Raw genomic sequence first — 57,671 nt, 5'->3', positions numbered from 1 at the left:
GCGCCCGAGTCTGTCTACGAACGGACTCACATCCATGGCGCCATCATGGCGCATAAGGTGCGCCATCACAAGTCGCCGCGATCGGGGCGGCGTCGGCACGAGGTCGGGGAAGGATCGTGCTGGTCAGGGAGTGGGAACGCCATGTGAACGCCGCCGGGCCGCGCCCACGGCATGGGGTCCGGCGCGCCGCCGAGTGCCGGCACCGGCAGGCGGGCCGGCGAGGATGGGGATCGTCAGGACCTCGACAGGGAACACGTGTTCGCCGTCAGAAACCAGGCGGCCGGTATGTTACGCCGCCGGAATGGGCCGGGGGCCGGTGGAAGGGGCCGCGGGCTACGAGGGCTGGAACTGTGCGGTCGGAGAAGGGCACTTCGCCGAAGCGGCACGAACGGCGCGCGGAGCGGATGGCCACCGCCGTCATCGTGAGAGCGACGGCACGCGGCGCCGCGCGTTCACGGCCCATGCCGCGGACTCCCCGCACACGCAGGGTGCCGCACAGCGCCGGAGCGGATCAGGAAGGGGAGCCGTGGCCTGTCGCGCACCTCATGAGGGCGTCGTCGTACGCGACTTGACGTGGCTGAGTACGTCACTCAGGTCCGCCAGCAGCGCGGCCTCCTCGGCCCTGAGGTAGAAATGCCCGCCGGGCAGCACCCGGAGCCGGAAGGCATCGTGCGTCGTGTCCGCCCAGCCGCGCATCTGGTCCGGGCTCACTTCGGAATCGTCGTCACCGGTGAAGCCGTACACGGGGCAGTCGAGCGGCGGCCTCGGTCCGCCGGAATAGGCGTTCACCAGGCGGTAGTCCGCGCGGAGCGCGGGGAGCAGCAGCTCCCGCAGGTCGGGGTCCGCAAAGACCGCGGCACGGCTCGCGTCGTAGCGCACGACGTCCGCGATGATCCCCTCGTCCGTGTCGGCGAGCTTCCGCCGGCCGTCCAGCGCATGCGGCGGGCGCCTGCCGGAGACGCACAAGGCGGCCGGCGGGCGCCCCCGTCCCTGGAAGCGCAGCGCCACCTCGTGCGCCAGTGAGGCGCCCATGCTGTGGCCGAACAGCACCAGCTGATGCTTCGTCAGTTCGTCGAGCGCGTCGGCTATGTCGTCCGCGAGGGCTTCCAGCTGGGAGGGGAACGGGTCGTTGAGCCGCTCCTCCCGGCCCGGGTACCGGACGGCGAGCACGCCGATGTCCGACGGCAGTCCCAGGGGCCAGGTGCGGTAGGCGCTCGACCAGCCGCCGGCGTGGGGGAAGCAGACGAGCTTCGTCTCACACCCGTCGCCGTCACGGAAGCGGCGTATCCACAGCTCTTCCACCGGACTCCTCATCGAAAGATCCCCTTTGTCGCACCCCGGAGACGCGTGTGATCAGCGCGTTCGGTGCCCACGATATGGCCAGGCGAATCCCGGACCACCGGTGTTTCGTCGATCTGCTCGGACGGCCGCCGTCGGATCGGTGCTTCCCCGACCGGAGTTCGTGCGTGCCCGCCCGCCGTCGGCGGGCGGGCACGCACGAACAGAAAGCAGCCGCGGGCGGGAGCGGGTGTCACGGGTTTTCCGGGCGTTCAGCGGATGTCGCCTCCGACTTCGGCGAGGACGGCACGCTCGGCCTTGCGCCCCGCACGCCGGGCGATGATCGAGTCGGCGATCTCGCCGCTCCGGACCGCGATGTTCGACAGCAGCGAGGAGGTCAGACCGTGGGTGTGCTCGGTACCGCCCTGGAGGTAGATGCCGCACCGCATGTCGGGGGCGGTGACGATGCGGTAGTCCCGCTGCACCCGGTACCGGCCCGCCTCGTCGCGAAGGCAGTGACGGTCGAGGTCCCCGAGCAGGCCCGTGGGCTCCATCGTCTGGTAGCCCGTCGCGCAGACGAGTGCGTCGAAGTCGAGTTCGCGCACCTCGGCGTCGGGTCCCACCTGAAGGGAGACGCGGGTCTCGGTGCCGGCGCGCTTCACGCCGGTGACCCTCGTCAGGTTGAGGAACTGCAGGCGCCTGACGCCCCGTACGTCCTCGTCGTACGACCTGCGGTACAGGTCCCTGATCACCTCGTCGTCGACGACCGAGTAGTTCGTGTTCCGGTGGTACCGCCAGAACGCCTCGCGCGTCTCCTCGGTGCCGAAGTAGTAGTCGTCGACGGCTCCCGGGTCGAAGATCTGGTTGGCGAAGGGGGTGTCGTCCGCGACGGAGTAGCCGTAGGACGGGATGATCGCGTACACCTGGGCGTGCGGAAGCTCGTCGTACAGGAACCGGGTGATCTCGGCCGCGCTCTGGCCTGCTCCGACCACCGCCACCCGACGCAGCTCCCCGGGGTTCATCCGGCGGAACTTCTCCAGGAACTCGGAGCTGTGCCACACCCGTTCGTCGCGCTCGGCCCCCACCGGCATGCTCGGGACCAGGCCCGTCGAGATCACCACGTTCCGTGCCTCGACCACGCGGCCGACCCGTCCGGTGGCGTCCGCCACCTCCAGTCGCAGACGGTCCGCCGACTGCGGATCGGCGCCCCGCGGCAGCCGGACCGACGTCACCTCCGAGCCGTACGCGATGCGATCGGCCACCCGCGCCTGCGCCCACTCGAGGTACTGGTGGAATTCCTGGCGCGTGGGGAAGAAGTCCTGGTTGTTGACGAACTGCGGGAGCCGCCCCGACGCGTGCAGGTACGCCACGAAGCTGAAACTCGACGTCGGATTGCGGAAGGTGACCAGGTCCTTGAGGAAGGATATCTGCATGGTCGCCGACGGCAGCAGCATGTTGCGGTGCCAGCCGAAGGAGGACTGGCGCTCGAGGAAGAAGCTGCTGATCTCATTCTCCAGACCATTCGCCCGGTACTCTTCCAGGGCGATGGCGAGCGACAGGTTGGACGGACCGAACCCGATGCCGACCACGTCATAGGTCTCGTGTTCACGATTACTCATAGAGAATTCTCCCGCTGGCATGGCTGCGCGATGCGTTGTTCGCATCGTCGACCGGCAATTTCCGCTCCAGAAAGCCCCACGTTCGGCGGGCTGGCATTTCCATCGGCCGCGCCGCCAACGTAGACCGGGCACGATGAACCATTCAAGTGCGCCGGACTCAGCCGACGCACACCGATGTATCAGCGCATCCGTGTGGGCCGTGCATGGGTGTCCCGCCGACGGGACGCCCCGCACTCGTAGGGGTCTGACCCCGACCCCTTTTCACCATGGACAGCTCAGAGGACCTGGCCGCCCTGTGTCCTCCTGCGCAGAGTCGGCCGGCTCGACCGGGAGAGGTCCCCCCACATGTCGGTCAGGCCGGTGATGGTGCGCGCCGCGAACAGCGTGCGGATGGAGACCTCGAGGTTCAGCTCCGCCCGGATCAGGCCGACCAGCCTGATGGCCCGCAGCGAGTTGCCACCGAGGTCGAAGAAGTCGTCGTCGATCCCCACCCGGTCCATCTCGAGGACGTCGGCGAACGCCTCGGCCAGCACCCGCTCGGTGCGATTGCGCGGGGCGCGGTACCGCCCGTCACCGAACTCCGGTTCCGGCAGCGACGCCAGGTCCGCCCTCCCGTCGACGGTGACCGGCAGGCGCTCCAGCACCACGAACGCCGACGGCACCATGAACTCCGGCAACCGCCCCGCGGCGAATCGGCGCAGTTCCTCACCCGTGGGGCCGTCCGTGCCGTCCACCGGGACGACGTAGGCCACGTGCCGCCTCTGCCCCGAGCCGTCGACTCTGACGGCCACCACCGACCGCGCCAGTCCAGGGTGCTCGGACAGCGCCTCCTCGACCTCGGCGGCCTCCACCCGGGTGCCACGTACCTCCGTCTGGGCGTCGGCCCGGCCCAGGTACTCGAGCCGGCCGCCGGCACCCCACCGCACCCGGTCCCCGGTCCGGTACATGAGCCCGCCGGCCGGGCCGAACGGACAGGGCACGAACCGCTCCGCGGTCCGGCCCGGCCGCCCGGGACAGCCACGCGCGAGGCCGGGCCCGGCCACGTAGAGCTCTCCGGACACGCCCACGGGGACCGGCGCCAGTCCCGGCCCCAGCACGTACAGGGCGGTGTGGTCCGTCGGGCGGCCGGCCGTGCCCGCGTGGTCCACCGGTTCGCCGGGCGCCAGTCGGTGGCATGCGGCGAACCCCGTCTCCGTCGGGCCGTGGCCGCTGACGATCGTCAGCCCGGGGCACGCCTCCCGGACCCGCCGCACCGCGGCCGCCGACACGCGGTCACCACCGGTCCACACCGCGCGCAACCCGGCCAGGCGCTCGGGGCGTTCGGCCGCGATCGCCGAGAACAGGCCCGCGGACAGCCATACCGTGGAGACCTCGTGTGCCGCTGCCACCTCGGCCAGCGCATCGGCGTCCGGCTCCCCCGAAGGAGCCACGACCACACGGCCGCCGCTCAGCAGGGGCGCCCACAGTTCGAGGGCGAGTGCCCCGGAGGTGTGCGGCGAGTGCCACAGCACGGCGCTGTGGCCGCCTTCCCGCCAGTGGCGGTCCATGACGAACCGCTCCATGTTCCGGTGCGTCACAGCGACTCCTGTGGCCGCGCCGCCGGGACCGGAGCCGTACATCACGGCGAACAGACCGTCCCGGTGCCACGGGACGGGAACCCTGTGCGCGCTGTCGCCGCCGTCGGCACCGGTGTCCGGCCGGATGTCGTCGAACAGGACCGTCGGCACGTCCAGATCGGCGGAGAGCGATTCGGCGGTCGCCGCGTCGGTGAGCAGCATCCGCGCCGAGGAGTCGCTCACCACCGGCCCGATCACCCGTGCCGGGAACGCCGGGTCGACGGGCAGGTGGGCTCCACCCGCCTTCGCCACCCCGAGCAGGGCGACGGCCAGATCCACCGACCGGGGCAGCGCCACCGCCACGACCGTCTCGGTTCCGACGCCCCGCCGCCGCAGCGCCTCGGCGAGCCGGCTCGAGCGCTCGTCCAGTTCACGGTACGAGACCGTGGAGTCCGCGGACACCACCGCGACGGCGTCGGGGGCCTGTTCCACCTGGCGGGCGAACAGCTCGGGAACCGTCAGTCCCGGCATCGGCGCGTCCGCGTCCGTGTCGTTCGGTGCCGTCAGGACCAGGTCCCGCGCGGCGCCGCTCACCACGTCCAGCGCACCGACCGGCAGGGAGCAGGCGGCCGTCAGGGCACGGATGCAGGCGATCAGCTCCTCGCCGATGAAGCGCAGCTCCGCGCGGCAGTACAGGCCCGCGGGGGCGTCCAGCCGGATGAACAGGTCGCTGTCGGCGCTCCCGTCGGTGTAGACGCCGATCGACAGTTCGTCGAAGGTACCGGTGGTTCCGCCGAGGTGGCGCGCCGGGGTGCCTGCGAAGTGGAGCAGCTCCGCGAACTCGACGACGTTGAGGACGGCGCCGAAACTGCCGCGGCCGCTCAGGACGGTTCCGCTCGCCCGCTGGATGTCCGAGTAGTGGCAGGCGGTGCGGCCGAAGATCTCGTACGTCTCGTCGACGACCGCGTCGGCGATCTCGGTGAAGGTCGCGGCGAGCGGAACGCTCATCCGTACCGGCACCACGTTCACCGCCAGACCGGGCGTCTGGCTCGCCGTCCCTGCCCGGTTGGCCACCGCCAGCGAGAGGAGGAACTCCGGGCGGTCGCAGCGGTGCCGGAAGAACACCGCGGCGGCCGCGGTCAGCATCGACGACATCCACACGCCCAGGGACTTCGCGGTCTCGGTCCACGCGTCCGCCTCGGCGCGCGGCACGGTCAGCGTGCGGCTCACCATGCCGATGGCTCCGGCCACCTCCGACCAGCGGTCGGCGCTGCTCAGCGGTTCGCAGAGCGCGGACCGCGTCGCCTCGGGCAGGGCGATGCGGGGAACCTGCGCGGGCGCGGGTGCGTCCGCCAGGTAGTCGCGCCAGAACTCCATGTCCTCGGTGAACGTCTCGGAGGCCAGGTAGTCCGCCGCCTGGGCCGCGAACGACTCGGCGTCCCAGGGGTGCGGCAACTTGGGTACCTCCTCGCCCCGCACCAGCGCGGAGTACACCTCGGCGAGGCGCCGCGACAGCAGGCCGCCCGCCCCGTACCCGTCCGATACGAGGTGGTGGTAGGCGATCACCAGGAGAGAGCGGGTCGCCCCGAGTTTGACCACACCCAGCCGGAACAGCAGGTCCCGCTCCAGGTCGAAGGGCCGGCGCACCATGTCGGCCAGCGCTTCGCGCGCCGCCTGCTCGGGATCGGTCTCGGCGCTGAGATCCAGGAAGAACGGCCGCCAGTCGCCCAGTTCCCGGGGTACCAGCCGCAGTCCGCCGCCGTCGTCGACGAAGTTGACGCGCAGCACTTCCGCCTCGCCGAGCACATGCCGGAACGCGGATTCCATGACCGCCGCGTCCAGTTCGCCGTCCACGTCCCACATGGCCAGCGCATGGTTCAGCGTGTCGGAGGACATTTTCTGCGCCAGCCACAACCCTTTATGCGCAGACGACGCACCGAACGAACGCACACGGATCAACCCCTCAGCAAACGGGCCCGGGAATCGGTGGAATTCAGAGATGACATCCACCTTCACCCAGGTGGAGATGCCGGTCAAGACAACATGGTGCCGGGACGGAACAAGCGGCCGCCGAACGTGCGGTGTCCCGCCGACGGGACACTCCTAGAGGGCGGAAAAGCGCCCGGAACAGGGCCGGAACAGGGTGAGTTCACTGTGGATCGCTCTTGGCCAGCGCCGACATGATATGCCCGGCGATCAGTCGCGGTGACGGATTCCGCAGCACCAGATTCGCCCTCAGTTTCAGACCGGTCGACGCGGCCAGGCGTTTGCTCAGCTCCACCGACAGCAGCGAGTCGAATCCGATCTGCTTGAACTCCTGGTCGGGGTCGAGGCTGCCGCTGGAGGGGTGCCCGAGCACGAGGGCGACCTTCTCGAGGACGTGGTCCAGCACGAGGGCCTCCGCGTCGCCGTGGGAGAGGCTGGAGATCCTTTCCGGCAGGGGGACGAGGTGATCACCGCCCGCCGGCTGCTCCGCCGTGGGCACCGCCGCCGCCACCGCCGTGGGCGAGGAGTTCAACCAGTACCGCTGCCGGTGGAAGGCGTACGTCGGCAGGTCCACGCGCCGACGCGCCCCGAACACGGCGTCCCAGTCCACGGTCCCGCCCTGGACGTGCAGTTGGGCGAGCGAGCCGACCACGGCCTCCGTCTCCCCCCGGTCCCGCCGCGACGACGACAGCACCACCGCGCCGTCCACTTCCTCGACCATCTCCTGCACCGGGACCGTCAGAACGGGGTGCGGACTCATCTCGATGAACACCCGGAAACCGTCGGCTGCAAGCCGCCGGACGGACGATTCGAAGAGGACTTTCTCGCGCAGGTTGTCGTACCAGTAGGTGCCGTTCAGCTCCGCGGTATCGATCGTCTTGCCGTACAGGGTCGAGTAGAAGGGCAGCGCCGACGTCCTCGGGCGCACGTCGGACAGCGATCCGATCACCTGGTCGCGGACCTGGGCCACCTGGTGGGAATGGGAGGCGTAGTCGACCGATATCCTCCGGGCCTGAGCGCCTTCGGCTTTCATCTTCTCGACGAATTCGTCGAGTGCGTCCGGTTCCCCGGACACCACGACCGAGCGGGGACCGTTGACGACGGCGACGCTCACCCGGTCGTTCCACGGGGCGAGACGATCCGCCACGAGATCCGCGGACTCCGCTACCGACGCCATCCCGCCGTGCCCGATCAGACTCACCAGGGCCTTGCTGCGGAGCGCCACGATCTTGGTGGCGTCCCGCAGGGACAGCGCCCCGCACACGTGGGCGGCGGCTATCTCGCCCTGGCTGTGTCCCACCACCGCCGCCGGTTCCACACCCCAGGACCGCCACAGCGCGGCCATGGACACCATCACGGAGAACAACGCGGGCTGGACCACGTCCACCCGGTCCAGCGTCGGCGCCCCGTCCACTGCGCGCACCACGTCGAGCAGCGACCAGTCGGCCCACTCGGCCATCGCGGCCGCGCACTCGTCCAGGGACTGCGCGAACACCGGGAAGGTGCCGTACAGCTGCCGGCCCATGCCGACCCACTGCGATCCCTGCCCGGGGAACATGAAGACGGTCCCGCCGAGGTCCCCGGCGACACCGCGCACCACCCCCGCGCACTCCACGCCGTCACCCAACGACGCCAGGCCGCCCAGCAGTTCGTCCCGGTCACGGCCCAGCACCACCGCACGGTGCTCGAACCGGGACCGGCTCGAGACCAGCGACCAACCGACATCGGCGACATCCACGTCCGGACGGGCAGCGACGAAATCGCGCAGCCTGCCCGCCTGCCGCTCCAGGGCCGCCGCGGACTTGCCCGACACCACCCACGGCACCAGCCCGCCGAGCACCGCCGGGCCCGGAGGGCACTCACCAGCCTGCTGGTCCGCCGGCTCGTCGGCCCCCTCGTCCGCCTGCTCCCGCGGGGGTTCCTCCTCCAGGATCACGTGCGCGTTGGTGCCGCTGACCCCGAACGACGACACCCCGGCCCGCCGCGGACCGTCCGCCCGGGCCCACTCACGCCCCTCCACGAGCAGTTCGAGCGCACCGGAGGACCAGTCCACGTGCCGCGAGGGCGTGTCCGCGTGCAGGGTCTTCGGCAGGAACCCGTGCCGCAGGGCCATCACCATCTTGATGACCCCGGCGACCCCGGCCGCGGCCTGGGCGTGGCCGATGTTCGACTTCAGGGACCCCAGCCAGAGCGGCCTGCCCTCGGCCCGGTCCTGCCCGTAGGTCGCCAGCAGGGCCCCTGCCTCGATGGGGTCCCCCAGCACGGTGCCGGTGCCGTGGGCCTCGACCGCGTCCACCTCACGGGCCGCGACCCCCGCGTTGGCCAGGGCCCGCCGGATCACGTTCTCCTGGGCGCGGCCGTTGGGTGCGGTCAGCCCGTTGCTGGCCCCGTCCTGGTTCACCGCGGAGCCGCGCACGACGGCCAGCACCGGGTGGCCGTTGCGGCGGGCGTCGGACAACCGCTCCAGCAGCAGCACGCCCACGCCCTCGGCCCAGCCGGTCCCGTCGGCCGCGTCCGCGAAGGACTTGCACCGGCCGTCGGCCGACAGACCGCGCTGCCGGGAGAACTCCACGAAGATGTCGGGCGTCGACACCACCAGCGCCCCGCCCGCCAGGGCGAGCGAGCACTCCCCCGAACGCAGTGACTGCATGGCCAGGTGGAGGGCCACCAGTGACGACGAGCACGCCGTGTCGACGGTCACCGCCGGCCCGGTCAGCCCCAGCTCGTACGCCACCCGGCCGGACGCGACGCTCGGCGCGCTGCCGTGCAGCAGGTACCCCTCCAGCTCGTTCTTGCCCGCCTCCAGGAAACGCGATCCGTACTCGGACGAGCTCACCCCGGCGAAGACACCGACGTCCGCCCCGCGCACCTCGGCGGGGACGATGCCCGCCCGCTCGAACACCTCCCACGACGTCTCCAGCAGCAGGCGCTGCTGCGGGTCGATCGCCAGCGCCTCACGCGGGCTGATGCCGAAGAAGTCCGCGTCGAAAGCGGCCACGTCGGTCAGGAACCCCCCGTGGCGCACGTAGGAGCTGCCGACCGCGTCCGGGTCCGGGTCGTACACGTCCCGCCACCCGCGGTCCGCCGGGAACTCGTCCACGGCGTCCACGCCGTCGCGGACCATGTCCCACAGCTCCTCCGGCGACGCGACCCCTCCCGGGTAGCGGCAGGCCATGGCCACCACGGCGACCGGCTCGGCGCGGCCGGCTTTCAGGGCGTCGTTCTCCTGGCGGAGGCGGTCCCGCTCCTCCAGCAGCATGCGCAGTGCCCGCTCGACCCGGTCCCCGCCGTTCCCGGTGCGGTCCGCGGCGTGGTTCATGTCATTTGCCCCTCTCGTCCAGAGCCAGGTCGACCAGTGCTTCCAGGTCCATGGCCGCCAGTTCGTCCGCGCCGGCGTCCGCGTCCGGTGCCTGCCCGCCGGCGTCCGGCCGGGACGGGTCGGCACACGCGAGAACCAGCTCCAAGATGCCCGCGCTCCGCAGGCTGTCGATCGAGACCGTGCGCAGCGCTTCCCGGATCTCCGCGTCGTCGGCCGGGCTCGTGCGGGGCGCCGGCTGCGGACGCAGCAGGCCGCACAGGTGCCGGCCCAGTTCGCGTGGTGTCGGGTAGTTGAAGACAAGGGTGGACGGCAGGCGCAGTCCGGTCGAGGAAGCCAGGCGGTTGCACAGTTCGACCGAGGTGAGCGAGTCGAATCCGAGTTGGGTGAACGCCTGGTCGGCGTCGACGGCCGCGCTGGACGGGTGTCCGAGCACGACGGCGACCTGCTCGCGGACCCAGTCCAGCACGGCTGCCTCCGCCTCGCCCTCCGAGAGGGTGGCCGGCCCGGTGAGCAGGCCGAGGGGGCCGGTGTCCCTGGTCGCGCGCGTTCCGGTCCGGGCGGGACGGCCGGCGCCCACGAGGTCGCGCAGAAGGAGCGGCACCTCGTCGCGGGGCCTGTTCCGCAGCGCGGTGAGGTCCACGCGGGCCGGGATCACGACCGGGTTGTCGATCGCGCGCGCCGAGTCGAACAGGGCCAGAGCCTCGGATGTCGGCATCTCCGCGACGCCCAGCCGCCGGACCCGCGAGAGGTCGGCCTGGTTCAGGTCCGCGGTCATGCCGCTGCGCTCCTCCCACCAGCCCCAGCACAGCGACGCGCCGACCAGACCGCAGGCCCTGCGCTGCGCCGCCAGACCGTCCAGGAACCCGTTCGCCGCGGCGTAGTTGGCCTGCCCTCCGGTGCCCAGCGTGCCCGCCAGCGCGGAGAACAGGACGAACGCCGAGAGGTTGTGTTCCCGGGTCAGCTCGTGCAGGTGGACCGCACCGCCGGCCTTGGCGCGCAGGACGCGGTCGAGGCTCTCCGCGGTCAGCGACTCGACGGTGCCGTCCGCCAGTACACCCGCCGCGTGCACCACAGCCGTCAGCGGGTACGCGGGAGGCATGTCGGTGAGGAGGTCCGCGACGGCGGCCCGGTCCGCGACATCGCATGCGACGACCCTGACGGCGGCGCCCGCTTCCTGAAGGTCCGCGACCAGCTCAGGAGCCCCGGCGGCCGCCATGCCCCGGCGGCTCGCCAGCACCAGGCTGCGCACCCCGTGTTGGGCGACGAGGTGCCGCGCCACCAGGGAACCCACTCCCCCGGTTCCGCCCGTGACCAGCACGGTCCCCCCGCCGAAGTCGTCGCCCAGCTCGAAAATGATCTTCCCGACGTGGCGGCCGTGGCTCATCTCGCGGAACGCCCGGCGCGCGTCGCGGATGTCCCGGACGGCGATCGGGTTCAGGTGCACCCGCCCCTCGGCGAACAGCTGCATGACGGCGCGGAACATCTCGTGGATCATGTCCGGGCCCGCCTCGTAGAGGTCGAAGGCCTGGTAGTCGACTCCCGGGTGATCGGCTGCCACCCGGTCGGGGTCGCGGATGTCCGTCTTCCCCATCTCGACGAAGCTGCCGCCCCCGGGGAGGAGCTTCAGCGAGGCGTCGACGAACTGGTGCGCGAGGGAGTTCAGGACGACGTCGACCCCGCGGCCGCCGGAGGAGCCCAGGAACGTGTCCGCGAACCGGACGTCCCGCGAGGACGCCAGATGCGCGTCGTCCAGCCCCAGAGCGCGCAGGGTGGGCCACTTGGCGGGGCTCGCGGTCCCGTAGATCTCGGCACCGACGTGTTGCGCCAGCTGAACGGCGGCCATCCCGACGCCGCCCGCCGCGGCGTGGATGAGGATCCGTTGGCCCTTCTCGAGGTTCGCCACGTGGAAGAGGGCGTAGTAGGCGGTGAGGAAGGCGCCCGGCACGGACGCCGCCTCGATGTGGCTCCACCCGTCGGGGACGGGCATGAGCAGGCGGTGGTCCGCCACGGCCACGCGGCCGAAGGCGCCGGAGAAGATGCCCATCACCCGGTCGCCCGGTGCGAGACCGGTGACGTCGTCCGCCACCTCCAGCACCACTCCGGCACCCTCGCTGCCGAGCCCGGCGTCGATGGCCGTCCGCTCCACCAGTCCCAGGGCGATCGTGACGTCGCGGAAGTTGAGTCCCGCGGCGTGGACGGCGATGCGCACCTGTCCGCTGGTGAGGGGAGCCTCCACCTCGGGGCAGGGCACCCATGTCAGGTTCTCCATCGTCCCCTTGTTCGGGATGCCCAGCCGGTGGGCGCCGGCCGCCGGCGGCTCGATACGGTTGTCCGCCGGTGCGGCCGCCGTCATGCGCGGGGCGAGGTACGCGCCGCCACGCAGGGCCAGTTGGTCCTCGCCGAGGGCGAGCGCGTCCGGGACGCGTGCCCAGGACGTCTCCTCGTCGTCGACGTCCACCAGCCGGAACCTGCCCGGGTGCTCCGTCTGGGCGGACCGGATCAGGCCCCATACGGACGCGCCGGGGAGGCTTTCGACGCTCTCCCCGCCGCCGGTGGCGAGGGCCAGCCGGGTGAGGACCACCAGCGTGGACTCGGCGAACGGCTCCTCGGCGAGGAACCGCTGGACCCACTCCAGCACGCGCGTGTCCGCGCCGGCGACCGCGGCCGCCAGATCGGGACCGGCGTCGACGACGTCGTCCAGGCAGAGGACGAGGTGCCGGGGTGCCTCCCCCGCGAGGACGTCGTCGACGGACGCGTAGCACACCACGCTCTCGTCGCCCGCCTCCAGGAGGCGGGCGGCCAGGCCGTCCTTCGCGCCGAGAACGCCCCACCGCCCGCGGTGGGTTTCGCGCTCACCGTGCTGGACCGGTCGCCATGCCAGTTCGAACAGCGACTGCCCGGGCCCGCCGCGCGCCGCGCTCAGTTGCTCCGGGCTCGCCGGCCGGAACGTCAGCGCCCCGATGCGGGCGATCGTACGGCCGTGCTCGTCGGCGACCGCCACCGACACGGCGGCGTCGCCGGCCGGGGAGACCCGGATCCGCACGGTCGGGCCGCACCGGCCGGCCAGGTCCACCCCGGACCAGGAGAACGGCATCCAGCCCCGGTCGCCGGTGACCTCGATGACACCGCCGGCGACCACCGCGTGCAGCACGGAGTCCATCAGCGCCGGGTGCAGGGCGAACCCGGCGCCGGCCGAGCCGTCGGCGGTCGCCGGCAGCGTGGCCGTGGCGAAGAGGTCGTCACCGCGCTGCCACACCTCGCGCAGCCCGCGGAAGGTGGGCCCGTAGTCGAATCCCGCGTCCGCGAAGGAGTCGTAGAGACCGTCGATGTCGAGCCGCCTCGCCCCGGCCGGCGGCCACACGGCGAGCGGCTGCGCGTCCTCGGCCCGTCCGGCCGTCCGCACCGTGCCCGGTGTCAGGTTCCCCGTCGCGTGACGCGTCCAGCCGCCGGCCGTCCGGTCGTCGCCGGGTCGCGAGTACACGTCCAGCGAGCGGCGTCCCGTCTCGTCCGCCGCACCGACGGCGATCCGCACCTGCACGTCGCCCGGGTCGGGAAGAACCAGGGGAACTTCCAAGGAGAGTTCCTCGACCACGGCGCACCCGAGGTGGTCGCCCACCGACAGCGCCAGGTCCATGTAGGCCGTCGCCGGTACGACGACCGCACCGAACACGGCGTGGTCGGCCAGCCAGTCGTGGGTCCGCAGGGACCACAGACCGGTGAAGACGACCTCGTCGGTGCCCGGGTGGTCCACCACGGCGCCCAGCAGCGGGTGCTCCGGGGCCGACAGTCCGGCCGAGGCCACGTCCGCCGCGCCCGCCCCGGCCAGGAAGTCCAGCCAGTACCGCTGCCGCTGGAACGCGTACGTCGGAAGGTCCACGGACCGACGCGCCCCGAACAGGGCGGTCCAGTCCACGGCCCCGCCCCGGACGTGGAGGTGGGCCAGCGAGCCGGCCAGCGCCTCCACCGCCCCGCGGCTGCGCCGCGACGACGACAGGACGACCGCGTCGTCCACCCCCAGGCCGGCGAAGGCCTCCTTGGTGATGCTCGCGAGGGCCGACCCCGGGCCCACCTCGAGGAAGACGCTCACACCGGCCGCGCGGGCGCGTTCCACCGCGGTGAAGAAGCGCACCGGTTCGCGCACGTGGTTCACCCAGTGCGTGACGGACGTCAGCTCCTCGAGCGTGGCCTCGCGGCCGGACCTGGTCGAGATGACCGGGACCGAGATGCGGCCCGCGGCGAGCTCCTCGACCGATTCCGCGAACTCGTCCAGGATCGGGTCCATGAGCGGGGAGTGGAAGGCGTGGTCGACTTCGAGCAGCTTCGCCGACGTGCCGCCGGCGACGAGCCGTTCCCGCAGTTCGTGGACCTCGTCGCGGCTGCCCGAGACCACCACCGACTCGGGGCCGTTGACGGCGGCGACGCCGATGCGGTCGTACGGGCCGAGCAGAGCGTTCACCTCGTCTTCCGAGGCGCGCACCGCCAGCATGGCGCCCTGCTCGGTGACCGTCTGCATGACCCGCCCGCGGGCGGCCACGAGCCTGGTCGCGCCGTCCAGGTCGATGGCGCCGGACACGTGGGCGGCGGCGATCTCGCCGACCGAGTGACCGATCAGGTGGTCCGGCCGGCCGCAGTACCGCACCAGGAGCCGGTACAGGCCGACCTGCAGGGCGAAAAGCGCCGGCTGCGCGATGTCGGTGCGCCGGGCTCGGGCCTGCGCGGGCGCGTCGGCGAGGAGCAGGGGCTTGAGCGCGTAGGGCAGATGGGTGTCGAAGCGTGCGCAGACCTCGTCGAGGCTCTGCGCGAAGACGGGGAAGGCGTCGTACAGCTGCCGGGCCACGCCGACCCACTGCGATCCCTGCCCGGGGAACATGAAGACGGTCCCGCCGAGGTCCCCGGCGACACCGCGCACCACCCCCGCGCACTCCACGCCGTCACCCAACGACGCCAGAGCGCCCAGCAGTTCGTGCCGGTCACGGCCCAGCACCACCGCACGGTGCTCGAACCGGGACCGGCTCGAGACCAGCGACCAACCGACATCGGCGACATCCACGTCCGGACGGGCAGCGACGAAATCGCGCAGCCTGCCCGCCTGCGCCCGCAGCGCCTCCTCCGACCGCGCCGACACGACCCACGGCACCAGCCCGCGGGCGCCGCCGGGCAGCTGATCGGCGGTGGCGGGCACCGTCTCTTCCGCGGGTGCCTCCTCCAGGATCAGGTGTGCGTTGGTGCCGCTGGCCCCGAAGGCGGACACGCCCGCCCGCCGGGGCCGTCCCGGGATGCTCGGCCACTGCCTGGCCTCGGTCAGCAGCTCCACCGCCCCGGCCGACCAGTCCACATGCGTCGTCGGGCGGTCCACGTGCAGCGTCCTGGGCAGCACCCCGTGACGCATCGCCATGATCATCTTGATCATCCCGCCGACGCCCGCGGCCGCCTGGGTGTGACCGATGTTCGACTTCAGCGACCCCAGCCACAGCGGCCGGCCGGGGTCCCGGTCCTGCCCGTAGGTGGCCAGCACCGCCTGCGCCTCGATCGGATCGCCCAGCGTCGTACCGGTCCCGTGGGCCTCCACCACGTCCACCTCTCCCGCCTGCACCCGGGCGTTCGCCAGCGCCGCCCGGATGACCCGCTGCTGCGCCGGCCCGTTCGGCGCGGTCAGCCCGTTGGACGCCCCGTCCTGGTTGATCGCCGAGCCCCGGATCACCGCCCAGATCCGGCGCTTGTTGCGTCGCGCGTCCGACAGCCGCTCGAGGACCAGGACCCCGACGCCCTCGGAGAAGCCGGTGCCGTCCGCCGCGTCGGCGAACGCCTTGCACCGGCCGTCCGCCGCCAGGCCCCGCTGCCGCGACATCTCCCGGAACACCTGTGTCGTCCCCATGACGGTGACGCCCCCGGCCAGGGCCAGCGTGCACTCGCCCTGCCGCAGCGACTGCACCGCCTGGTGCACCGCCACCAGCGACGACGAGCACGCGGTGTCGGTCGACACCGCCGGGCCCTCCAGGCCGAGCGTGTACGCCACGCGCCCGGACGCCACGCTCAGCAGGGAGCCGGTCTGCCCGTAGCCCGAGATGGACTCGGGGGTGAAGAAGTGGTTCCCGTATCCGAAGTACGCCAGTCCGGCGAAGACGCCGGTGCTGCTGCCGCGCAGGGTGTGCGGGTCGATGCCGGCTCGTTCCAGGGACTCCCAGGAGGACTCCAGCAACAACCGCTGCTGCGGGTCCGCGGCCAGCGCCTCGCGCGGGTTGATCCCGAAGAACTCGGCGTCGAAGTCCCCCGCGTCGTACAGGAAGCCGCCCGAGCGCGTGTAGCAGGTGCCGGGCCGGTCCGGATCCGGGTCGTAGAGGGCCTCCAGGTCCCAGTCACGGTCGTCCGGGAAGCCGGAGATCGCGTCCCGGCCCGCCTGCACCAGGTCCCACAGCGCCTCGGGGGACACCGCCCCGCCCGGATAACGGCAGGCGAGACCCACGATCGCGATGGGCTCGGCGGCGGCCTCCGTCAGCTCCTGCAGGCGCCGGCGCGTCTCGATCAGCTCGATCGATGTCCGCTTGAGGTAGTCGAGAACATCGGCGTTCTTGTCGTTCGTCATCGCTCTCCCTGGCCGAGCTCTTTGTCCAGCAGGGAGAGAAGCTCTCCAGCTGAGGCCGAACTGATCCGGTCGATGATGCCGACCGGTGATGCATCGCCCACCATCGAACGGACCCGGCCCTGCAGTTCGCCGAGCAGCGTGGAGATGGTGGCCCTGTCCTCGTCTGCGAGACCGAGGAACACGTCCTCCAGCCGGCCTCCCAGTGCCTCGATCTCCTTGGCCAGGCGGTCGGCCGGGGATTCCGGATCACCACCGGAGCCGGGGGTGATACCCGTGATCAGGTACTGCGCGAGGGTGGTCGGGTTGGGGTAGTCGAACGCGAGCGTGGCGGGCAGCTTCAGGCCGGTCACCGCCGCCAGCTTGTTCCGCAGTTCCAGCGCCATGAGCGAGTCGATCCCCAGGTCCCTGAACGCCACGGCGGGACCGACCCGCCCGGTGTCGGCGTGGCCGAGCACGATCGCGGTCTGCGCCCGGACGGCATCGAGCAGCACCGCCTCCGCGTCCGCCTGCGGCAGCGACCTGAGCTGCCGGGCGATCCCGGCGTCGGCGGCCTCCCGGCCCTCCGGGCCCCCGCTCCCGGCAGGCCTCCCGAGCAGACCGCGCAGGAGCGGTGAACCCGCCCGGCCGGCGTGCGGCGCGCCCGGCGCCGGGAGGTTCAGTCGCGCCGGCACCAGCACCGGCTCCTTTCGTGAGAGCGCCGCGTCGAAGAGCGCGAGCCCCTCGTGCGACGCCATCGGCTGCACGCCCTGCCGCTGCAGGCGCACGATGTCCGCGGCACCGAGGCCCGCGCCCAGCTCGCTGCGTTCGGCCCAGTAGCCCCAGCACAGCGAGGCAGCGGCCAGCCCCTCGGTGCGGCGGGCCTCCGCCAGCCCGTTCAGGAACGCGTTGGCCGCCGCGTAGCCGGCCTGCCCGGCCGTCCCGAGCACACTCGCGATCGAGGAGAACAGCACGAACGCGGACAGCTCCAGGTGTTCGGTCAGCTCGTGCAGGTGCCAGGCGCCGTGCACCTTCGGGGCCAGCACGGCGTCCACGCGGTCCTCGGTCAGCGCCTCGAGGACCCCGTCGTCCAGCGCGGCCGCGCAGTGGATCACCGCCGTCAGCGGGTGCTCGTCGGGCACCGCGGCGAGCAGTGCGGCGACGGACTCACGGTCGGTGACGTCGCAGGCCACGACCTCGACCCGAGCGCCCGCCGCGGTCAGCTCCTTGCGCAGCCCGGCCGCCGCCGGGGCCGCCGGCCCCCGCCTGCTGGTCAGCACCAGGCTGCGCACCCCGTGCCGCTCCACCAGGTGGCGGGCCAGCATCGCCCCCAGGCCGCTGGTGCCGCCCGTGATCAGCACCGTCCCGGACCCGAGACCGGGTCCGCCCTCCGCCGCGCCGTGGGACCGGCGGCCGGGGGACACGCCGGGGGCGTGGGCCAGTTGGGGGATGGTCACCACGCCGGCCCGGATCTTGAGCTGAGGTTCGCCGGTTGCGGCCGCCGCCGGGATGCCCGCCCACGAACCGGGCTGGTCGTCCGTGTCCACGAGCGTGAACCGGTCCGGGTTCTCGGTCTGCGCGGTGCGCACGAGACCCCAGATCGCGGCCGCCGCGGGATCGGTGTGCGGAACCTGGTCGTCGTGGATCGCCTTCCGCGTGACGACGACCAGGCGTGAGTCGGAGAACCGGTCGTCCGAGAGCCAGCTCTGCGTCCACCGCAGGACACGGTGGAGGTTCCGCTCGGCGACGGCGGGGGCGGCACCTGCTCCCCCGTCCGCCCGATCGATGCCGGCGATGACGACCGGGGGTATCGCCTCACCGGAGGCGGCGAGTTCGCCGAGGTCGGCGAAGACCGCTCCACCGCGGCCCAGCAACGCGGTGAGCGCGCCGGGCTCCCCCTGGGAGGTGCCCCCGCCCAGCACCGCGTACCGGCCCGCCGTCTTCCCGGACGGGACGGGAAGGGGCAGCCAGTCCACCTGGAAGAGCGCGTCCTGGCGGTCGAAGCTCAGCTCGGTCAGCTCGCCGGCGTCCACGGGCCGCAGGGTCAGCGACTCGATGCCGCCGGCAGGCGTTCCGTTCCGGTCCGCGACGGTCACGGACAGCGTGTTCTCCCCCGCGGGCGCGAGACGGACGCGCAGCACGGCCGGCTCGGCGGAGTTCGGGCCGGTTTGCTCGGCGGGGTTCAGACGGATCCCCGTCCAGCGGTACGGCAGCAGGGCTTCGGACCGGGACTCGCCGCAGCCCCGCCCGAGGCCGATCGGGAGCAACGCTGCGTGGAGCAGGGCCGGGTGGATCCGGAACCGGCCCGCGTCCGCACCGGCGGGTACGGGCAGCTCCACCTGCACGAACAGGGTGTCGCCGCGGCGCCATACCTCCTGCGGGCCGCACCACGAAGGTCCGTTGCCGAAACCGGGGGCGGACAGCCCGGCGTACTCGTCCTCGACGGGTACGCCGACCGCGCCCGCGGGAGGCCACGCGGCGAGGTCGTCCTCCCGCCGGGCTCCTGCGGTGCCGGACCCGACGACGCCGACGGCGTTGCGCGTCCACTCGGATGCGCCCTCGCCCCGTGAGTGCACGCTGATCACCCGTTTGCCGTCGACCACGACGCGGATCTCGCGGTCGCCCGTGCGCGACAGCACCAGCGGTGTCTCCAGCGTGAGTTCCTCGACGACGTCGCACCCCACCCTGCCCGCCGCCCACACCGCCAGCTCCGCCAGCACGGTTCCCGGTACGACGACGGTGCCGTGGACGACGTGGTCGGCGAGCCACGGGTGGCGCTCCAGGGACAGGCGTCCGCCGCCCACCACTGCGCCGCGCTCCGGGTCGTCGGGCAGATCGATCACGGCATCGAGCAGCGGGTGGTCCGACGTGCTCGCGGTGGTGGTCTCGCCGGGTGCGTTCAGCCAATAGCGCTGCCGCTGGAAGGCGTACGTGGGCAACTCCACCCATCGGCCGTCCCAGCCCGGGAACGCCGCCTGCCAGGACACCGCGACGCCCGCCACGAAGGCCTCGGCCGCCGACCGGTACAACCGGGCGAGTCCGCCGTCGCCGCGGCGCACCGAACCCACCACCACCCTGGCGGCACCGGGGGTGGCGTCGAGCATCTCCTGGATGTTGACCGTGAGCAGCGGGTGCGGGCTGACCTCGATGAACGCGCCGTGTTCCCGGTCGAGGAGGCTCTTCATGGTGGTTTCGAACCGGACGGGTTCGCGCAGATTGCGGAACCAGTAGGCCGCGTCCAGCTCCGTGGTGTCGATCAAGCCCCCGGTCACCGTCGAGTAGAACGCCACCGCGGAGCGCAGGGGTGTGATCCCGCCCAGCTCGTCGCGGAGCCGGTCCTGGAACCGGTCCATCAGCGGGGAGTGACCGGGAACGCTGGCGGGGATCCACCGCGCGCGCATGCCCTCGGACTCACAGATCGCGACCAGTTCCCTGACCGCGGCGGCCTCACCCGAGACCGTCGTCGAGTACGGCCCGTTGGCCGCGGCGATCACGGCCCGGGACCCCACCCGCTCCAGCAGCTCCCGGACCCGGTGTTCGGGCGCCACGATCCCGGCCATGCCGCCGTCCTGGGTGGCCGTGGCCAGCAGGCGGGACCGCAGGGCCACGATCCTGGCCGCGTCCGGCAGCGTCAGTGCACCCGCGGCGCAGGCCGCGGCGATCTCGCCCTGGGAGTGGCCGATCACCGCGTCCGGTGTCACCCCCAGCGAACGCCACACCCGCGCCAGCGACACCATCACGGCGAACAGCACCGGCTGGACGACGTCGATCCGGTCCAGGTCCGCCGCCTCCGGTCCCCCGCACACGGTGTCGGTCAACGACCAGGACACCCACGGCGCCAGCGCCTGCGCGCACGCGCGCATCTGCTCGGCGAACACCGGACAGGAGTCCCACAACTCCCGCCCCATCCCGACCCACTGACACCCCTGGCCCGGGAACACGAACACCGTCCCGCCCACCGGCTTCGCGACGCCGGTGACCACACCGGCGGGGTTTCTGCCGCCCTCGGCGACGGCCGTCAGGCCGGCGAGCAGCTCGTCCCGGTCCGCACCGATCACCACCTGGCGGTGCTCGAACAGCGAGCGCGTCGTCACCAGCGAACGTCCCACTCCGGCGACCGGCAGGTCCGTGTCCGCGGCCACGCTCTCCCGCAGCCGCAGCGCCTGCTCCCGCAACGCCTCCGCCGACCGCGCCGACAGCACCCAGGGCACCGCGCCCAGGGCACCGGTGGGCGCCCGGCCGGCGGCCGGGTCCTCGGCCGGACGGGCCACACACTCCTCCGCCTCGGGTGCCTGATCGGAGACCTCGGGTGCCTGTGGGGAGACCTCGGGTGCCTGCTCGAGGATCAGGTGCGCGTTCGTGCCGCTGACCCCGAAGGACGACACGCCCGCGCGCCGGGGTCGTCCCGGGGCGCTCGGCCACTGCCTGGCCTCGGTCAGCAGCTCCACCGCCCCGGCCGACCAGTCCACATGCGTCGTCGGGCGGTCCACGTGCAGCGTCCTGGGCAGCACCCCGTGACGCATCGCCATGATCATCTTGATCATCCCGCCGACGCCCGCGGCCGCCTGGGTGTGACCGATGTTCGACTTCAGCGACCCCAGCCACAGCGGGCTGCCGGGGTCCCGGTCCCGCCCGTAGGTGGCCAGCAGCGCCTCCGCCTCGATGGGGTCGCCCAGCTTCGTACCGGTCCCGTGCGCCTCCACCGCGTCCACCTCGTCGGCCGACAGCCCGGCATCGGCCAGGGCTGCCCGGATGACCCGCTGCTGCGCCAGTTCGCTCGGCGCGGTCAGCCCGTTGGACGCCCCGTCCTGGTTGATCGCCGAGCCCCGGATCACCGCCCAGATCCGGCGCCCGTGGCGCAGCGCGTCGGACAAGCGCTCCAGCACCAGCACGCCCGCGCCCTCGCCCCAGCCGGTTCCGTCGGCCGCCTGCGCGAACGACTTGCACCGCCCGTCGGCCGACAGACCCCGCTGCCGGGCGACCTCCACGAACATCCCGGGAGTCGGCAGCACCGACACCCCACCGGCCAGCGCCAGCGCGCACTCCCCGGAACGCAGGGACCGCACGGCCTGGTGGACGGCGACCAGCGACGACGAGCACGCGGTGTCGATCGACACCGCCGGGCCCTCCAGACCCAGCACGTACGACACCCGGCCCGAGGCCACGCTGGTGTACGTCCCCGCGATCGCGAAGCCCTCCACCTCGCCGGCCGCCCCGCCGCCCATCCGGGGGCCGTAGTCGACCCCGTAGATCCCGGTGAACACGCCGGTCGCCGAACCCCGCAAGCCGGCCGGGTCGACACCCGCCCGCTCCAGCGCCTCCCACGACGTCTCCAGCATCAGCCGCTGCTGCGGATCCATCGCCAACGCCTCGCGCGGGCTGATCCCGAAGAACGCCGCGTCGAACTCCGCGAGATCGGGCAGGAATCCGCCCGAGCGCGTGTACGTCTTCCCGTGCGCCTCGGGGTCCGGGTCGTACAGCGCCTCCACGTCCCAGCCGCGGTCCCGCGGGAAGTCGCCCATCGCGTCCACACCGCCGGACACGACTCCCCACAGCCCCTCGGGGGAGGTCACCCCACCCGGGAAGCGACACCCCGCACCCACGACCGCGATGGGCTCGCGAGCGGACTCCTCCAGCTCGCGCACCCGCCGGCGCAGAGCCTGCGCGTCTGCGACGGCACGGCGCAAGTAGGACCGGAGCTTGTCGACATCCTCCACCAGGGCCTCCCCCAACGGTTGCTCAGAAGAACGGGTGTGGCTACACGTATCCGCGGTCGATGAGTTCGTACAGATCGTGATCAGTGCGGCTTTCCGGGCTCGTTTCCTCCACGGTCTCCGGGGCGTCGGACGGCCCCGGCTCGAGGAGGGAGAAGACATGGCGGCCGAGCGCCTGCGGAGTGGGGTAGGTGAACGCGACGGTGGCCGGGAGCCGCACTCCGGCCGCCGCGGTGAGCCGGTTGCGCAGCCGCACGGCCATCGAGGAGTCGAACCCCAGGTCCTTGAAGGTCTCGGTGGACCTCGCCGCGAGGTCGGCGCCCGTCACATCCGGGTGCTTCACGCTCAGCACCGCCGCCGTCTCGGCGCACACGAGCGTGCGGACCGACAGCTCCGAACCGAGGTCCGCCGCCCGGGCGCCCGTGTCCGGTCCGCCCGTCCGCGCGAGGGAGCCCGGGGGCGGGGCGCCGGTGTCGTCGGGCGCCGCCAGCCAGTACCGCTGCCGCTGGAAGGCGTAGGTCGGCAGGGCGATCCGGCGCGGCCGCTCCGCGGCGAACACCGCCTCCCAGTTCACCGGCACACCCCGCACGTGCAGTTCCGCCAGCGACGCCAGGACCTTGCTCGCGCTGCCGTCGTCCTTGTGCAGGGTGCCCACCACGACCGGCGGGGTGGTCAGCGCGTCGGCGGTCTCCTCCATCGCCACACCGAGCACCGGATGCGGACTGACCTCCACGAACACACCGCCGCGGGTTCGCATCAGGTGTTCGACGACCTCTTTGAAACGCACCGGCGAGCGCAGGTTGTCGTACCAGTACGAGCCGTCGAGCAGCCGTGTGTCGAGCAGCCCCCCGGTGACCGTGGAGTGGAACTCCACCGCCGTTCTCCCCGGCGAGAGGCCCTCGGTGTCCTGGAGCAGACGATCACGGATGCGCTCGACGTGGTGGGAGTGCGACGCGTAGTCCACCTTCACCCGCCGCACCCGGACACCGTCATCGGCCGCCGTCGCGGCGAACCCGTCCAGCGCCTCGTCGTCCCCGGAGATCACCACGGACGCCGGTCCGTTGACCGCGGCCAGGGAGAGCCGCCCGGGCCACTGTCCCAGCCGGTCCCGGACCCATGCGGGGGACGCGGACACCGCACTCATCCCGCCGCCCTGGCCGGCCAGCCGGGTCAGGGCCCGGCTGCGCAGGGCGACGATCCGCGCCGCGTCCTCGAGCGAGAGGGCTCCCGACACGCACGCCGCGGCGATCTCGCCCTGCGAGTGCCCCACCACAGCCGCGGGGACCACTCCGAGCGACCGCCACACCTGCGCCAGCGACACCATCATCGCGAACAGCGTGGGCTGTACGACATCCACCCGGTCCAGCGACGCGGCCGGCTCCGCGCCGGTCACCACGTCCACCAGTGACCAGTCCACCCATGGCGCCAAGGCCCGCGCGCACGCGTCGATCCGGCGCGCGAAGACCTCCGACTCCGCGTACAACCGCCGTCCCATACCGGCCCATTGCGATCCCTGGCCGGGGAACACGAAGACGACGGGGCCCACCGGCCCCGTGGCCACCCCACGGACCGCCCGCTCCGCGTCACGGCCCGCCGCCACCAGGTCGAGGCCGGCCAGCGACTCCGCGCGGGCGCCGCCCAGCACCACCGCCCGGTGCTCGAACAGCGACCGCGTCGACACGAGCGAGTACCCCACGTCGGCCGCCGTCAGCGACGCGTCCGCGGCCACGAGTTCCCGCAACCGGGCCGCCTGCTCCCGCAGTGCCGCCTCCGACCGCGCCGACAGCACCCACGGCAGCGCCCCGGACAGGCCCCCGGAGCCCAAGTCCCGGTCCGCCGCACGAGGTCCGGTCGGCTCCCCGGGTGCCTGCTCGAGGATCACGTGCGCGTTGGTGCCGCCCATCCCGAAGGCGGAAACGCCTGCCCGGCGCGGCCGTCCGGGCGCGCTCGGCCAGGGCCGCGCGGCCCGGAGGACCTCGAAGTCCTCCTGGAAGCCGCCGATGGCGGGGTTCGCAGACCGGAAGTTCAGACTCGGCACCAGCTGACCCCGGTCCACACAGAGCGCCGCCTTCACGAAGCCCACGATTCCCGCGGCCGGCTCCAGGTGCCCGACATTGGTCTTCACCGAGCCGATCGCCAGGGGGCGGCTCCGGCCGGTTTGCCGGAACACCTCGCGCAGGCCGGAGATCTCGGCCGGGTCGCCGAGTCGTGTCCCGGTGCCGTGGGCCTCGACATAGTCGACCTCGTCGAACGCGACGGCCGCGCGTTCGAGCGCGGTCAGCACGGTCGCCGCCTGGGCGCCGGGGCTGGGATCCGGCATCCGGGAGGACGCACCACCGCTGCCGACGCCCCAGCCGCGCACCACCGCATAGATGTGATCACGGTCGGCGACGGCGAGGTCGAGCCGCTTCAGCAGGACGAACGCTCCGCCCTCACCCCGGACGAAGCCGTTGGCCCGTTCGTCGAAGGTGAAGCAGCGGCCGTCGGGCGACAAGGCGCCCAGATTCGCCAGGCCCAGTCCTGCCTCCGGGTCGACGATCAGGTGCACACCACCGGCGATCGCCATGTCGACCGCGCCGCCGCGTATCCGTTCGCACGCCAGCGCCAACGACACCAGGGAGGAGGACTGGCCCGAGTCCGCGCAGAAACTCATGCCGCGCACGTCGAACAGGCTCGAGATCCGGTTGGCGACCAGCGCACCGCTCGAGCCGAGCGCGGCGTAGTGGTCGTCGCGGTCGCTGCCCGACAGCTTGCGCAGCAGCTCGTACCCGGAGGGCGCGGCGCCGACCACGACATCGATCCCGCGGCCCGCGAGCGCGGTCGCCGGGACACGGGCGTCCTCGACGGCCTCCCAGGCGAGCTCCAGCCCCAGCCGCTGCACCGGGTCCATGGCGGCCGCCTCCGCCGGATCCGTACCGAAGAACTCCGCGTCGAACCCGTCGACGGAGTCGAAGAACGAACCCCGGTTCAGGGTGGCGGCGTCGGGGTGGGACGTGTGGTCGAAGGCGCCCGCCCGATGATCCGGGAACCTGCCGACGGTCGACCTCCCTTCGAGCAGGAGGCGCCAGAATCCGTCCAGGTCGTCCACCCCGGGGAAGCGGCACGACATCCCGACGACGGCAATACCGGTGGCAGCGCCACTCATGCGAACCCCTTCCGGTTCCCTCGGCGCACGGCTGTGACGAGCTGCACTGCATTCACCGCCAAGAGGTCAACAGCCTCCGCAGGTCGTCCGGCGCGTGCATGAAGTCGTGGTGGCCGCCGTCGAGAACCCGGACGTCGACCGAATCCGAGTACCGACGCCACCCCTCGAGCTGTTCCTGGTTCACCTCGGGGTCGCCCCGCCAGTGCAGCACCACGATGGGGCATCGCATCACGACGGGCTCCACCCGCCGGTACGCACGCGCGGCGGCGAGATCCTGAAGCAGCACGGCCATGCCCACGTCGACCATGTCCGGCCGCGGCTCGATCCCCCGGCCGCGGACGACCGACTCCAACTCGGCACGCAGCTCGGACTCGGTCATGGTGAGCATCCGGTCGCGCGAGGAGTCGTGCGGCGCCGGCTGGCCGGACACGAAGAAGCAGTCCGGCTGGGGCAGACCCCGTTCGGCGAGCAGGACGGCGGTCTCGAACGCGGGCAGCGCTCCCGCGCAGTGCCCGAAGAACGCGAACGGCCGGTCGAGCAGCGGCACCAGGGGTTCGACCAGGCCGGCGGCGAGGTCCTCGTAGGTGCCGTAGTGGGGGTGGGCCAACCGGTTCTCGCGGCCTGGGAACTGCACGGGGCAGACCTCGGTGTCGTCGAGCGCGGCGGGCCAGGCGCTGAAGGCGGACGCCCCGGCCCCGGAGTAGGGGAAGCAGAAGAGCCGGGCGGGGTGGTCGGTGGACTGCGGCCGGACGAACCACGGCGAGGTGGCGGTGGTGGAGCCGGATGTCATGGCGTCTTTCGTTTCTGGGCGACGATGGGGAGGTGGGTCATCCCGGCGATGAAGTACGACCGCAGGTGCTGCGGTTCGCCGTCGAGCTCGATCGAGTCGAACCGCTGGAGCAGTTCCTCGAAGAAGATGCGCAGGGTCATCCGGGCCAGCGGTGCTCCGATGCAGTAGTGCGGCCCGAACCCGAACGCGACCTGGTGCTTGGCGTCGCTCCGCGTGATGTCGAACTGGTGCGGATCGCCGAAGCGGGACTCGTCCCGGTTGGCCGACCCGATCCAGGCGACGACCGCGCCACGGGCCGGGATCGTGCCCCCGCCGATCTCGGTGTCGTTCACCGCGTACCGCATGAAGTTGCACGCGGCCGACGTCCAGCGCAGCCCCTCCTCGACCAGGTTCGGCACCAGCGACGGGTCGGCCTGCGCCTTCGCGAACTGCTCGGGCCGTTCGACCAGCGCGAGCACCGTGCCCGAGACGGTGTGCGGCGTCGTCACGTTGGCCCCCAGGAGAATGCTGTAGCCGTCGAGGGCGATCTCCTCGTCGGTCAGCGGCGCGTCTCCGGCACGGATGCTCATGAGGTGGTCCAGCAGGCTCCCGTCCTCGCCGCCGGCCGACCGCCGCCGGCCGACCCACTCGGTGACGTAGGTGACGAGTTCGTGGTGGGAGATGGCCAGCGTCGCCGCTTCGCTGCCGTGCTGGAAGTGCGGGTCCGAGGGGGCCGTCACCATCGCGGTCAGCTGCACGAGTTCGTCCCAGTCCCGCTCCGGGATCCCCAGCAGCGGGCCCGCGACGATCATCGGGAGGCGGTGCGCCTTCTCGGCCAGGTCGAAGGTGCCCCCGTCCAGGGCCGGTTCGAGGAAGCGCACGATCGCCTGCCGGATCCGGTCCTGCCAGGAGGCCACCGCCCGCGCCGTGAGCTTGGCTCCGATCGCCCTGCGGACCTGGGTGTGCCGCGGCGGGTCGGTGGATGTCATCAGCTTGCCGGCCGCGACGTCGTCCTGCCCGAGATGCGTGACCACCGTGCCGCGCTCCGAGGTGAACTCACGGTGGTCCCCGAGCACGCGGCAGACGTCCTCGTAGCGGGTCACCGACCAGAACTCCCGCCCGTCGGAGAGGACTTGGTGATGCAGGGGCGCCTTCGCCCGCATCACGTCCCAGATCGGGTGCGGGTCACCCGAGGTGTAGAGGTCCAGGTCGAACAGGTCGACGCGATCGAGGTCGATGTCGCGCCCGGCACCCGGCGTCAACCTCACGTCCGTGCCCTCCCCTGCTCGATCAGCTCGGCGACCCGGGCCGGGGTCTGCGCCAGGTAGAACGCGCGGACGGACAGCTCGACGCCGTAGTCCCGGGCCACCCGGTCGATGATCCGGATCCCGATCAGGGAATTGCCGCCGAGCGTGAAGAAGTCGTCGTCCGCACCCACCTCGCGACCGTCGAGGAATTCCCCCCACAGCGCCGAGATCTCCTGCACGAGTGACACCGGCGCGTTCGAAGGCCCGGCTTGCCCTTCTGGCGCCTCGTCCTGTCCACCTCGGTGTTGCACCCGCGGCCACGATTCCATTGCCAGCCTCTCTTTGCTCCGCCGAACGGGAGTGCGTGCCCGCCCACGCTCTTTCCGGCCCGATCCAGGGCTGTCACCGAAATCACGGCGACTGAAACGCCGGAACGCGTGCTGATAGGACGCCTACTGGTCCTCGACGGCAGCATATTGCGGTACCGGCCGTAGGCGGGCTGCCGCTCGAAGAACGCTGCACTGAGCGGCTGTTGGGGCATTCTCGCGACGCCAAGATAAATGGCCGGGGAAACACAGTGCAAGAGACGACGGTGGGACGCCTGCGGGACTCCGGTCGTCCCGCCGACGGGACAGTAATGCGGCTGCCCGGGCTCTGAGGTCATTCCCGGCGGAGAGGGGCCGGCCTGCGGCGTTCTCGGCCTCGACGCTCCCGTGCTTGCGGGTCCGCCGGCCGTCCGGCGCTGGCGCTGCAGGCGGCGCCCCGTCGGCGAGCCTCGCCCCGGCCGGGGAACCGCACGCCGAGTCGGGCCGCGCGCACCGCAAACTTTCGCGTCACCGGGCGGTCTGCGCGGATTATCTGAACCACACGGGCATTGACTCCGGTGCCGTTGCGTTATTCCATTCCCTGGAATCGCTCCGGAATCAGTTCCGGAATTCACGGCGCTGCACCAGCAGAATGGAGTCAAGGTGTCGCACATACAGTCGGAGCAGAGGGCGCAGGAAGAACGAAAGGCATCGCCTCGGAAATATCTCATGTGCCGTCCCACATACTTCGACGTCACCTACTCGATCAATCCGTGGATGGACCCGGACCGCCCCACCTCGACGGAGACCGGACTGGCCCAGTGGAAAGGGCTCTTCGACACCTTCGCGGGTCTGGGCCATGACGTGCAGCTGATCGAGCCCGTACCGGGACTTCCCGACATGGTCTTCGCCGCGAACGGCGCCATCGTCGTGGACGGCAAGGTGCTCGTCGCGCGTTTCCGGCACCCCCAGCGCCAGGACGAGTCCGCGGCCTACCTGGAGTGGTTCGGCCGCGGCGGCTGGTCCGCGGTCCGGCAGGCGGAGTACGTCAACGAGGGCGAGGGCGACTTCCTCTGGACGGGCCGGGAGATGCTGGCCGGCACCGGTTTCCGCTCCGACCTGCGGGCCCACGACGAGGTGCGCGAGTTCTTCGGCCGCCCCGTGATCGGCCTGACCCTGGTCGATCCGCGGTTCTACCACCTCGACACGGCACTGGCGGTGCTCGGCGACGGCGAGGTCATGTACAACCCGGGTGCGTTCTCTCCGCAGAGCCGGGCCGTGCTGGCCGAGCGGTTCCCCGACGCGATCCTCGCCGACGAGGCCGACGCCGCCGTGTTCGGCCTCAACGCCCTGTCGGACGGCCGCAACGTCGTCCTGCCCCGGGCGGCCACCGGTCTCGCGGCGCAGTTGCGCGAGCGCGGCTACCACGCCATCGGCGCCGATCTCACCGAGCTGCTGAAGGCCGGGGGCAGCGTCAAGTGCTGCACGCTCGAACTCAGGGAATGACGCGCGGGTTCGCGTGAGCGCAGCGCGGTCTGCGGGCTGTCCCGGCAACGGGACAGCGACGCGACCCGCTCCATGACGGCCCTTCGCGGAAGTCCATGACGGCCGCTTCCCGGAAGTGCTCCGCCCGGGCACGGGTCGCCCCGGGCCGGACCGGCACGTCAGCCACTGACACCGGCCGCCCCCGGCGGACACCCACTCCGCCGATCCCCCTCACGCGCTGCCTCACCCCTGCACGGCCGGGCCGAACCACGTGGCGAGGGCGGCCCGGAGGGCCGAGACGTCGGGTGCGGCGCCGGCGGCGGACGCCCAGGCGACATGGCCGTCGGGGCGGATGAGGAGCGCGCCGGGCGCGGGGATCTCGCCCACGGCCGGGACGGCCCAGCGGTCCTCCTCGCTGCGCGCCTCCACGAGGTCGACGCGATCGGCCCAGCCCCCGGCAGCGGCCGCCAGCCGGGCGCCGCCGCGCAGGTCGAGCAGTACGGGGCGGGCGGCGTGCAGCAGCTCGTGGACGCGGGTGGCGCCGTCGGGCGTCTTGAGGTCGGCGTCGGGGACGCGGCGGCCCGTCAGCGGATGGTCGCCGTCGACCGGGTACCGGATGTCCAGTGCGGTGAGCATGCCGCACAGATACCGGTTGACGTCGTCGAACACCATGAGCGAGGCGAACACGTCGCGCAGCGCGTCCGTGTCGGCGCCGGGGCGGGCCAGGGCCGCCTGCGCCCGGGTGTTGTGCAGCACGCGCTCCGCGACGGGGTGGCGCTCGGCGTGGTAGCTGTCCAGCAGGCTCTCCGGCGCCCGGCCGCGCACCACCGAGGCGAGCTTCCAGCCGAGGTTGACCGCGTCCTGCACGCCCATGTTCAGCCCCTGCCCGCCGGCCGGGAAGTGGATGTGCGCCGCGTCGCCCGCGAGCAGCACCCGGCCGTCCCGGTACCGGGCGGCCTGCCGTGCGGCGTCGCCGAACCGGGAGACCCACCGGGGGCTGTGCATGCCGTAGTCCGTGCCGGCGAGTCTGACCAGCGACTCCCGGAGCTGCTCGAACGTCACGGGTTCGTCGCGGTCGGCGACGTGGTCGTACTCCGAGGTGATCACCCGGTACCAGCCCGGTTCGAAGGCGATCACCGAGAAGTCACCGCCCGGAACGCGCCGCACCCAGATGTAGTCCTCGGGCAGATCGGGGAGTTCGACGTCGCCGATCAGCGCGGTCATCGTCGCCGGCGTGCCGGGGAAGGCGATGCCCGACAGCTTGCGTACCGCGCTGCGCCCGCCGTCGCAGCCCACGAGGTAGCGGGCGCGCAGCGTCGCCGGCGCCGCCTCCGTACCCAGCTCGACGGTCACTCCGGTCCCGTCCTGGCGGATCCCGGTCACCTCGGACGACCAGCGCACTCGCACGCCGAGCTCGGCGGCCCACTCCTCCAGCAGCCGCTCGATCGCGGACTGGAGGATCATCAGCGGCCTGGAGTGCCGGGAGTCCGACTCGTCGAAGTCCAGCCAGAGCCCGGAGAAGTGGCCCACCGACTGCAGTTCGCCGACCGCGAGGAAGCGGTCCAGGACGCCGCGCTGGTCCAGCACCTCCAGGGTGCGGGAGTGCATCCCGCCGGCTCGTGACTCGCCCGTCCGCTCCGCGAGCCGCTCGACCACCACCACGTCGACGCCCGCGAGCCGCAGTTCGCAGGCGAGCATCAGACCCGTCGGCCCGGCGCCCGCGATCACCACGTCCGTGTCCATGCCGGTGTCTCCCACGTCGTTCCCCCTCGTTCCGCCGCGCCGTGAGGTCGTCACATCACCTCCACCGTCACGGACTTGGATCAGCCGGTCAAGACAACTCCGGCGCCGGGGCAGCTCGAGCCGCCGCCGGACCCGTCCTGAGCCGAAGGCGACCTCCCCCGCCTGTCCCGCCGACGGGACGGCCCTGCCCGGCCGGCTTTCAACGGCGCACGTTCCAGCCGGTGTTGTGCCTCCGGAGTCGGCACGTCAGCCGTTGGATGCCTGCCGAACGCCCGTGCCAAAATCAGCGGGTGCAGATCGGGATGCTGGGTCCATTCGAGGTCCGCAGGGGCGACGGCGGCTTGGTCGACGTACCGGGCGCGCGGCTGCGCGGACTGCTGATCGCCCTCGCGCTGAGGCCGGGCCGCGCGGTACCCAAGGCGACGCTCGTCGACTGGATCTGGGGGGAGCATCCGCCGGCCGACGCGACGAACGCCCTGCAGCGCTTGGTCTCCCGGCTGCGCAAGGCACTGCCGGACGGGGTGATCGAGGGGCGCACGGACGGCTACCGGCTGGCCGTGGAGCCCGACGCCGTCGACGCCGTACGGTTCGAGCGCCTCCTCGGTGCGGGCCGGGCCCGCGCCGAGGGCGCCTCCCGGCGGGCGGGGCTGCTGCGCGAGGCCCTCGAGCTGTGGCGCGGGGCGGCCATGCAGGACGTCGGCCTGCAGGACAGCACCGCGTTCGACTCCGCGGTCGCCCGTCTCGAGGGGTTGCGCCTGACCGCCACCGAGGAGCGGTTCGACGCGGAAGTCACCCTCGGACGCGGCGCGGAGGTGGTCACCGAGCTGACCGACCTGGTGGCCGCGCACCCGGTGCGGGAACGGCTCGTCGCCGCGCTGATGCGCGCCCTCGTCGCGGTCGGCCGCGACAGCGAGGCGCTGCTGGTGTACGAGCGTACGCGGACGGCTCTGGCCGACGCGCTGGGCGCCGACCCCTCGCCGGAACTGACCGCGCTGCACGTCGCGCTGCTGCGCGGCGAGCTGGGGCGGCGGGAGGACCGCAGGACCAACCTGCGCGCCGAGCTGACCGCCTATATCGGCAAGGACGCCGATGTCACCGCGGTCCGCGAGCTGATCGCGGGGCACCGGCTCACCACCGTGATCGGGCCGGGCGGCTGCGGGAAGACCCGGCTGGCCACGGAGACCGCGCGCACACTGCTGGGCGAACTGCCGGACGGCGCCTGGCTGGTGGAGCTCGCCACCATCCGCGCGGGCGGCGAGGTGGCCGACGTGGCGCAGTCGACGCTCGCCGGGCTCGGCCTCCGGGACGCCCTGCTCGGCGGCGCCCCGAACGCGGAGCTGACGGACCGGCTCGTCGCCGCGATCCGTGACCGGGAGACGCTGCTGATCCTGGACAACTGCGAGCATGTGATCGAGGCCGCGGCGGTGTTCGCCCACCGGGTGCTCGGGGAATGCCGGCGGCTGCGGATCCTGGCGACGAGCCGCGAACCGCTCGGCATCACCGGGGAGGCACTGTGGCTGGTCGAGCCACTGGCCCTGCCGGCGGCGCACGCGGGCCCGGGCGAGATCGAGTCCTCGCCCGCCGTCCGGCTGTTGCGGGACCGGGCCGGGGCCGTGCGCCGGGATCTCGCGGTCGACCCCCATACGCCGGCGACGATGGCGCGTGTGTGCCGGGCGCTGGACGGCGTGCCGCTGGCGATCGAACTGGCCGCGGCCCGGTTGCGCACCATGTCCATCGACCAGCTCGCCAACCGGCTCGACGACCGGTTCCGCCTGCTGACCAGCGGCAGCCGGACCGCGCTGCCGCGGCACAGGACGCTGCGCGCGGCTGTCGACTGGAGCTGGGAGCTGCTCACCCACGCCGAGCGGGTGGTCCTGCGCAGGCTGTCGGTGTTCTCCGGTGGGGCGAGTCTGGAGGCGGCCGAACGGGTCTGCGCCGGCGACGCCGTCGAGCAGGACCAGGTGCTCGAACTGCTCACCGCGCTGACCGAGAAGTCACTGCTGCTCGCCGAGGGAGACGGCGCCCCGCGCTACCGCATGATCGGCACGATCCGGGAGTACGCCCGGCACCGGCTCGCCGAGGCGGGGGAATCGGACCTGGCCCGCCACGCGCACCTGGCCTGCTTCACCGACTTCGTCGAGACCGCGGAGCCGCATCTTCGCCGCGCCGAGCAGCTGGACTGGCTGACCACGCTGGAGGCCGAGCACGACAACATCGGCTCGGCGATGCGCGGCGCGCTCGCGGCGGGCGAGGCGCAGGCGGCGATGCGGCTGGCGGCGGGCGCGGGCTGGTACTGGTGGCTCAGCGGTCACCGGACCGAGGGCATGGAGCTGATCTACGCGGCCACCAGGACACCCGGCGAGGTGACCGACGAGGTCCGGGCCACGGTGTACGCGCTGGTCGTGCTGTTCGTCAGCTCCGGGCGGGGCGACGAGCACCAGGCAGCGGAGTGGATCCACGAGGCACACCGGTTCAGCCAGCGCAGCCGGCGCCGCAACCCGCTGCTGGGGCTGGTCGCCGCGCTGGAACGCATGCTGCAGGCGCCCGACGCGTTCCTGCCCGCGTTCGAGCCGCTGCTGGACAACGAGGATCCCTGGGTGCGGGCGCTGGCCCGGCTGCAGCTGGGCAAGATGCGGATCGTGCTCGGCCGGGACGGGCGGGACGCGGACGCGTACCTGGAGATGGCGCTCGCCGAGTTCCGGGCGCTCGGCGAGCGGTTCGGCATCTCCTTCGCCCTGACCGAGCTGGCGGACCGGATCGCCGTGCGCGGCGAGTTCGCCGGCGCGTGCGAGCACTACGAGCAGGCGATCGCGGTCGTCACCGAGGTCGGTGCCACCGAGGACGTCATCCGGATGCGGTCCCGGCAGGCCCAGTTGTACTGGCTGCTGGGCGACAAGGAGGCCAGTGCGGCCGCCATCGCCGAGGCGCAGCGGTGCGCGGAGCGGGTCACCTGGCCGGACGCGCTGGCGGAACTGGCCCTGTCGAAGGCGGAACTCGCCCGGTGGGCCGGCGACTGCGAGGAGGCGCACAGGCAACTCGGTGTCGCCACGGCCATCCTGGGCGACGATGCGGGGCAGGCGAACATCCGCGCGGTGACGCACGACCTGCTCGGCTACCTCGCCGACGACCTCGGCGAGGCCCGGACGCACCGCGCGGCGGCCTGCGCGGCGGCGTCCGAGGCGGGACACGCCCCGCTGATCGCGCAGGTGCTGGTCGGGGTCGCCGATCTGGCACTGCGCCGTGACGAGCACGCGCAGGCCGCGCGGCTGCTCGCGGCGAGCGTGGGCGTGCGCGGGCTGCAGGACCGCTCCCACCCGGACGTGGCGCGGATCGAGCAGACCGCGCGCCGCCGCCTCGGCGACGCGCGGTTCGCCGAGGCGGCCGGGGAGGGGACGCGGGCCGGCTGGTCTCAGCTGGTCGAGGTCACGCTCGCTTCTTGAAGGTGGAGACCGCCCATGCGTAGCCCACGACGATGAAGCCGACGCACCAGGCCAGGGCACCGATCGTGTGGCCGGTCGACGGGTGGTCGCCGGCCAGCAGCCCGCGCAGCGTCTCGATGATCGGGGTGAAGGGCTGGTACTCCGCGAACTGCCGCACGCCGGTCCCCATCGTGTCCGCGGGGACGAACGCGCTGCTCAGGAACGGCAGCATGATCAGCGGCACGGTGGCCATGCCCGCGGACTCCACGGTCTTGGCGCCTAGGCCCATGGCGACCGTGAGCCAGCTGGTGCCGAAAGCGAGCAACAGCATGATGCCGATGGCGCCGAGCCACTGGAGGAAGTCGGCGTGCGGACGGAATCCCATCGCGAAACCCACTGCGATGATGGCCGCATCGGCGATCAGACTGCGCACCGTCGTGGAGACGACATGGCCGGCCAGCACGGCGCCGTGGGAGACGTCCATGGCCCTGAACCGGTTGATGATGCCCTTCGTCATGTCGCCGTTCACCGCCGCCGCGGTCGGCCCCAGCCCGTAGGTGATGGCCATCACGAGCAGGCCCGGCACCGCGTAGTCGATGTATCTGCCGTGGACCTTGAAGGCGCCGCCGAACACGTAGACGAACATGAGCATCATCACGAGAGGGAACAGGACCGCCTGGAAGACGGTGACCGGATTCCGGGCCGTGTGCTTGAAGTTGCGGCGCATCATGATCGCCGCGTCGCCGAACGACGTCGAGACACTGCTCACTGGGCCACCGCCTCCGCGCTCGTGTGCCCGGTCAGGGCGAGGAAGACGTCGTCGAGATCCGGTGTGTGCACGGAGAACTCCTGGGCGTTGATCATGTGCTCGTCGAGCCGGTCCAGCAGGGCCCGCAGCGACCTCGACTCACCGTCGCTGGGTACCCGCAGAGTCAGCTCCTGGTCGTCCCGCGTGGACCCGGCCAGGACCCGTGCCGCCGTGTCGAGTTCGTCGAGGTCGGCGAACCGGAGACGGACGTGGGTGCCGGGGATCTGGCGCTTGAGCTCCTCGGGGGTGCCCTGGGCGACCAGGCGGCCCTGGTCGAGCACCGCGATCCGGTCGGCGAGCTGGTCGGCCTCCTCGAGGTACTGGGTGGTGAGGAAGATGGTGGTGCCGTCGGCGACCAGGTCGCGGACGATCCCCCACATGGTGCGCCGGCTGCGCGGGTCCAGGCCCGTCGTCGGCTCGTCCAGGAAGATGATCCGCGGGTTGCCGACCAGCGTCATCGCCAGGTCCAGCTTCCGGCGCATACCGCCGGAGTAGGCCGAGGCCATCTTGTCCGCCGACTCCGCCAGGTCGAACCGCTCCAGCAGCCGCGTGACCACCTGGTCACCGGCGCGCACGCGCCTCAGGTCCGCCATCAGCTGCAGGTTCTCCCGGCCGGTCAGCAGCTCGTCCACCGCGGCGAACTGACCGGTCACGCCGATGACCGCGCGTACGTCCTTGGTCGCGGTCACCACGTCGTGCCCGGCGACGCGCACGGTCCCCGCGTCGGCTTTCAGCAACGTCGTCAGGACGTTCACCGTGGTGGTCTTGCCCGCCCCGTTCGGGCCGAGCATGGAAAAGATCGATCCCGCGGCGACATCGAAGTCGATGCCGTCGAGCACGGCTTTGTCGCCGTATGTCTTGCGCAGCCCGGAAACTGCGATCGCGGAGCTTGTCATGCTTCCACCTTCCCCACCGGGCCTGTCACCCGCCTGACACGTCCCTGACACGACCCGGCCGCGGTGTTCCGCCTGGCCGGAGCAGGGCACGGGCCCGCAGGTGACCGGCCGGTCGCGGCACTAGCGACCGCGGGCGGACTCCGCCTCGATTACGTCCAGCACCTCCCGGCCGAGATCGACCAGGTACATGTGGTCGCCCGGGAACTCCACATAGCTGAACGCACTCGTGGTCGCGTCCCGCCACTGTTGCGCCTCCTCCGCGGTCACCAGGCCGTCGGAGCTGCCCCGCAGCGAGCAGATCGGCACCGACACCGGTTCGTCGGTGCTCGGGACGTAGTTCTCGTGCATCTCGCAGTCGGCCTGCAGTACGGGGAGGATCAGTTCCCGCATCTCCGGGTGGTCGAGTGCCTCGTGCCGGAACCCCGCGAACTCCTCGACGCGGGCGAGGAACTCCTCGTCCGGCAGCCCCGTCGCCCGCCTCTCGCGCTGTGTCCACGGCCCCGGCGAACCACTGACGACCAGCCGCTCGACCTGCACGTCGCGCGTGCTCAGCAGGTGCACCAGCTCGTACGCGAGGACCGCGCCCAGACTGTGCCCGAACAGCACGGTCCGCGCCCCGGGGCCCAGCTGCGCGACGATGTCGTCGACCGAGTTCTTGGCCGCTTCGACGACGTTGCGGTACGGCGTCTCCAGGATCCGCCGCTCCCTGCCCGGCAGTTCGACCGGGACCACCCGCCACCGGTCGCCGGCCGGCGCCCGCCACGGGTGGAAGAACGAAGGTCCTGCTCCCGCGAACGGCACGCACAGCAACGCGGTCCCGTTCCGGTCTTCCACGGACATGCCGGGTTCTGTCACCCCGACCAACCCCCATCATCCATTCGATCGTTCGTTGCACCAGTTCCGGGAGAGAGCTGCCCGGTCGCTACGCCAGCCGGGGGCCGACGACGTCGAAGAACGCGGCCACAGGTGCTGGCATGTGCATTTCGTGGTGCGTGGCGTGCACGTCGTGCACCTCGAGGGAACCGCCGACATACGGCCGCCACGCGTGCGCGTACGACCTCTCCTCGAGCGCCGCGTTGAAATACAGCACATCGCCGCGGTAGACCGGCGATTCGAAATCCATCATGAGGGACGTGTTGTTGGCCAGGACCTTCGACATGGTGTCCAGGAACTGCTGCCGGTTGCCGGTGCGTATGTACCGGCTGAAGTCGTCCTCGAGCTCCGCCCGGAAGTCCGAGGACTCCTTGCCGGCATGGACCTGCATGAACCCGCTGCCCCCCGGCTGGGCGTCCAGGACGGCCACCAGGGCGACCTCGTGGCCCCGCCGGTCGAGCGCGTCCGCGACGGCCTGCACGACGGTACCGCCGTAGGACCAGCCGATCAGGTTGAAGGGGCCTTCCGGCTGGACCTTCAGCATCTGGGTGACGTAGTCGTCGATCATCTCCTGCACCGAGCCCGCCAGCGGCTCCACGCCGTCGGAGCCGCGGGACTGCAGGGCGTACGCCGGCCGGTCCGGCAGGTGCAGCACGAAGCTGTAGTACGCCCAGCCCAGCCCGCCCCCACCGTGGAAGAACCACACCGGCGGCTTCCCCGTACCGGGGTCGCCGTTCAGGGGCAGTACGACCGCGAACGAGTCGGCGTCGTCGTCGGGGACGCCGCCGGCGAGCATCAGCGTGGCCAGCTCGGCCACCGTGGGGTACCTGATGATCGTCCTGATCGGCAGGTCGACGTCGAACTGGTTGCGGACGCGGACGCTGAGCCGGGTGGCCAGGAGGGAGTGCCCGCCGAGCGCGAAGAAGTTGTCGTCGACACCGACGCTCTCCCGGCCGAGCAGTTCGCCGAAGAGGGCGCACAACGTCCGCTCGTAGGAGTTGCGCGGCTCCCGGCCGGCCACGGTGTTCGTGTCCTCGGAGGGCAGGGCCCGCCGGTCGAGCTTCCCGTTCGAGGTCAGCGGAATCTCCGGCAGCGCGATCACCGTGGAAGGCACCATGTAGTCCGGCAGACGCCCCCGCAGGTACTCGGACAGCTCGGCGAGCAGCGGACCGGCCGACGGTTCGTCGTGGTCCCGGCGCCCGTCGTCCGTCCGGACACCGGCATCGGCCACCGCCGCACCGGGCTCGGGCACCACGTAACCCACCAGGCGCTTGTCGCCCTCCTGGTTCTCGCGCACCACCACGGCCGCCTCGGCCACAGCGGGATGCCCGGCCAGCACGTGTTCGATCTCACCGAGCTCGATCCGGAACCCCCGGATCTTCACCTGGGAGTCGGTTCGTCCCACGTACTCCAGCTGACCGTTCCTGTCCCACCGGGCCAGGTCGCCGGTGCGGTACATCCGCTCGCCCGCGTCGCCGAAGGGGCACGCGACGAACCGTCCCGCGGTCAGTTCCGGCCGGCCGTGGTAACCGCGGGCCAGGCCGTAGCCCGCCACGTACAGCTCCCCGGTCACACCGGTGGGCGCCGGCTTGAGGTTCGGGTCCAGGACGTAGGCGCGCAGGCCCGGGACGGCCCGGCCGATCACACTGGCCCGGTGGCGGGCGGCGGAGCGCTCGTCCAGGTCGATGCGGGTGACGTGCACGGTGGTCTCGGTGATGCCGTACATGTTGACCAGCACCGGCGCACCGGGGGCGTGCCGCTCGTACCAGTCCGCAAGGCGGTTCAGGTCGAGGGCCTCGCCGCCGAACACCACGTACCGCAGCGCCAGATCCCGGCCGGGAGCCTGGGCGTCGGCCTGGACGAGCTGGTAGAAGGCCGAAGGCGTCTGGTTGAGGACGGTGACCTGCTCCCGGGCGAGCAGCTGGCGGAAGTCGCCCGGAGACCGGGAGACGTCGAAGGGGACCACGACCAGGCGTCCGCCGTGCAGCAGCGGCCCCCACAGCTCCCACACCGAGAAGTCGAAGGCGTAGGAGTGGAACAGGGTCCACACGTCGTCCGCGCCGAAGGCGAAGCCCTCCTGAGTGGCGCTGAAGAGCCCGACCACGTTGCGGTGCGGGATCAGCACCCCCTTGGGGCGGCCGGTCGACCCGGAGGTGTAGATCACGTACGCCGGGTGCTCGGGGCGCAGGGCGGTGCGGCGCTCGGCGTCGGTGAGGTCCGTGGCCGGCTCCTCGGCGAAGGCTCCGGCCCGGTCGAGGTGGACCAGGGGGAGGGACCGGTCCAGGTCCTGCGCGGCGCCGGTGGTGCTGGTGGTGACCAGCAGGACCGGCCGGGCGTCCTGGAGCATGTAGGCGATCCGGTCGGCCGGGGAGTCGGGGTCGATGGGCAGATAGGCACCGCCCGCCTTGAGCACCGCCAGCAGCGCGACGACCAGGTCCGCCGAGCGCTCCAGGCAGATCCCGACCAGGGACTCGGGACCCACTCCCCGGGCGACGAGGTGCCGCGCGAGCCGGTTGGCCCGGGCGTTCAGGTCCCCGTAGGTGAGCGTGGCACCGTCGCAGACCACCGCGGGCGCGTCGACCCGCTGCGCCACCTGCCGCTCGAACAGCTCGACCAGGGTGACCTCGGGAATGTCGTTGCCGGTGTCGTTCACCTCCCGGACCAGCCGCTCCCGCTCCCCCGCGATCAGCACGTCGACGTCCCCGACGCACAGACCCGGATCGGCGGCCAGCTGCTCCAGCACCCGGACGAGCCGGGCCGCGATCACCTCGGCCGAGTCGCGGTCGAACAGCTGGGTCGCGTACTGCAGATCGCCCCGCAGCGCCCCCGAGTCGTCCACGGCCATGAAGAAGGTCAGGTCGACCATGGCGGTCGACGGGATGGCCTGCTCGAACCTCACCTCGAGCCCGGGGAGCTCGAAGTCCGGCTTCTCGTAGCTCTGCCAGGAGAACATCACCTGGAACAGCGGCTGGTACGCCGCGGAGCGGTCGGGGTTGATCGACTCGACCACCACGTCGAACGGCACGTCCTGGTGCTCGTAGGCCGCCAGCGCCTTGTCCCGCACCTGCGCGAGCAGGTCGGCGAAGGACGGGTTGCCGGACAGGTCGGCGCGCAGCACCTGGGTGTTGACGAAGCATCCGATCAGATCGGCCAGCGCTTCGTCGGTCCGCCCGGCGATCGGCGAGCCGATCGTCACGTCGTCCCCGCCGCTGAGCTTGCCCAGCAGCACCGCCAGCGCGGCCTGCAGGACCATCGACAGGCTCGTCCCGCGCTGCTGGGCCAGATTCTGCAGACCGGCCGCCACCTCCGGTGCCACCACAAGGGGGACCGTGTCGCCGTGCGAACTCGCCTCCGCGGGCCGCGGCCGGTCCAGCGGCAGGCTCAGCGGCTGCGGCACCCCCGCCAGCTCCTTGCGCCAGTACTCGACCTGCGCCGCGGCGAGACTGCCCGGGTCCGCCACGTCGCCGAGCACCTCGCGCTGCCAGCGCGCATAGTCCTGGTACTGCACGGGCAGCGGCTCCCACGCCGGCGCCCGGCCGTCCCGCCGGGCGGTGTAGGCGTCGACCAGGTCGCGCATCATCGGTGCGCTCGAGCTGCCGTCCGAGGCGATGTGGTGGATGACCACGACCAGGACGTGTTCCCGGGCGGAGCAGCGCAACAGAGCGGCTCGGAACGGGAGTTCGGCCGCCAGGTCGAAACGGTGCGATACGGCCTCGCCGATCGCTTCGGTGAGGTCCTCGGGCGTCACCTCGACCACCGGCACCTGCGGCGCCGCCTCCCCCACCGGCAGAATACGCGCGCAGGGCTCGCCGTCGTCGTCGGTCACGAACAGGGTGCGCAGGGTCTCGTGCCGGTCGACCACATCGCGGAGCGCCGCGACGAGGGCGGCCTCGTCCAGGGACCCGGTCAGCCGGAACGCCGCCGATATGTTGTAGGTCGCCGCTCCCCGCTCCAGTTGGTGCAGAAGCCACATACGGCGTTGTGCGAATGACAGCGGAATCATTGCTTCACTCCTTTACGATCATCTGGCGCAGACTGGGGCGACGGGGAGCAGCCGATTCCTCCGACCAGGCGGCGAGCGCGGCCACCGTCGGCAGGTCGAAGATCTTGCGGATGGGTATCTCGATCCCCATCTCGGCGCGGGCGCGGCTGATGAGCCGGGTGGCGAGCAGGGAGTGGCCGCCGAGCTCGAAGAAGCCGTCGTCGATGCCGACCCGGTCGACGCCGAGCACCTCGGCGAACAGCTTGGCCAGGGTCTCCTCGCGGGTGGTGCGGGGCGCCCGGTAGGCGGCGCCGGTGTACTGCGGCTCGGGCAGCGCGGCCCGGTCCAGCTTGCCGTTGGGCATCAGCGGCAGCCGGTCCAGGAGCACGAGGGCGGACGGCACCATGAACTCGGGCAGCCGCTCGGCGACGAACCGGCGGATCTCCTCGGAGCCGGTCGCACCGGAGCCGGCATCACCGGACCCCCTCTCACCCGCCGGCACCACGTACGCGATGAGCTGCTTGCCGATGCCGGTCCCCCGGGCCATGACGACGGCCTGGGCGACCTCGGGGTGCGCGGTGAGCGCGGCCTCGACCTCGCCGGGCTCGACGCGGAAGCCGCGCACCTTGACCTGCGCGTCCCCGCGGCCCACGTACTCCAGTTGACCCTCGTCGTTCCAGCGGGCCAGGTCACCGGTGCGGTACATGCGCGAGCCGGACGGCCCGAACGGGTCGGCGACGAACCGCTCGACGGTCAGATCGGCGCGGCCGTGGTAACCGCGGCCCACGTTCCCGCCGACGTACAGCTCGCCGACCGCGCCCGGCGGCACCGGGTCCAGGCCGGGACCGAGGACGTAGGCCCGCATGTTGCCGAGCGGGGTGCCGACGGGCGCGTTGCCGGAACGCTCCCGCGCATCACCGCAGACGGTGAAGGTGGTGGCGTAGAACGACTCGCTCTGCCCGTAGGCGTTGACGACCCGTACCCCCGCAAAGGCGTCCCGCACCTTCTCGACGAGCGAGGAGGGCAGAGCCTCGCCGGCGAAGACGACCGTCTCCACGCTGGTGCGGCCGGAGATCTGGTCGACGAGTTCGGCGAAGGCGGACGGCACGGTGGAGATGACACCGCCGCTCCAGCCCTTGCGCTCGCCCAGGACCAGCACGTCCCGGACCAGTTCGACGACGCCGCCGGTGGCGAGCGTCGTGAAGATCTCGAACGCCGAGACGTCGAAGTTGACCGACGCGCCCGCGAGGAGCCGCTCGCCCGGCTCCATGCCCAGGCGCGACGCGAGCCGCAGCACGCCGTTGACCACGTTCGCGTGGGTGATGGCGACGCCCTTGGGCTTGCCCGTGGAGCCGGAGGTGTACATGACGTATGCCAACTGCTGGGAGTGCACCGGCCGTTCGAGTCCGGCGACGTCCCCGGACAGGTCGAGCGAGTCGAGGAGGACGTCCGGGGCGTCGTGGTCCGGCAGCACCGGGACCGTCGTGGAGTCCGTCAGGACCAGGCACGGCCGCGCCTCCCCGAAGATGGCCGCCAGGCGGTGGCTGGGGTACCTGGGGTCGACCGGCAGATAGGCGCCGCCCGACTTCAGGACCGCCAGCAGTGCGACCACCAGGTCCGCCGACCGCGGCAGCGACACCGCGACCACCGACTCCGGGCCCGCTCCGCGTCCGGCCAGTTCCCGTGCCAGGCGGTCGGCCCGGGCGTTCACCTCGCGGTACGTCAGCGACACGCCCTCGGCCTCCACGGCGACCTCGTCCGGGGTCCGCGCAGCCTGCGCCTCGACCAGCCCGTGGATCGTGACGTCCGGCGTCGGGACGGCCGTGTCGTTGAACTCGGTCAGCAGCCGGTCGCGTTCGGCGGGCTCCAGGATGTCGACGTGCGCGGCCCGCAGCTCGGGGGTGTCCACCAGCTGCCGCAGGACGCGGACGAGCCGCGCCGCGTACACCTCCACCGCGTCCCGGCCGAAGACACCCCGCGCGTACTGGAGGGTCAGCCGGAGACTCGGTTCGACCACCGCCATCAGGGCCAGCGGATAGTTGGTGCCCGTGGACAGGCGGAGTCCGGTGACGGCGATCCGGTCCGCGGCCTCGGTGGCGGCGCTGAGGCCCTCCTCGTCGACCGGGTACGACTCGAAGACGACGAGCGTGTCGAAGAGCGACTGCAGGCCGACGGCCTGCTGGATCTCCGTGAGCCCGTGGTGGTGGTGCTCCAGCAGACCGGCCTGCCGGCTCTGCAGCCGGGTGAGGAGCCCGGCGAGGGTGTCGCCGGGCGCGTACTCGACGCGTACGGGAAGGGTGTTGATGAACATCCCGACCATCGACTCGACGTCCGTCACGGCGGCCGGGCGCCCGGAGACGGTGGCGCCGAACACCACGTCCTGGCGGCCGGTGAGCCGGCCGAGCAGCAGCGCCCACGCCCCCTGCACCAGGGTGTTGACGGTGATGCCCAACGCGGAGGCGCGCCGGTCGACCTCGCGCGCCAGTTCGCGCGGCAGCGGGACATCGACCTGGTCGAGGCCCTCGTCGCCCGTGCCCGCGGCGCCGGGGGCGAGAAGGGTCGGTTCCTCCAGCCCCTGCAGCTCGGTCGCCCACGCCCGGGCCGCCTCCTCCTGGTCCTGCCGGGCGCGCCAGGACAGGAAGTCGCCGTACCCACGCGTGCTCGGCAGGCCCGTCGGATCGCCGTGGGACGCGTAGAGCAGCAGCAGGTCCCGCATCAGCAAGGGCGTGGACCAGCCGTCGAACAGCACGTGGTGGGCGGTCATCACCAGTTCGGCCCGGCCGGGCCCGAGGACGACGAGGGCCAGCCGGATCAGCGGTGGGGTACCCCGGTCGAAGTGGGTGGCCCGGTCCTGGGTGAGGAACCGCTCGAACGTCTCGGTACGCTCCGCCTCGCCGGCCGCGCTCAGATCGAGGTGCCGCCAGGGCAGGGTCACCGTCCGCGGCACCACCTGCACCACGTCGCCGTCCGCCCGGTCGACGAACGCCGCCCGGAGGTTGGCATGACGTGCCAGCAGCGCCTGCCCGGCCCGGTGCATCCGGTCCGGGTCGACCTCACCGGAGAGGTGGAAGACCATCTGCATGTGGTAGGCGTCGAACGACGCCCCGGCCAGCATGGTGTGGAACAGCATCCCGGACTGCGCCGGGGTCACCGGCCAGACCTCGGTCAGCTTGCCGAACCGGGCCTCCCAGCTGTCGATCTCCTCCTGGCTCACGTCGACCAGAGGGGCGTCGGTCGGGGTGAGCCCGCCGGCCTCGGGCGTCGCGGCGTGCCGGGCCAGGCCGGTCAGTGCCTGGACCCACAGACCGGCCAGCTCGCTCACCTCGTCACGGGAGAGCACGCCGGCCGGGAAGCCGAAGTAGGCGGTCAGCTCGTCACCGCCCGGGGTGGCGGTGGCCACCGCGTTGATCTCGAGCGCCGACAGCACCGGCATGTCCGCGTCCGGCGCCGCGATCAGGTCCCGGTGCGTGGTGTCCGGTGCCCAGCCCAGGCCGCGCAGGTCCTCGGGGATGTCCGCCCCGGAGGACCTGCCGAGGTAGTTGAACCCGATCTGCGGTTCCCGCTGTCCGGCGAGCGCGGGGGCGGTGTCGGGGTTGAGGTGGCGCAGCATGCCGTAGCCGATGCCGTTGTCCGGCACCGCCCGCACCTGTTCCTTGACGGCCTTGATCGCCCGGCCGGCGGCCGGACCGCCGGCGAATGCTTCCGCCACGTCGATGCCGGCCAGGTCCACCCGCACCGGGAACATGGCGGTGAACCATCCGACCGTGCCGGACAGGTCCGCGCCGGGCACGACCTGCTCTTCCCGGCCGTGTCCTTCCAGCCGGACCAGCGTCGACGCCCCGGACACACCCCGCGCCCGGCGCCAGGCCGCCAGGGCCAGCGCCAGCGCGGCCAGCAGCCCGTCGTCGACACCGCCGCGGAAGATCGACGGCACCGTGTCCAGCAAGGTCCCCGTGACGTCCGCCGGCACCTGGACGCGCACCGTGTCCACGGTGCCTGCGACATCACGGGACCGGTCCAGCTCCCGTGCTCCGAGCACGGGTTCGTCCTCGCGCAGGATCTGCTGCCACACGGGCAGTTCCGCCACCCGCTGCGGGGCGGCCGCCTCCTCGGCCAGAGCGTGCGCCCAGCGGCGCAACGAGGTGCCCGGCGCCGCCGGTTGCGGGGTGCGGCCCTCCCGGACCCGCTGCCAGGCGGACACCAGGTCCGGCACCAGGATCCGCCACGACACCCCGTCGACGACCAGGTGGTGCACCACGATCAGCAATCGGTCCGCACCCGTGTCGGAGGTGAACCGCACGAACTGCGCCATGACGCCCGCGTCCGGGTCCAGCCGGCCCGCGGCCGCGTCCAGTTCGGCGTTCACATCGGCGTCGTCGTACGGCACCTCCCGCAGCAGTGCGCCGGCGTCCGCACAGCCGGCCGACTCGATCCACAGGCCCGGCTGCGCCCGGTCGAGCCGTGAGCGCAGCACGTCGTGCCGGTCCAGCACGGCCTGCAAGGTGGCGACCAGCCCGGCACGGTCGATGTCCTCGGGCAGCGTCAGCATCGCGGACATGCAGAACCGGCCGATGCCCCCACCCAGCGCGAGGACGTGCGCCGCCGTCGGCGGCAGCGGAGCCCGGCCCACGCCGCCACCCGGCAGCTCGGCCAGGATCACGCGGTCCTCCTGTTCCCGGCCTTCGACCAGTTCCGCGAGCCGGGCGACCGTGCGGTGCTCGAAGATCTCCCGTGTGCTGACCACGACGCCGCGCGTCCTGGCGCGCGCGACGACCTGGATGGAACGGATGCTGTCCCCGCCGCTGGTGAAGAAGTCGTCGTCGATGCCCACCCGGGGGGCGTCGAGCACGTCCGCGTACACCTCGGCCAGGACCCGCTCCGCCGCGCTGCGCGGCGCCCGGTACTCGGCGCCGGTGAACTGCGGCTCGGGCAGCGCGGCCCGGTCCAGCTTGCCGCTCGCGGTCAGCGGGAGCCGGTCCAGCACCACGAGCAGGGCGGGCACCATGTAGTCGGGTAGCCGCTCGGCCGCGAACCGCCGCAGATCCGCCACGGCGACACCGGCGGGCGGATCCGCGTCGGCGTCTCCGGTGCCCACCGGCGCCACGTAGCCGACGAGTCGCGTGCTGCCGGTGTGGTCCTCGCACACCGTGACCACGGCCTGGCCGATCGCGGGGTGCCGGGCGAGGACCGCCTCGATCTCGGTCGGCTCGACACGGATGCCGTTGACCTTCACCTGGGTGTCGGCTCGTCCCGCGTACGTCAGCCGGCCGTTCGCGTCCCACTGGGCCAGGTCGCCGGTGCGGTACATCCGCGAGCCCGCGGCTCCGAAGGGACAGGCCACGAACCGCTGCGCGGTCGTTCCGGCGCTGCGGTGATAGCCGCGGGCGAGCAGACCGCCGACGTACAGTTCGCCGATCACACCGGGCGGGACGGGGCCGAGGTCCGGCCCCAGGACGTAGGCGCGCATGTGGGCGAGTGGCTCCCCGACCGGTATCGCACCGGTCCGGGCCGGCTGCCGCGGGAGGGTGAACGTGGTGGCGTAGAAGCTTTCGGTCTGTCCGTAGGCGTTGATGACACGCACGTCCGGCAGGACGTCGTGGACCTTGCGGACGAGATGGGCCGAGAGCGCCTCACCGGCGAAGATGACGGTTTCCACGTCCAGTTCGAGGCTGCCGGGGGTGTCGGTGCCGATCTGGTCGAGCAACGCGGAGAACACCGCGGGCACGGCACTGATGGTGGTGCCCGACCACGCGTCGCGTTCGGTGAGTTCGAGCACGTCTCGGACGATCTCGACGCTCGCCCCGGCGGTGAGTGCCGTGAAGATCTCGAACACGGAGACGTCGAAGTTCACGGAGGTCGCGCCGAGCATCCGGGACCCCGCCCCGACATGTGCCGTACGACGCAGGTCCCGTACGCCATTGACCACGCAGGCGTGGGTGACGGCGACGCCCTTGGGGGTCCCGGTCGACCCCGAAGTGAACATCACGTAGGCCAGGTTGTCCGGGCCGGTACGGACATCCGGGGCCGCGGGGGCGGGGCCGTCCAGATCCAGATCGTCGAGGTGAAGCGCCGGCTGCCGGCACCTCGCCACCGTCTGCGCCGTCTCACGAGCGGTCAGCACCAGGGCCGGATCGGCCGTGCCGAGCAGGAGGTCGACGCGCGCGGCCGGGTAGTCGGGGTCGATCGGCAGGTAGGCGCCGCCGGCCTTGAGCACGCCCAGCAGCGCGACCACCAGGTCCGCGGACCGGGGCAGGGCCACGGCGACCAGGACGTCCGGCCCCACACCGTGGTCCCGCAACACCGCGGCGAGCCGGCCGGCGCGGACGTCCAGTTCCCGGTACGACAGCGTCGTCGGTCCGCACACCACCGCTGCCGCGTCCGGCGTCCGCGTCACCTGGGCGGCGACCAGTTCCGGCACCGTGGAGGCCCGGAGCGGCACCGTCGTCCCGTTCACCCGTGCCAGCAGGTCCCGTTCGGCCTCGCTGAGCACGTCCACGCCGCCGAGCCGCACCCCGGGGTCGGCGACCACCTGCCGCAGCACGCGCACATAGCGGTCGGCCATGCTCACGGCCGTGGTGTGGTCGAACAGTTCCGTCGCGTACTCCAGCCGCCCGTAGGCACCTCCGGACGCGTCCGGGACGATGTTGAAGAACAGGTCGAACTTCGCGGTGCCGGTGTCCGCCGCGACGGGGGTGGCCCGCAGCCCCGGCATCTCGATCCGCGGCCACACGAACTGCCAGGCCAGCATCACCTGGAACAGCGGTTGGTAGGAGGTGGTACGGTCCGGGCCGAGCAGCTCCACCAGGCGCTCGAAGGGCACGTCCTGGTTGTCGTACGCGGCGAGGGCCCTGTCCCGCACCTGGTCCAGCAGTTCGCCGAACGACGGGTTCCCCGCCAGGTCGGCGCGCAGCACCCAGGTGTTGACGAAGAACCCGATCAGGTCGTCGAGCTGCTCATCGGCTCGCCCCTCGATCGGGCTGCCGATCGTCACGTCCACCCCGCCGCCCAGCTTGTACAGGAGCACCGCCAGCGCGGCCTGGGCCGCCATCGGTGCCGTGGCGCCGTGGTCCGCGGCCAGCTTGCCGAGCCCGGCGAGCAGCTCGGGTTCCAGTTCGAACGAGACATGACCGCCACGGTGGTCGGCCATCGTCGGCCGGGGCCGGTCCAGCGGCAGCTGCACCGGCTGCGGCACTCCGTCGAGCTCCCGCCGCCAGTACTCGATCTGCTCCGCGGCGATGCTCTGCGGATCGGCTTCGTCACCCAGCAGCTGCCGCTGCCACAGGGTGTAGTCCTTGTACTGCACCGGGAGCGGCGTCCAGTCCGGTGCACCGCCCCGGTGGCGGGCCGCGTACGCCGACACCAGACCCCGGAGGAACGGCGCCATCGACGCCCCGTCCACCGCGATGTGGTGGAACACGAACGCGAGGACGTGCTCCTGCGGGGAGACGCGGAGAACAGTGGTCCGCAGGGGGAGTTCCCTGTCCAGCTCGAAGCCCTCGCGCAGGGCCTCGCGCAGCGCGGCGTCCACCGCGTCGGCCGTCACGTCGACCACCCGGAACTGCAGAGCCGCCTCCCGCGGGGGCAGGATCCGCTGTTCCGGCGTGCCGTCGGCGCTCTCGACGATCAGGGTGCGCAGGGTCTCGTGCCGGGTGACGACGTCCGTCACCGCCGCTGTCAGGGCCGCGGTGTCCAGGGGCCCGTCCAGGCGCAGGACGAACGGGATGTTGTAGGTCGCGGACGGGCCTTCCAGACGGTGGAGGAACCAGAGTCGACGTTGGGCGAAAGACAGCGGAATCATCGACGCTTCTCCTACACGGTCATCTTGCGCAGCTGGGGGCGGTTCGGCTTGGACTTGCGCTGCTGGGTGCCGTCCGGCGTCGTCAGTTCCTCGATCCGAACCGCCAACTGGGCAACGGTCGGATTGCGGAACACCGTCGTGACCTTCATGTCGACGTCGAACTCGTTGCGGATCCGGCCACTGAGCCGGGTGGCCAGGAGCGAGTGGCCGCCGCTGGCGAAGAAGTCGTCGTCGATGCCGACCTCTTCCGCACCCAGCAGATCGGCGAACAGCCGGCAGAGGACTTCCTCGGTGTGGGTGCGCGGCCCTCGTCCGGTCGCCGCCCGGGCGTGGTCGGGGGCGGGGAGCGCGGCGCGGTCGAGCTTCCCGCTCGGCGTCGTGGGGAACGCGGCGAGCGGCACGATCGCCGACGGAACCATGTACTCCGGCAGGCGCTCCCGGAGCAGGTCCGCCAGGGCCTCGACGTCCAGCCCGGCCGGGTCCGCCTTGCCGGCCGGCCTCACGTACGCGACCAGCCGCTGGTCGCCGGCGCGTTCCTCGCGCACCACGGCGACCGCTTGCGCCACGCCGGGATGCCCGGCCAGCACATGCTCGACCTCACCGAGCTCGATCCGGAAACCCCGGATCTTCACCTGGAAGTCGGTTCGACCGATGTACTCCAGCAGGCCGTTCCGGCCCCACCGCACCAGATCGCCGGTGCGGTACATCCGCGCGCCGGGCTCGCCGAACGGGCAGGCCACGAACCGTCCCGCGGTCATCCCCGGCCGGCCCTGATACCCGCGCGCCAGGCCGTCGCCGGCGATGTAGAGCTCGCCCTCCACGCCGCGCGGGGCCGGAAGCAGCCGCGAGTCGAGCACGTACACCTGGGTGTTCCCGATCGGCGTCCCGATCGCCGGGACGCCGGGTCCGGTCTCGACCGTCGCCGTCGTCGACCAGATCGTCGTCTCGGTCGGTCCGTACATGTTGGCCACTTCGGCGGCCTGCTCGGCCAGGGCATCGGCCAGTTGCGCGGGCAGGGCCTCCCCGCCGACCAGGATCCGCAGGCCCCGGGCGCCGTTCGGCTCCTCCATGAGCAGCATCTGCCAGAACGCCGGTGTCGCCTGGACGACGGTGACCTGGTGACGGCGCATCGCCTCCACCACGGCCGAGGGCTGGGAGACGGTCTTCTTCCCGGCCAGCACCACCGCCGCCCCGGAGAGCAGCGGCAGGTACAGCTCCAGCCCCGCGATGTCGAACGCGACCGTGGTCACGGCGAGCAGCCGGTCCGCCGGCGACAGCGGGAACCGCCGGCGCATCGTGGCCAGGAAGTTCGCCAGCGCGCCGTAGGTGACCGCCACCCCCTTCGGGGTCCCCGTCGAGCCGGAGGTGTAGATCACGTACGCGGTGTTGTCCGGCCGGGCGACCACCTCCGGTGCCGATCCCGGACACTGCGGACCATCCACGCCGGCCGGCGCATCGGCGTCGAGCACGAGCGCCGGACGGGAATCCTCGAGGATGTGGTCGATCCGGGAACGCGGGTGTTCCGGGTCGATCGGGACGTAGCTCGCACCGGCCTTCAGCACCGCCAGCAGCGCCACCACGAGCTCCGCGGACCGGGGCAGACACACGGCGACCCGCGACTCCGGCCGCACACCGCGGCCGATCAGCCAGTGCGCCAGCCGGTTGCTCCGCTCGTCCAGCTCGCCGTACGTCAACGACTCGTCCTCGGCGACGACGGCAAGGGCCTGCGGGGTCGCCTCGGTCTGCCGGCGCACGGCCTCCACGAGACCGGGTTCCAGCGTCGGCTCGACCGTGTCGTTCACCTCGTGCAGCAACCAGTTCCGCTCGTCCTCACCGAGCACGTCGACCTCGGCGAGGCGCGTGTCCGGATCGGCGAGAAGCCGCTCCAGCACCCGGACCAGCCGGGCGGCGATCGACTCGGCCGCTTCGCGGTCGTAGAGGTTGTTCTGGTAGTCGAGGGAGAGCCGCAGGTAGGGGTCGGCGGAGTTGAGGGTGAGCGGGTAGTGGGAGCCCGCGAACGGACGGATGCCGTCGATCGTGAACCCCGCCGATGCGTTCGCGTCGACCATGCCCTCGCGGTCGACCGGGTAGTTCTCGAACACCACGATCGTGTCGAACAGGGCGGGCAGCCCGACGTCGCGCTGGATGTCGGCCAGCCCGTAGTAGTGGTGGTCGAGCAGCGCGGTCTGCCGCCGCTGCAGCTCGGTGATGACGTCGCCCAGGCTCAGGTCCGGCCGGCAGGCCACCCTGATCGGCAGGGTGTTGATGAACAGGCCGACCATCTCGTCCGAGCCGAGCAGGTCCGCCGGACGGCCGTTGACGGCGGCCCCGAACACCACGTCCTGCTGCCCGGTCAGCTTCGCGAGCAGGATCGCCCACGCGCCCTGCAGGAGCGTGTTCAGCGTGACCCCGAGTTCCGCGGCACGCCGGGCGAGTTCACGTCCCTTGTCGATCGACAGCGGCACCTCGACCCGCCCGAGAGCGGTCGCGGCCTCCTCGAGGGGGGTCCTCGGGGCCACGAGGGTCGGCTCTTCGAATCCGGCGAGCTCGGCGGCCCACCGGGCGGCCGACGCCTCCCGGTCCTGCGTGAACAGCCAGGCCAGATAGTCGCCGTAGCCGCGGACCGGGGGAAGGTCGCGGGTCCCGGAGTACAGCCGGACCAGATCGGTGATCACCATGGGCGACGACCAGCCGTCGAACACGGCGTGATGCGCCGTGATGACGAGCTTCGCCCGCTGCGGCCCGCAGGTGAGCAGGGCCAGCCGGAACAGCGGCGGCCGGGCGGGATCGAGTTGGTCGGCCCGGTCCTCGGCGAGGAAGCTCTCGAGCGCCGCGTCCTGCTCGGCTTCGCCGTGCCCGGACAGATCGATGTGCCGCCACGGCATGACGACGTGTTCCGCCACGACCTGCACCGGATCGCCGCCCGCTCCGGTGACGAAAGCCGAGCGCAGGTTCGGATGCCGCTCGAGCAGTGCCTGCCCGGCGGCCCGCATCCGCGCCGGATCCACGTGCCCGGACAGATGCAGCACGAACTGCATGTGGTAGACGTCGAAGGAGCCGTCGGCGAGAGCCGCCTGGAACAGGATCCCGGCCTGCGACGGTGGGCTCGGCCACACCTCGGACAGCCGGCCGTAGCGCTGCTCCCAGGCCTCGATCTCGTCCTGCCGGACCGGGACCAGCGGGGCGTCGGAGGGTGTCAGACCGCCGATCCCCGGCCGTGCGGCGTGCGCGGCCATGCCGTGCAGCACCTCGACCCACAGCTCGGCGAGTTCGCAGGTCCGCTCGCGGGACAGCACCCCGGTGGGGAACATGAAGGCCGCCTGCAACCGGGTGCCGTCGGCGGTGTCCGTGGCGACCGCGTTGACCTCCAGCGCCGACAGTGCGGGCAGGTCCGGGTCGGGCGCCGGGATCAGCTCGGTGGACCAGGACGCCGGTCCCCACCCGCCCGCACGCAGGTGCTCGGGGACGTCCGAGTCGGAGATCCGGCCGAGGTAGTTGAAGCCGATCTGGGGCACCGGGAGGCCGTCGAGCTGCGCGGCGGTCTGCGGGTTGAGGTGGCGCAGCAGTCCGTAACCGACGCCCTTGTCCGGGACCCCGCGCAGCTGCTCCTTGACCAGCTTGACCGCCTTCCCGGCCGCGGAGCCGCCGGCCAGCACGTCGGCCAGGTCCACCCCGCTCACGTCGACCCGGGCCGGGTACATGCTGGTGAACCACCCGACGGTCCGGGAGAGGTCGGCCCCGGGGACCACGTCCTCCTCGCGGCCGTGCCCCTCCAACCGGACCAGGGTCGAGCGGTCCGCGCCGCGCCACCGGTTCACCGCCAGGGCGAGCGCGGCGAGCAGCACATCGGTCCCGGTGCCCTTGAACGCCGCGGGGAGCCCGGTCAGCACCGCCTCGGTGACGTCGGCGGGCAGCTGCACCCGTACGGTGTCGACCGTGGACATCACATCCACGGCCGGGTCGAACGCCCGGGTGCCCAGCGGGGGGTTCGGCGCGGTGAGCACGTCCCGCCAGTACGCCAGTTCCGCCTCCCTTTGCCGGGTGAGCGCCTCGGTCTGCAGGGCCGACGCCCAGCGGCGGGCCGACGTCCCGACCGCGGGCAGCTCGGGCTGCCTGCCGGAGCGGACCTGCTGCCACGCCTCGGCCAAGTCCGACATGAGGATGCGCCAGGACACCCCGTCCACCACCAGGTGGTGCAGCACCACGAGCAGCCTGCCCGCACCCGACTTGGCGGCGAACCAGACGAAGTCCGCCATGGTCCCGGCCTCCGGGTCGAGTCGCCCGACCGCGTCGTCCAGCTCCGCCTTCGCCGCCTGGAGCGAGGACGGCTCGTCCCACCGGTCGTCGCAGGGAACGCGGCGGATCAGGTCCGCCGCCCGCACGGTGCCCGCCGGACGCACGACGAGGGAGAGCTTCTCGCCGCGCACCAGCTGCGCGCGCAGTAGGTCGTGCCGGTCGAGCACGGCGTCCAGTGTCGCGGCGAGCCCGCTCGCGTCGATGCCCGCGGGCAGCTCCAGCGCCATCGCCATGGCGAACCGGTTCGTCCCGCCGCCGTGTTCGAACACCTGCCGTGCCACGGGCTGCAACGGCATCGGTCCGACGCCGCCGCCCTCGTCCTCCGCGAGCTCGGGAACCCTGTCCTGGCGGTCGGCCGCGACCTCGGCCAGCCGCGCCGCCGTGCGGCACTCGAAGATCTCCCGGGTGGTCAGGTGCAGGCCGCGGGCCCGGGCCCGCGCGACCACCTGGATCGACCGCAGGCTGTCCCCGCCCACCGCGAAGAAGTCGTCGTCGATGCCGACCCGGTCCACACCGAGCACGTCGGCGTAGGCCGCGGTGATGATCTCCTCGGCCTCGGTGCGCGGCTCCCGGTAGGCCTCGCCCAGGAACTCCGGCTCGGGCAGCGCCGAGCGGTCCAGCTTGCCGGTCGGCCCGAGCGGCAGCCGGCCGAGCACGACGAATGCCGACGGCACCATGTAGTCGGGCAGCCGTGCCGCGACGAACTTGCGCAGCTCGGCGGCCGAAGCACCGGCCTGCACGTCCACGTCGCCGATACCGCCGGCGCCGTCGTCACCGACGGCCCCCTCGCCGGTGTGCACCACGTACGCGACGAGCCGCCGCCCGCCCGAGGGCGCCTCCCGGCTGATCACCACCGCCTGACTGATGCCGGGGTGGGCCACGCAGGCCGCTTCGACCTCGGCGGTCTCGATGCGGAAGCCGCGCACCTTCACCTGGCCGTCGGCCCTGCCGACGCACTCCAGCCGGCCACGTCCGTTCCAGCGGGCCAGGTCGCCCGTGCGGTACATCCGCTCGCCCGCGGGACCGAACGGGTTCGCCACGTAGCGCTCGGCGGTCAGGCCCGGCCGGCCGTGGTAGCCGCGGCCCAGGCAGGTCCCGACGACGTACAGTTCACCGATCACGCCCTGCGGCACCGGGGCGAGGCCCGGACCGAGGACGTAGGCGCGCATGTTCCCGAGCGGGGTGCCGATGGGCGCGACGTCGCTCTCCGCCCACTCCTCGGACGCCGCGAGGGAGAACGTGGTGGCGTAGAAGCTCTCGCTCTGCCCGTAGGAGTTCACGATCTGCGCCCCGGGCAGGGCCTCGCGCACCTGCCGCACCAGCCGGGCCGGGAGCACGTCGCCCGCGAACACGACCGTGCGCACGTCGGTCGTCCGCTCCAGGTGACCCACCAGTTCCGCGAGCACCGAGGGGACCGCGCTGATCACCTGGCCGTCCCAGCCGTCCCGCTCGCCGAGCACCAGCGCGTTCGGCACCACCTCGGCCGTGCCGCCGGTGGACAGGGTGGTCAGCAGTTCGAAGACCGAGACGTCGAAATTGACCGAGGTGCCGGCCAGCATCCGCCACCCGGGCGGCGCGTCCAGCACGCGTACCAGCTCCCGCACGCCGTTGACGACGTTGCGGTGGGTGATCGCCGCGCCCTTCGGCTTGCCCGTGGAACCGGAGGTGTACATGACGTACGCCAGGTTGTCCGGAGCCAGCGGAGCGGTCCGGGCCGCGTCGTCCGGCGCCCCGGCGGGCGAGTCCCATGACGCCCGGTGGTCGAGGTGGACGGCCGAGATGTCGCTCGGCGGCAGGTCCTGCCACGTCCCGGTGTCGGTGACCGCGAAACGCGGAGCCGCCTCGGACAGCACGCTCTCCGCCCGCCCGCTCAGGTACTGCGGGTCCATCGGCAGGTATCCGGCGCCGGACTTGAGGATCCCGAGCAGGCCGACCACCAGGTCCTCCGTGCGCGGCAGCGCCAGCACCACCAGGTCCTCCGGCCCGGCGCCGCGCCGGACCAGCTCCCAGGCGACGCTGTTCGCCCGGTCGTCGAGCTCCCGGTAGGTCAGCGTCCGGTCGGCGCACACGATCGCCGGCGCCTCCGGCGTCCTGGCCACCTGGCCTTCGAACAGCTCCGGGATCGTCAGCTCGGACACCGCTGCGGCCGTGTCGTTGAACCGGGTGAGCAACCGGTCCCGTTCGCCCGCGTCGAGCACGTCGATGCCGGCGATCCCGCACCCCGAGTCGGCCACGAGCCGGCCCAGCACGCGCACGAACCGGTTCGCGATGCCCTCGGCCGTGTCCCTGTCGAACAGGTCGGTGACGTACTCCAGACGGCATTCCGCCCCGCCCGAGCCGTTCGGGATCATGTCGAAGAACAGGTCGAACTTGGACGTCCCGGTCTCGAGCCGCTCGGCCCCGACGTCGAGGCCGGGGAGTTCCAGGTCCGGCACGGGCGGTTGCCAGGAGAGCATCACCTGGAAGAACGGGTTGTAGGCGGTGGACCGGTCCGGGTTCAGCAGCTCCACCAGCCGCTCGAAGGGCATGTCCTGGTTGTCGTACGCGGCCAGGGACTTCTCCCGTACCCGCTGCAGCAGTTGGAGGAAGGTCGGGTTCCCGGAGAGGTCGACGCGCAGCACCCAGGTGTTGACGAAGAACCCGATGAGGTCCCGGAGTTCCTCGTCGGTGCGGCCCGCGATCGGTGCGCCGATGGGCACGTCGTCACCGCAGCCCAGGTGGTGCAGGAGGACCGCCAGCGCGGCATGCATGACCATCGACACCGTGGTGTCCGCCTGCGCGGCCAGCTTCTCCACGGACCGCAGCAGGTCGGGGTCGACCGAGAACCGGACCAGGTCGCCGCGCTGGCTCATCACCTTCGGCCGCGGGCGATCGGTGGGTATGGCCAGCGGCTGCGGCAGATCGGCCAACGCCTGCCGCCAGTACTGCAGTTGCCGGGCCGCCAGGCTGTGCGGATCGGACTCGTCACCGAGCACGTCCCGCTGCCACAGCGTGTAGTCCGCGTACTGCACCGGCAGCGGCTCCCATGCCGGGGCCCTGCCCCCGCTGCGGGCCGCGTAGGCGGTGGTGAGGTCGCGGAACAGCGGCCCGAAGGACTCCCCGTCCACGGCGATGTGGTGCGCGACCAGCACCAGGGTGTGCTCCCGCGGCCCGCACCGCACCAGCCTGGCGCGGATGGGCACGTCGGCGGCCAGATCGAAGGTGGCGGTGGCCACCTCGTCGACCGCCGCCGCCCGGTCCTCCTCCGCGACCTCGACGACCGGCAGGTCGAACGGCCTCTGCGCGGAGGGCAGCACCTGCTGGTGCGGGACGCCGTCGTCGTCCTCGACGATCACCGTGCGCAGGGCCTCGTGCCGGTCGATGACATCGCGGAGCGCCGCCTCCAGCGCACCCACGCTCAGCTCACCGGTCAGCCGCAGGGCGAAGGCGCCGTTGTAGGTCGGCGAGGGACCTTCGAACCGGTCCACGAACCACAGCCGACGCTGCGCGAACGACAACGGGATCATTGTGTCTCCAAATCGGCGGAACCAAGGAGCAAGTCGTCAGTCAGCTCTGGTCGAGCAAGGTCAGGAGGTCGTCGTTGTAGAAGTCGTCGATGGAGCAAGCCCCCGACAGCGTCGAGAAGTACCGGTCGATCTGCTCCTGGTGCCCGACCAGTTTCCGCAGCATCTCGACCCGCCCCTCGGGCTTGAGCTCGGCCACGTTGAGCGCGCCCTGGTAGTGGTTGAGGGCTTCGTTGCTCAGCTCGTTCTCGTAGCGCCTCAGCGCCGCCTTGAGCGCGGCGTCGTCGTGCAGCCCGTCCCCGATGTACTCGGTGAGCGTCTGGGCCTGCACGAAGGCCTCGGTGATGCCCCGGGCGGTGATGGAGTCCTTGTGGTTCACCGCGTCGCCGACCAGCACCCAGCCCGGCCCGAAGGCCTTGCGGAAGAAGTTCTCCTGGTGCCCCGTGCCGTACAGCTGCTCCACGCGCCGGCCCGCGGACATCCGCTCGTACAACTCCGGTGCCGTCGTGCGGAAGGCATCGAGGTAGGCGGGTTCCACCGCCTTGCGGACCTCGGAGAAGTCCTCCTGCGGGAAGTAGGCCATGAGCAGCGTGAGGTCGTCGTTGGTGGGGAGGACACCGATCCAGCGCCCCGGCCGCTCGTACAGCTCGAAGTGCGCCGGAACCCCGGCCCAGTAGCTGTAGTAGGTGCAGGTCATCCGCGGGTGCTCGACGACGTTCTGCGCGCCGGCCTTGCGGGCCACCAGCGATCGCATGCCGTCCGCGCCGACGACCAGGCGTGCCCGGTCCGTCGCCTCGGCGCCGCCCGGGGTCGTGTAGCGCACCCCGACGACCCGGTCACCCTCGAACACCAGGTCGTTGACCGCGCACGACTGCCGGAACTCCACGCCGGCCGCCACGGCACCGTCGGCGAGGACCGGGTCGAGCACGTACCGCCTCGGCGCGTACGTGGTCCGCAGTCCGTCGATGGGCAGGGAGAAGCCCTCGATGCGCACACCGGGCCCCTCGTAGCTCTCGTGGGTGATCGGCTGGCAGCCCGTGTCGCGGATCCTGTCGAGCAGCCCCCAGCGATTGAGGAGCGCCACGCCCTGCATGTGGATGTAGTGCGAGGACAGCGTGTCCTGCGGGAAGCGCGCTTTCTCCAGGAGCAGGACGCGATAACCCTGCTGCGCGAATAGCATGGCCGTCGGCGAACCCGCACAACGGGCACCTATGACAATCACGTCCCACATGGCGCCTCTTTTACCAGGTAGTTTTTTCGTCCAACACGGCCGCAGCCGGAAAAGTCATGGTGATCGAGATGGTGCTGTGTTGCGTCTCGCCGGCGAGACGCAACCACACACAGAACCGGCCCCACCCACAGGAGATATGT

The 57,671-nt window shown here is 72.2% G+C and carries 21 protein-coding genes (1 of these 21 only partly in view); 2 read left to right on the top strand and 19 right to left on the bottom strand.

Annotated elements, in window-relative coordinates; genetic code table 11:
• The 11 genes from ABZ919_RS03590 to ABZ919_RS03540 form a co-directional block, all read right to left on the bottom strand.
• Nucleotides 1–36 carry the beginning of a hypothetical protein gene (locus ABZ919_RS03590; protein ID WP_361242215.1) on the bottom strand. Its footprint begins 450 nt before the window's first position, so 36 of the gene's 486 nt are visible here — the first part of the coding sequence; its start codon is at nt 34–36; its stop codon lies beyond the left edge, outside the window.
• Between the two features lie 507 nt (nt 37–543).
• Nucleotides 544–1,314, bottom strand: coding sequence for an alpha/beta fold hydrolase (locus ABZ919_RS03585; protein ID WP_361242212.1), 771 nt, complete (start codon nt 1,312–1,314; stop codon nt 544–546).
• Nucleotides 1,315–1,550: 236 nt separating this feature from the next.
• Nucleotides 1,551–2,897, bottom strand: a complete 1,347-nt coding sequence (locus ABZ919_RS03580) for a lysine N(6)-hydroxylase/L-ornithine N(5)-oxygenase family protein (RefSeq protein WP_361242209.1) — start codon at nt 2,895–2,897, stop codon at nt 1,551–1,553.
• A 275-nt stretch (nt 2,898–3,172) separates the two neighbouring features.
• Nucleotides 3,173–6,403: an AMP-binding protein gene (locus ABZ919_RS03575; protein WP_361242206.1), complete on the bottom strand. Its 3,231-nt coding sequence runs from the start codon at nt 6,401–6,403 to the stop codon at nt 3,173–3,175.
• A 199-nt stretch (nt 6,404–6,602) separates the two neighbouring features.
• Nucleotides 6,603–9,758: an acyltransferase domain-containing protein gene (locus ABZ919_RS03570; RefSeq protein WP_361242203.1), complete on the bottom strand. Its 3,156-nt coding sequence runs from the start codon at nt 9,756–9,758 to the stop codon at nt 6,603–6,605.
• Nucleotide 9,759: 1 nt separating this feature from the next.
• The gene (locus ABZ919_RS03565; protein WP_361242200.1) at nt 9,760–16,341 is read right to left on the bottom strand and encodes a type I polyketide synthase; all 6,582 of its coding nucleotides are present in this window, start codon (nt 16,339–16,341) and stop codon (nt 9,760–9,762) included.
• Nucleotides 16,338–22,034: an SDR family NAD(P)-dependent oxidoreductase gene (locus ABZ919_RS03560; RefSeq protein ID WP_361242197.1), complete on the bottom strand. Its 5,697-nt coding sequence runs from the start codon at nt 22,032–22,034 to the stop codon at nt 16,338–16,340. Before ABZ919_RS03560 ends, ABZ919_RS03565 begins: the two co-directional genes overlap by 4 nt.
• A gap of 40 nt (nt 22,035–22,074) precedes the next feature.
• Nucleotides 22,075–25,176 carry a type I polyketide synthase gene (locus ABZ919_RS03555; protein WP_361242195.1) on the bottom strand — a complete coding sequence of 1,034 codons (3,102 nt, stop codon included), beginning with the start codon at nt 25,174–25,176 and terminating at the stop codon, nt 22,075–22,077.
• Between the two features lie 52 nt (nt 25,177–25,228).
• Nucleotides 25,229–25,966, bottom strand: a complete 738-nt coding sequence (locus tag ABZ919_RS03550; RefSeq protein WP_361242192.1) for a thioesterase domain-containing protein — start codon at nt 25,964–25,966, stop codon at nt 25,229–25,231.
• Complete coding sequence (locus ABZ919_RS03545) at nt 25,963–27,213, bottom strand: cytochrome P450 (RefSeq protein WP_361242189.1); 1,251 nt, start codon at nt 27,211–27,213, stop codon at nt 25,963–25,965. The genes ABZ919_RS03550 and ABZ919_RS03545 overlap by 4 nt, the downstream gene beginning before the upstream one ends.
• Nucleotides 27,210–27,440: a phosphopantetheine-binding protein gene (locus tag ABZ919_RS03540; protein ID WP_361242186.1), complete on the bottom strand. Its 231-nt coding sequence runs from the start codon at nt 27,438–27,440 to the stop codon at nt 27,210–27,212. The genes ABZ919_RS03545 and ABZ919_RS03540 overlap by 4 nt, the downstream gene beginning before the upstream one ends.
• A gap of 720 nt (nt 27,441–28,160) precedes the next feature.
• Between ABZ919_RS03540 and ddaH the strand changes: the two genes are divergently transcribed.
• Nucleotides 28,161–29,003, top strand: coding sequence for a dimethylargininase (ddaH, locus tag ABZ919_RS03535; protein WP_361242183.1), 843 nt, complete (start codon nt 28,161–28,163; stop codon nt 29,001–29,003).
• Nucleotides 29,004–29,225: 222 nt separating this feature from the next.
• On the opposite strand, the gene ABZ919_RS03530 is transcribed toward ddaH, so the two are convergent.
• The gene (locus ABZ919_RS03530) at nt 29,226–30,725 is read right to left on the bottom strand and encodes an FAD-dependent monooxygenase (protein WP_361242181.1); all 1,500 of its coding nucleotides are present in this window, start codon (nt 30,723–30,725) and stop codon (nt 29,226–29,228) included.
• A 290-nt stretch (nt 30,726–31,015) separates the two neighbouring features.
• On the opposite strand from ABZ919_RS03530, the gene ABZ919_RS03525 reads away from it, so the two are divergent.
• Nucleotides 31,016–34,165: a BTAD domain-containing putative transcriptional regulator gene (locus ABZ919_RS03525; RefSeq protein ID WP_361242177.1), complete on the top strand. Its 3,150-nt coding sequence runs from the start codon at nt 31,016–31,018 to the stop codon at nt 34,163–34,165.
• Here ABZ919_RS03525 and ABZ919_RS03520 read toward each other — a convergent pair.
• The 7 genes from ABZ919_RS03520 to ABZ919_RS03490 form a co-directional block, all read right to left on the bottom strand.
• Nucleotides 34,149–34,913, bottom strand: a complete 765-nt coding sequence (locus tag ABZ919_RS03520; protein WP_361242175.1) for an ABC transporter permease — start codon at nt 34,911–34,913, stop codon at nt 34,149–34,151. The two genes, ABZ919_RS03525 and ABZ919_RS03520, sit on opposite strands and share 17 nt — an antisense overlap.
• Nucleotides 34,910–35,848 carry an ATP-binding cassette domain-containing protein gene (locus tag ABZ919_RS03515; protein ID WP_361242172.1) on the bottom strand — a complete coding sequence of 313 codons (939 nt, stop codon included), beginning with the start codon at nt 35,846–35,848 and terminating at the stop codon, nt 34,910–34,912. Before ABZ919_RS03515 ends, ABZ919_RS03520 begins: the two co-directional genes overlap by 4 nt.
• A 120-nt stretch (nt 35,849–35,968) precedes the next feature.
• Nucleotides 35,969–36,688, bottom strand: coding sequence for an alpha/beta fold hydrolase (locus tag ABZ919_RS03510; RefSeq protein ID WP_361242169.1), 720 nt, complete (start codon nt 36,686–36,688; stop codon nt 35,969–35,971).
• A gap of 82 nt (nt 36,689–36,770) precedes the next feature.
• Nucleotides 36,771–40,724: an amino acid adenylation domain-containing protein gene (locus tag ABZ919_RS03505; protein ID WP_361242166.1), complete on the bottom strand. Its 3,954-nt coding sequence runs from the start codon at nt 40,722–40,724 to the stop codon at nt 36,771–36,773.
• Between the two features lie 4 nt (nt 40,725–40,728).
• Nucleotides 40,729–48,501, bottom strand: coding sequence for an amino acid adenylation domain-containing protein (locus ABZ919_RS03500; protein ID WP_361242163.1), 7,773 nt, complete (start codon nt 48,499–48,501; stop codon nt 40,729–40,731).
• 11 nt (nt 48,502–48,512) lie between these two features.
• Complete coding sequence (locus ABZ919_RS03495; RefSeq protein WP_361242160.1) at nt 48,513–56,303, bottom strand: amino acid adenylation domain-containing protein; 7,791 nt, start codon at nt 56,301–56,303, stop codon at nt 48,513–48,515.
• A gap of 40 nt (nt 56,304–56,343) precedes the next feature.
• Entirely contained in the window at nt 56,344–57,531 is a 1,188-nt protein-coding gene (locus ABZ919_RS03490) for an NAD(P)/FAD-dependent oxidoreductase (RefSeq protein WP_361242158.1), read from the bottom strand.
• Between the last annotated feature and the right edge of the window lie 140 nt (nt 57,532–57,671).

The sequence above is a fragment of the Streptomyces sp. NPDC046759 genome (assembly GCF_040645475.1).
Taxonomy (GTDB): domain Bacteria; phylum Actinomycetota; class Actinomycetes; order Streptomycetales; family Streptomycetaceae; genus Streptomyces.
Note: the sequence above shows the minus strand (reverse complement) of the source record. Positions and strands in the feature narration are given on the sequence as shown.

What these genes read in the sequence shown, in the direction of transcription:
- ABZ919_RS03550 (WP_361242192.1), bottom strand. Translation starts at nt 25,966, where the DNA reads ATGACATCCGGCTCCACCACCGCCACCTCGCCGTGGTTCGTCCGGCCG.
- ABZ919_RS03490 (WP_361242158.1), bottom strand. Translation starts at nt 57,531, where the DNA reads ATGTGGGACGTGATTGTCATAGGTGCCCGTTGTGCGGGTTCGCCGACG.
- ABZ919_RS03580 (WP_361242209.1), bottom strand. Translation starts at nt 2,897, where the DNA reads ATGAGTAATCGTGAACACGAGACCTATGACGTGGTCGGCATCGGGTTC.
- ABZ919_RS03495 (WP_361242160.1), bottom strand. Translation starts at nt 56,303, where the DNA reads ATGATCCCGTTGTCGTTCGCGCAGCGTCGGCTGTGGTTCGTGGACCGG.
- ABZ919_RS03510 (WP_361242169.1), bottom strand. Translation starts at nt 36,688, where the DNA reads ATGTCCGTGGAAGACCGGAACGGGACCGCGTTGCTGTGCGTGCCGTTC.
- ABZ919_RS03500 (WP_361242163.1), bottom strand. Translation starts at nt 48,501, where the DNA reads ATGATTCCGCTGTCTTTCGCCCAACGTCGACTCTGGTTCCTCCACCGT.
- ABZ919_RS03505 (WP_361242166.1), bottom strand. Translation starts at nt 40,724, where the DNA reads ATGATTCCGCTGTCATTCGCACAACGCCGTATGTGGCTTCTGCACCAA.
- ABZ919_RS03515 (WP_361242172.1), bottom strand. Translation starts at nt 35,848, where the DNA reads ATGACAAGCTCCGCGATCGCAGTTTCCGGGCTGCGCAAGACATACGGC.
- ABZ919_RS03585 (WP_361242212.1), bottom strand. Translation starts at nt 1,314, where the DNA reads ATGAGGAGTCCGGTGGAAGAGCTGTGGATACGCCGCTTCCGTGACGGC.
- ABZ919_RS03530 (WP_361242181.1), bottom strand. Translation starts at nt 30,725, where the DNA reads ATGGACACGGACGTGGTGATCGCGGGCGCCGGGCCGACGGGTCTGATG.
- ABZ919_RS03570 (WP_361242203.1), bottom strand. Translation starts at nt 9,758, where the DNA reads ATGAACCACGCCGCGGACCGCACCGGGAACGGCGGGGACCGGGTCGAG.
- ABZ919_RS03555 (WP_361242195.1), bottom strand. Translation starts at nt 25,176, where the DNA reads ATGAGTGGCGCTGCCACCGGTATTGCCGTCGTCGGGATGTCGTGCCGC.
- ABZ919_RS03565 (WP_361242200.1), bottom strand. Translation starts at nt 16,341, where the DNA reads ATGACGAACGACAAGAACGCCGATGTTCTCGACTACCTCAAGCGGACA.